The sequence below is a fragment of the Streptomyces sp. NRRL F-4489 genome, from assembly GCF_001509485.1.
Taxonomy (GTDB): domain Bacteria; phylum Actinomycetota; class Actinomycetes; order Streptomycetales; family Streptomycetaceae; genus Streptomyces.
Map to the genome: position 1 here is coordinate 55,704 of NZ_LLZI01000046.1, position 42,956 is coordinate 98,659.

A 42,956-nucleotide genomic window follows, 5' to 3' on the forward strand; every position below is an offset into this window, starting at 1 on the left:
AGACGATGTTCCTGGACAAGGGGCTGGCGAAAGGGGACGCGATGGACGCCGCCGCGGCGGCCGGCGGATACACCCTGTGGGGGCTGACGCCGCTGCGGAACTACCTCCGGGACAAGCGGCTCGACCTGGAGCCCCTGGTCCTGGGCGACCCGACCCTCCAGCGCGTCATGGTCACCATCGTGGTGAACCCCGCGAAGGTGCGCGGTGTGAACGAGGCGGGTGCCACAGCACTGCAGGACTACCTGCTGTCGCCGCAGACCCAGGCCAAGATCCGTGCCTTCCGCATCCCGGGGATCGACGAGCCGGTGTTCTGGCCGGCCGGCCGCGACAACCAGAGCGAGTTCCTGCCGGGGTCGCGGCAGGAACCTTCGCCGGCGCAGGGTGAGCGGGCCGGGAACGGCGGAGGCGGCGGGCACGGGAACGGCGGCGGCCACGGGAACGGCGGCGGGGACGGCAGCGGCGGAGGTGCGGGGAAGGGGGGCGGGAGCTGAGCGGGCGGCTCGGGCTCGCGGTGCCTCTCCGGGCGGCGGGCCGGTCTCCGTCCGCCGGCCCTCACGCCACCGCGCCCTCCGTCCACGCGCGGTCCAGGATCGTGTCCACCGTTTCGGAGACGGTCTGGCGGGAGGTGTCCAGCCACAGTCCGAGGTCGCGGGGGGTCTCCTCGCGCAGCAGGCGGTCCAGGTCCGCCACGCTCCAGTCCGGGCCGTACGCGGTCTTGGGCCGGCCGGCCTCGCGGGCGGCGACGGTCTCCGGGGCGGGCAGCAGGGCGACCACGGCGAGCGGGCGGGTGGTCAGGTCGGTGGTCATCCGGGTCAGGTGCTCGCCGAGGAGGATGTCCTGCACGATGACGGTGAAGCCGGCCCGGGCGTACTCGTCCGCGCACAGCGCGGTCAGCCGGTGCCGCAACCGCAGTTGGGCGAGGGCCTCTTCGTGCGCGTCCGGGGTCATGGCGGCCCGGCCGCCGACGATATTGCGCCGGAAGCCGTCGCCGCGCAGATGCACGGACCGGGGCAGCCGCTCGGCGAGTGCCTGCGCCACGGTGGACTTGCCGGCGGCCTGGATGCCGGTGATCACCACGACTCCGGGGGACAGCCAGGGGCCTTGCGGGGTGATGCCCCGGGGAGCGGGGGCGGGGGATGCGGCGGGGTGCGCGGTCATGGCGCCGATTATGGTGCGGGGGCCGGGCCGTGTCCGGTGATTTCCGCCAACGGCCGCCACGCCCGGCCGCCTTCGTTCCCCTGGCGGCCCCGCTCCTCCCCGCCGTCCGCGCTCTCCGTATGCTCGACGCAACCGGATCGAACCGGCCGGGCGGACCCGGCGGAGAGAGGACGGCGGCCATGGCGACCACGACGCCCCCCTACGAGGACCACTGGATCACCTGCACCGAGGACGCGGTGCGGGTGCGCGGCTATTACTTCCCCTGGGGCACCAAGACCATCCCGTACACCAAGATCCGCGGCGTGCGGCGGCGGGAGATGGGCATGCTGACCGGCCAGGGGCGGATCTGGGGCACCGGGCACCCGCGCTACTGGGCGAGCCTGGACCCGGAGCGGATGAGCAAGTCCACCGCGCTCATCCTCGATCTGGGCCGTTACGTCCGGCCGTTCCTCACGCCGGACGATCCGGACGCGGTGGAGGCCGTGATCCGGGAGCGGGCCGGGCTGCCCGCGGCGGAGGACGGCGACGGCCGGTAGCGCGGCCCCCGGCCGGCCGGGAGCGAGACCACGACCAGGCCGCCGAGCAGCAGCGCGGCCCCGCAGGCCGCCACCGCGGTCGGCCGCTCGCCGAGCAGCGCGATGCCGAGCAGGGTCGCCACCAGCGGTTCGGCCAGGCTCAGGGTGCCGGTGGTGGCGGCGCTGATCCGGGTCACGCCGCGGGTGAAGAGGAGGTAGCCCAGGGCGGTGGTGCCCAGCGCCAGCCAGCCGATCAGCAGCAGGGCGCGCGGGGCGGCCAGCCCGCCGGGTGCCACCAGCAGCCAGGGCGAGACCAGCAGCCCGGCGCCCAGGACGCTCACCGGCGCGGCGGCGCGGGGGTCGGCGCCGTGGCGGGCGAGCCGCCGGGTGGCCGTGATGTAGAGGCCGAAGGCGGCACCGGCCACCGTGCCGAGCAGGACGCCGGGCACGTCGGCGTGCGCCGCCCCCGCGGGCACCAGCAGCAGCGCGATCCCCGCGACCGAACAGACCGTGCCGCCCCACCACTTGGCGGTCATCGGTTCGCCGCCGAACCACCGGGCGCACAGCCCGGACACCACCGGTACCGACCCGAAGGTGACCGCGGTCGCCAGCGCCGCGCCGGTCCGCTGCACCGCCTCCAGGAAGCAGACCTGGAAGGCGGCCGTGACCAGGACACCGACCACCAGCCAGCCGCGGGCCCGCGGGCGCAGCAGGGACCGCAAGCCGGCGGGCCGCGCGGTGCACAGTCCGAGGACCAGTCCGCCGAGCAGCATCCGGCAGGCGCCGAGGCTCACCGGTGACACCCCCGTGTCGGCCAGGAGTTGGGCGGGGCCCACGGTGCCCCACAGCACCGCCGCCGCCAGTACGGGCGCGATGCCACCGAGCCGGTTCCCGCCGTCCGCCGTCATGGTCCTCGCTCCGACGTGCCGGGCAGGATCCGCAGTCCGTACCACTGCGGCGGAGCACCCGGCGAGCCACCTTGCGCCTGACGGTAGCGGCCGGGGGACGGCCGGGCGCATCGGGTGAAGATCCCAACTTCCAGGCGAAACAGGGGTGTTGGGTGGTGGATTCGTACGGTGAGTGGGCGGGCCGGACAGACCCGCGGGCCTGCCGCCGGGCCCGCGCTCAGCCGGCAGAGGCCGGCACCCCGGCCCGGGCCAGTTCCCGGCGGTGGCGCTGGAAGGGCCGGGGCCGGTTGACGGCGAGGACGGCGGTGGGGCGGCCGGCGCGTTCGTAGCGGGCGAGGAAGCTGCGGTCGTCGGGGGAGCCCTCGATGATGCGCGGGGTGTCACCGGGCGCGCGGTGGCCGGCGAACTGGATGCGGACGCCGTACTGGTCGGACCAGAAGTAGGGGAGCGCGCGGTGGGTGCGGACGGTGCGGCCGGCGAGGAGGTTGTGGACGGCGGTGGCGGCCTGTTCGGTGGCGCTGGTCCAGTGTTCGGCGCGGACGCCGGCCACCTCGGCGACGTCGCCGGCCGCCACGATTTCCGGGACGGGGGTGGCGCAACCGGCGTCGCAGCGGATGCCGTCGCCGAGCGGCAGGCCGGAGCCGTCCAGCCAGTCGGTGTGCGGGCGGACGCCGATGGCGGTGAGGACCACATCGGCGGGCAGCAGGCGGCCATCGGTGAGTTCGACGGCGGTGACGCGGTCGGCGGCGGTGGCCTCGTCGTCGGCGGTCGCCCGGTCGCCGGCGGTGCGCAGTGCCCGTACGCGGGTGCCGGTCAGCAGCGTGACGCCGTGGTCGGCGTGCAGGGTGGCGCACAACTGGGCTATTTCCGCGCCCAGTTGACGGGCGAGCGGTACGGGGGCGGCCTCCACGACGGTGACCCGGTGGCCGAGGGCGGCGCACGAGGAGGCGGCCTCGGCGCCCAGAAAACCACCGCCGATCACCACGACCCGCACCGGGCCGCGGGTCAGTTCGGCGCGCAGGGCGCGGGCGTCGTCCAGAGTGCGCAGGGTGTACGAGCCGGCCGGCGCGGGGCCGGGGAGCCGGAGCGGGGCGGCGCCGGTGGCCAGGACGAGACCATCGGTGGTCAGGGTGCGCCCGGTGTCCAGGCGCACGGCGCGGTGGCGGAGGTCGAGGCCGGTGGCGCGGGTGCCCAGCAGCCAGTCGGCGTCGAGCGCGGTCAGCTCCTCGGCGTCGGTGAGGGCGAGGCGGTCCTCCGCGTCCTCGGCGGCCGAACTCCCCTCCCCGGACGGCGCCGTGAGGAAGTCCTTCGACAGCGGCGGGCGGTCGTACGGCGGATGGGCCTCCTCACCGACGATCGTCAGGCGGCCGTCGTAGCCCTGCGCGCGCAGGGCGCGGGCGGCGTACAGACCGGCCAGGGAGGCTCCGATGACGGTGACCGACTTCATGCGGCGGTGCCTTCCTCGGCGGTGAGGTGGACGTAGACCGTGCCGTCCTCGACCGTCACGGGGTGGGTGCGGACCGGGCGGCGCGCGGGCAGGCAGGTCGGGGCGCCGGTGCGCAGATCGAATGAAGCGGCGTGCAGCGGGCATTCGACCAGACACCCCTCCAGCCAGCCGTCCGAGAGCGAGGCGTCCTGGTGGGTGCAGGTGTCGTCGATGGCGTACAGCTCTCCGTCGGCGTTGAAGACGGCGATCGGAGGGGTGGTGTCGAGGCGAACGGACTCGCCGGCGGGCAGATCAGCGAGTTGGCAGACGGGAATCACTGGGCCCCCACTGTTACTGTTCGGTACTCTTGAGTTTCGCAATCCGCACGACAGAGCGTTATGCGCAACAGAATCCAGCGGGGGACCCGACGCGTCAAGCGGGTCCCCGGGAAAGACCGGCCCGATCGGGCCGCTGGACGGTGGCAGCGAGCTGGGTGGTGACAACGGACCATGACGGATACGGCCAAGGCGGAGGGGCCCGCGGCGGAGCAGTCGGCGCGCAAAGCGGACCGGACGGCGGCGCACGGCACCGGCGGAAAACCGCCCAGAGGCGCCGCGAGCGCGGTGCAGTCGGTGGACCGGGCGGTCACCGTCCTGGAGATCCTGGCCAGACTCGGCGAGGCCGGGGTGACCGAGATCGCCGATGAGCTGGGCGTGCACAAGTCGACCGCGTTCCGGCTGCTGGGCGTGCTGGAGCACCGCGGGCTGGTCGCCCAGGAGCAGGAGCGCGGCAAGTACTACCTCGGCGCTGGGGTGTTGCGGCTGGCCGGCGCCGCGGCCGTACGGCTGGACATCTCCCAGGAGGGCGCCGCGGTCTGCCGGACGCTCGCCGACGAGCTGGGCGAGACCGTCAACATCGCGGTGCTGGAGAGCGATGCCGCGGTCAACATCATGCAGGCCCGCGGCCCGGCGTCGGTCACCGCGCAGAACTGGCTCGGCCGCCGTACCCCGCTGCACGCCACCTCCAGCGGCAAGGCGCTGCTGGCGTACCAGCCGCGGCCGGTCCAAGAGGCCGTGCTGTCACGGAAGTTGCCCCGGTTGACGGACCGGACCGTCACCTCGCCGGTCGAACTCCGCGATCAGCTGGAGGAGGTGGTCGAGCGGGGTTTCGCGGTGGCGGTGGAGGAATTGGAGCTGGGGCTGCGCGCGGTCGCCGCCCCGGTGCGGGCGCACGACGGCTCGGTGATCGGCGCGATCAGCGTGTCGGTGCCGGCGTACCGGCTGGACGAGGAGCGGCTGCCGGAGGTGGTCAAGCGCACGGTGGCGGCGGGCGAGGAGCTGTCCCGGCGGATGGGGTACGCCTGTTGAGGACGGCCAGGAAGGTACGGCCGGTCGGGCGCGCGCCCGTCCGGTGAGCGGGGCCGGGTCTTCGGATCCGGCCCCGCCGCCGTATGCGCGGTTCGTGCGCGGCCGTGCGCCCGCCGGTGTCGCGGATCGGTCGCGGCGGCCGGCGCGCACCTCTTGACGCTGCCGAGACGCCGTTCCCAGTATGTCTCCCATCGCGCAACCAGTCGTGCTCTGCGCAACACTGAGGGGTAGGCATGCCACACCGAGTCCATGCCGTCGTCGCGGCGGAAAAGGGCGCACCCGTCGGTCCCCGGACGATCGTGGTGCCCGATCCCGGTCCCGGAGAAGTCCTCGTCGCCGTCCAGGCGTGCGGCGTCTGCCACACCGATCTGCACTACCGCGAGGGCGCGGTCGGCGACGCGTTCCCCTTCCTGCTCGGCCACGAGGCGGCCGGGACCGTCGAGGAGGTCGGCGACGGCGTCACCGGCCTGGCCGCCGGCGACTACGTGGTCCTCGCCTGGCGCGCCCCCTGCGGCGACTGCCGGTCCTGCCGCCGCGGCCGCCCCTGGTACTGCTTCGACTCCCGCAACGCCGCCCAGCCGATGACCCTGCCGGACGGCACCCCGCTCACCCCGGCGCTCGGCATCGGCGCGTTCGCCGAGAAGACGCTGGTCGCCGCCGGCCAGGCCGTCAAGGTCGATCCGTCCGCCCGCCCCGAGGCGGCCGGGCTGATCGGCTGCGGGGTGATGGCCGGCTACGGCGCCGCCGTGCACACCGGCGCGGTCGGCAGCGGCGACACCGTCGCGGTCATCGGCTGCGGCGGGGTCGGCAACGCCGCCGTCGCGGGCGCCTCGTTCGCCGGCGCCCGCCGGATCATCGCCGTCGACATCGACGAGGGCAAACTCGACGGCGCCATCCGCTTCGGCGCCACCCATACCGTCAACTCCCGCCGCACCGACCCCGTCGAGGCCGTCCGGGAGCTGACCGGCGGCCACGGCGCGGACGTCGTCATCGACGCGGTCGGCCGCCCCGAGACCTACCGCCAGGGCTTCTACATGCGCGACCTGGCCGGCACCCTCGTCCAGGTCGGCGTCCCCGAGCCGGGCATGACCGTCGAACTCCCGCTGACCGACCTCTTCTCCCGCGGCGGCGCCCTGAAGGCGTCCTGGTACGGCGACTGCCTGCCCAGCCGCGACTTCCCCGTCCTGATCGACCGCTACCTCAGCCGGCGGCTGGACCTGAACGGCTTCGTCACCGAGACCATCGCCCTGGACGAGGTCGAGGCCGCCTTCGACCGGATGCGGGCCGGCCGGGTCCTGCGCTCGGTGGTGGTCCTGTGACCGCCCCGCTGACCGACCCCCGCGAGGCCCGCGTGGTCATCATCGGCGCCGGTATCGTCGGCTGCTCGCTCGCCGACGAACTCACCGCCCGCGGCTGGCACCACGTCACCGTCCTCGACCAGGGCCCGCTGCCCGCCCCCGGCGGCTCCACCTCGCACGCCCCCGGCCTGGTCTTCCGGACCAGCCCGTCGAAGACCCTGACCGAGTTCGCCGCGTACACCGTCCGGAAGTTCGGCGCGCTGCGCGTCGACGGCGCGCCCTGCTTCCTCCCGGTCGGCGGCCTGGAGGTCGCCACCACCGAGGCCCGCTGGGCCGATCTGCACCGCAAGGCCGGACTGGCCGCCTCCTGGGGCGTGCGCGGCCGGCTGCTCGACCCCCAGCAGTGCCGGAAACTCTGGCCGCTGCTCGACGAGACCCGCATCCTCGGCGGTTTCCACACCCCCGACGACGGCCTGGCCCGCGCGGTGCCCGCCTGCCGCGCCCAGATGGCCCGCGCCGAACGCCGCGGCGCCCGCTTCCTGGCCCGCCACACCGTCACCGGCATCGAACGCGCCGCCGGCCGCGTCACCGGCGTCGTCACCGACCGCGGCACCTTCCCCGCCGACCACATCGTCTCCGCCGCCGGCTTCTGGGGCCCGGTGATCGGCGCCCTCGCCGGTGTGGACGTCCCCCTGCTGCCGCTCGCCCACCAATACGCCACCACCGAACCGCTGCCCGAACTCGCCGCCCCCAACAGCCCGGACGGCGGCCTCCTGCCCGCCCTGGACGACACCGGTCCCGGCCAGGAGGCCGCCCGCCCGATCCTCCGCCACCAGGACCGCGACCTCTACTTCCGCGAACACCTCGACGCCACCGGCGGCCGGCTCGGCATCGGCTCGTACGCCCACCGTCCGCTCCCCGTCGACCCGTTCACCGTCCCCGCCTACGACGACGCGCCCGCCATGCCGTCCGCGCTGCCCTTCACGCCCGAGGACTTCGCCCCCAGCTGGCGGGACAGCGCCGCCCTGCTGCCCGCCCTCGGCCGCTCCCGGATCGCCCACGGCTTCAACGGCGTCTTCTCCTTCACCCCCGACGGTATGCCGGTCCTCGGCGAATCCCGCGCCCTGCGCGGCTTCTGGCTCGCCGAGGCGGTGTGGGTCACCCACTCCGCCGGCGTCGCCCGCGCCGTCGCGCAGTGGATGACGGACGGCCGCCCCGCCATCGACGTGCACACCTGCGACCTCACCCGCTTCGAGGACGCCCAGCGCTCACCCGCGTACACCGAGCAGCGCGGCGCACAGAACTTCATCGAGGTCTACGACGTCCTCCACCCCCTCCAGCCCATCGAGCAGCCCCGCCCGCTGCGCACCAGCCCCTTCCACCCCCGCCAGCGAGAACTGGGCGCGTACTTCCTGGAGTCCGGCGGCTGGGAACGCCCCCACTGGTACGAGGCCAACGCCCCGCTCGCCAACGGCATCCGGCTGCCCGAACGGGACGCCTGGTCCGCCCGCTACTGGTCCCCGATCGCCGCCGCCGAGGCCGCCGCCACCCGCGAACGCGTCGCCCTCTACGACATGACCCCGCTGCGCCGCCTGGAGGTCACCGGCCCCGGCGCGCTGGACTTCCTCCAGTGCATGACGACCAATCAGCTCCGCAAGAAGCCCGGCTCGGTCACCTACACCCTGCTCCTGGACGAGGCCGGCGGTATCCGTTCCGACCTCACCGTGGCCCGCCTCGGCCCCGACCATTTCCAGATCGGCGCCAACAGCCCGGCCGACCTCGACTGGCTGCTGCGGCACGCCCCGGACGGTGTGAGCGTTCGGGACGTCACCTCCGGCACCTGCTGCGTCGGTGTCTGGGGCCCGCTCGCCCGCGACCTGGTCCAGCCGCTGACCCGCGACGACTTCTCGCACGACGCCTTCGGCTACTTCCGGGCCAGGCACACCTACCTCGGCCACGTCCCGGTCACCGCGCTCCGCGTGAGCTACGTCGGCGAACTGGGCTGGGAGCTGTACACCACCGCCGACCTCGGACTGCGCCTGTGGGACACGCTGTGGGAAGCGGGGCAGGCGCACGGTGTGGTCGCGGCCGGGCGCAGCGCGTTCAACAGCCTCCGCCTGGAGAAGGGCTACCGTGCCTGGGGAGCCGACATGACCACCGAACACCACCCCTACGAGGCCGGCCTCGGCTTCGCCGTCCGCCCCGGCAAGGGCGACTTCACCGGCCGCGCCGCCCTGAGCGGCCTCGACACCGCCCCCCTCACCCGCAAGCTCACCTGCCTCACCCTCGACGACCCCGCCGCCGTCGTCCTCGGCAGCGAACCCGTCCTCCTCGACGGCGCCCCGGCCGGCTATGTCACCTCCGCCGGCTATGGCTACACCATCGGCCGCTGCATCGCTTATGCCTGGCTGCCGGCCGCCGCCGCGGTCCCCGGCACGGCCGTGCACATCGAGTACTTCGGCAAGCCACTGCCCGCCACCGTGGCCGAGGAGCCGCTGGTGGATCCGGGGAGGGAACGCATCCGCCGCTAACGCAACTGCCGTGCGGGGTATGGCCGTTGGTCGTCCCCGGCCTGCTCCCCGCCAACCCCTCCGCACCCGCCCCCGTACGACCGAAGGAGCCGCACAGCCTCATGGCCCCCACCTACGACGTCATCGTCCTCGGCCTCGGCGGGATGGGCAGCGCCGCCGCCCACCACCTCGCCGCCCGCGGCGCCCGGGTCCTCGGGCTGGAGAAGTTCGGGCCCGTCCACCACCGCGGCTCCAGCCACGGCGGTTCCCGGATCACCCGCCAGTCCTACTTCGAGGACCCCGCCTACGTCCCGCTGCTGCTGCGCGCCTACGAGCTGTACGGCAAGCTGGAGCGCGACACCGGTCGGCCGATCGCCACGCTCTGCGGCGGGGTGATGGTCGGCCGCCCCGACAGCCGCACCGTCCGCGGCAGCCTGGCCTCCGCCCGCCAGTGGGACCTCCCGCACGAGATGCTCGACGCCCCCGAGATCCGCCGCCGCTTCCCAACCCTCGCCCCCGCCGCCGACGAGGTCGCCCTCTACGAGGCGCGGGCCGGTTTCCTCCGCCCCGAGAACACCGTCGCCGCGCACCTCCAGCTCGCCGTCCGGGACGGCGCCGACCTGCACTTCGAGGAGCCCGCCACCCGCTGGGAGGAACTGCCCGGCGGCGCCGGCGTCCGCGTCCACACCCATGAGAACGCCTACACGGCAGGGCAGTTGGTGATCTGCCCCGGTGCCTGGGCGCCGGACCTCCTCACCGACCTCGGCGTCCCCGTCAGCATCGAACGCCACCTCATGTACTGGTTCGCCCCTGAGGGCGGCACCGCGCCCTACACCGCCGACCGCCACCCCATCTACATCTGGGAGGACCCCCGCGGCGTCCAGATCTACGGCTTCCCCGCCATCGACGGCCCCGGCGGCGGCGCCAAGGTCGCCTTCTTCCGCAACGGCACCGCCTGCACCCCCGACACCATCGACCGCACCGTCCACGACCACGAGGTGCGCGCCATGGCCGACCAGGTGGCCCCGCGCCTGCCCACCCTCCCCGGCCGCTTCCTGAAGGCCGCCACCTGCATGTACTCCAACACCCCGGACGAACACTTCGTGATCACCCGGCACCCGGCGCACCCGGACACCACCACCGTCGCGTGCGGATTCTCCGGCCACGGCTTCAAGTTCGTCCCCGTCGTCGGGGAGATCCTCGCCGACCTCGCGCTCACCGGGACCACCGCGCACCCCATCGATCTCTTCGACCCCCGCCGCCGCGCCGCCTCACCCGCCTGACGAGGAGAGCAGCCATGACCACGCCCAGCCTGATCCGCACCCTCCCCGGCCGCAGCTACACCGACCCCGGCCTCTTCCGGCGCGAACAGGAGCTGATCTTCGAACGGCTGTGGATCTGCGCGGTCCGCACCACCGACCTGCCCCGGCCCGGTGCCTTCCGCACCGTCCGCGTCGGCCGGGAGAGCGTCCTGATCACCCGCGACCGCGCCGGGCGGCTGCGCGCCTTCCTCAACGTCTGCCGGCACCGCGGCGCCCAGCTGTGCACCGAGGAGTCCGGCACCGTCCGCCGCAGCCTCCAGTGCCCGTACCACGCCTGGACCTACGATCTGGACGGCCGGCTGATCGCCGCGCCCAACCTCCAGCGCATGCCCGACCTCGACCGCACCGAACGCGGTCTGGTCACCGTCCCGCTGCGGGAGTGGCTCGGCTATGCCTGGGTGTGCCTGGCCGACGACCCGCCGTCCTTCGAGGACACCGTCGTCGGCGCGGCCGCCGAGCGGCTGGGCGACGCCGCCGCGCTGGACCGCTACCGCACCGAGACCCTGGCCCTCGGCCGCCGGATCGACTACGACGTCCGGGCCAACTGGAAGCTCATCGTCGAGAACTTCATGGAGTGCTACCACTGCGCCACCATCCACCCCGAACTCACCGATGTCCTGCCGGAGTTCGCGGACGGCTACGCGGCCCAGTCCTACGTCGGCCACGGCGCCGCGTTCGCCGACGAGGCGGAGGGCTTCACCGTGGACGGCAGCGCCGGTTTCGGCCGCCTGCCCGGGATCGAGGACAGCCAGGACCGCCGCTACTACGCGGTGACCATCCGCCCGCAGGTCTTCCTCAACCTCGTCCCCGACCACGTCATCGTGCACCGGATGTTCCCGCTCGCCCCCGACCGCACCCGGGTCGCCTGCGACTGGCTCTACCTCCCCGAGGTCGTCGCGTCCGGCGCCGACACCGCCAAGTCCGTCGAACTCTTCCACCGCGTCAACGCCCAGGACTTCGCCGCCTGCGAGCGCACCCAGCCCGCCATGGACTCCCGCGCCTACCGCGACGGCGGCGTCCTCGTCCCCAGCGAACACCACATCGGTTCCTTCCACGCCTGGGTCACCGACCGGTTGTCGGGCGACGGCGGCGTCTGACGGAACGGGCCGGGGGCGCGCCGGGCGGGCCATCACTGTGTCGCCCGCGTCCTCCGCTCGTTGCGGAAGACCAGGAGGTAGCGCCAGAAGAGCAGGCGGCGGACGCGGCAGTGCGGGAGTTCGGCGGCGGCGCGCTTGCGGATGGCGGCCAGGGGCATAACGGGGTCCGCGACGGGAGCGGACGGGGGTTGGGGGCCGGCGCCGGTGAGGCGTTCGCGGAGGAACGTCATCAGGCGGCAGACGGCGTTCAAGGGAGAGGCCGCGAGGGCGGTGAGGTAGTCGGCGGGGGTGGTCTCCTGGTAGCAGCCCAGGATCACCAGCACCCCGCCGTCCGTCAGCGCCTCGCGGAGCTTGCGTACCGTCTCGAATGGGACGTGGTGGATGCTGGCCAGGCACGCGATGTAGTCGTAGGTGCCGGGCGGCAGCGACACCCGCCCGATGTCCGCCTGCTGGAAGGTGAGTTCGCCGGGCAGGGCGAGCGGGGCGGCCTGGGCCCGCGCGGCGGTGATGACCTCCGCGTCCGTGTCGATGGCGTCCACCTCGATGCCCCGGGACGCCAGCTTCCGGGCGAACGCCCCGGTGCCGCAGCCCACATCGAGGGCGCGCCGGCACCCCGCCGGAAGCTCACGCAGCAGCAGGTCGTGGTAGTGGTCGTTGTGATTGAACGGCACGGGATCATGATGGCATTGGCGGCCTATTCATTCCCTGCCGGTGCCGCGGCCCGGCGCCAGGCGGCCTCGCGGAGCAGCCGCAGGCCGTTCAGGCCCACGATCACCGTGGAGCCCTCGTGGCCCAGGACGCCCAGCGGCAGGGGGAGTTCGCCGACCAGATCCCAGACCACCAGGCCGGAGATGAAGACCGAGGCGATGACGAGGTTCTGCACGACCAGCTTGCGGGCGGCGCGGGAGAGGCGCACCACGGCCGGTACGGTGGCGAGTTCGTCCCGGACGATCACCGCGTCGGCGGTCTCCAGCGCGAGATCCGAACCGGCCCGGCCCATGGCGACACCGGTGTGCGCGGCGGCCAGCGCCGGGGCGTCGTTCACCCCGTCGCCGACCACCAGTACCCGGTGGCCGGCCGCTTCCCGCTCCCGTACGGCGGCGACCTTGTCCTGGGGCAGCAGCCCGGCCCGGACGTCGGTGATACCGGCCTCGGCGGCGAGCCGGGCGGCGGCGCGGGGGTTGTCGCCGGTGAGCAGGGCCGGCGGCCGCCCGGTGAGGGCGCCCAGCGCGGCCACCGCCGGGGCGGCGTCCGGGCGCAGCCGGTCCGCGATCCCGAGGACGCCGACCGGGGCGCCGTCCCGCCGCACCAGCACGGCGGTGTGACCGGACTCCTCCAACTCGGCGACAACGTCGGCTAGTTCGGGGCTCGCCGGGTCGCCCTCCGTCAACAGGCGGGCCGGAGCCCCGACCTCGATCAGGGCGCCGCCGACCCGGGCCCGTACGCCCGTGCCGGGGGAGGAGGTGAAGTCCTCGGCGGCGGGCAGGGCGCCGTCGCGGGCGCGGGCGGCGCCGGTGATCGCGCGGGCCAGCGGGTGCTCACTGGGGTGTTCGGCGGCGGCCGCCAGGGTCAGCAGCGCGTCCTCGGACAGCCCGGTGCCGGGCAGCGGCCGGATCGCGGTCACCCGGGGCGTGCCCTCGGTCAGCGTGCCGGTCTTGTCGAGCGCGGCCGCGTCCACCTGGCCGAGCCGTTCCATCACCACCGCCGACTTGACCAGTACGCCGTGGCGTCCGGCGTTGGCGATGGCCGACAGCAGCGGCGGCATGGTCGCCAGCACCACCGCGCACGGCGAGGCGACGATCATGAAGGTCATGGCCCGCAGCAGCGCGCCGGTCAGATCCGCGCCCAGCAGCAGCGGCACCGCGAAGACGGCCAGGGTGACGGCGACCACGCCGACCGAGTACCGCTGCTCGACCTTCTCGATGAACAGCTGGGTCGGCGCCTTGGTCTCGGACGCCTCGGCGACCATCGCCACGATCCGGGCCAGGACCGAATCCGCCGGGTCCCGTTCGACGGCCACCCGGAGCGCGCCCAGGCCGTTGAGGGTGCCGGCGAACACCTCGTCGCCGGGCTCCTTGGCCACCGGCAGCGGTTCGCCGGTGATGGTGGCCTGGTCGACCTCGCCGGTCCCCGCCACCACCCGGCCGTCGGCGCCGATCCGCTCACCGGGGCGGACCAGGATCGTGTCGCCGACCGCCAGCGCGGCGGTGGCCACCGTCTCCTCGCCGCCGTCCGCGGTCAGCCGGGTGGCCGTGGCGGGCGCGAGGTCGAGCAGCCCGCGCACCGAGTCCTGGGTGCGGGCGGTGGCCAGCGCCTCCAGCGCGCCGGAGGTGGCGAAGATGACGATCAGCAGCGCACCGTCCATGACCTGGCCGATCGCCGCCGCCCCGAGCGCCGCGACGATCATCAGCAGGTCGACGTCGAGGGTGCGCTCCTTGAGCGCCTGGAGCCCGGCCCAGGCCGGCTCCCAGCCGCCCGCCGCGTACGCGACCGCGTACAGCGGGCCCCAGGCCCAGGCCGGCGCGCCGGTGAGCTGGAGGGCCAGTCCCAGCAGGAAGGCGAGGGTGGCGCAGGCGGCCCAGCGCGCCTCGGCCAGCGCGAACACCCGGGTGCGGCGGACGGCGGTCCGGGGGGTGGCGGCGGCCGGCGGCGCGGGCCGCGAGGTGGTGGCAGCGGGCATGGCGGAACGACCCTCCACGGGCAGGGGACGGCGGCAACACCCCTCACCGTACAGGAACGAATGAACAACTCTTCATCTAATCCGTGATGTGGATGCCCGGACTCCTAGGATGGCTCCCATGGGCCATGGACGAATCGATGACACCGGCAGCGCCACCACCCGCGAACGCCTGGACGCCGTAGGGGCAGCGGACGTCGCCGCCACCCTCCAGGCCCTCTCCACCCCGTCCCGCCTGCGGATCCTCGCCCGCCTCCAGGAGGGCCCGTGCGCGGTCGGCGACCTCGCCGCCGCCGTGGGCATGGAGCAGTCCGCCTGCTCCCACCAGCTGCGCCTGCTGCGCAACCTCGGCCTGGTCAGCGGCGAACGCAACGGCCGGTCGATCGTCTACGCGCTCTACGACCACCACGTCGCGGAACTGCTCGACCAGGCGCTGTACCACGTGGAGCATCTGCGGCTGGGGCTGCGGGACGCGCCGACCCGGGCGACCGGGGCCGAGGCGCCCGCCGGTTGAGGGGCGGGGCCGGTGCCTGGCCGGGCCCGGTGCCTGGCCGGGCTCGGGGCGCCCGGGTGCCTGGGCGTGCCGCCCCCCCGCTACAGCCGCCGGTTGTCCAGCACCGCCACCGCCCGCCGGACCCGCTCGGCCTCCTCCGGGTCCACCTCGCCGACCAGCAGCCCCGGCGCGCCGCCGAGCCGGGCCCGTACCGTTCCGTCTGGGCCGACCAGCGCACTGTGCCCGACGCCGTTCGGCGCCTTGGTCGGCACCTCCGGATCGGCGTCCTGGTCGGGTGCTGCCTGGCCGACCGCGGCCACCCACACGCCCGCGTCCAGCGCCCGGGCCCGCACCAGCAGGTCCCACTGGGCCCGCTTGCCGGGGCCGGCGCCCCACGACGCGGGCAGCACCGACAGCGCCGCCCCGGCCTCCGCATGGGCCCGGAACAGCTCAGGGAACCGCAGGTCGTAGCAGGTCGCCAGGCCCACCCGGACGCCCTCGACCTCGATCGTCACCACCCGGTCGCCCGGGGCCACGGTGTCCGATTCGCGGAAGCCGAAGGCGTCGTAGAGGTGGATCTTGTCGTAGGACTCCTCCACGCCGGGGCCGGTGGCCAGCAGGGTGTTGGCGACCCGGCCGTCCGGCGCCGGCGTGAACATCCCCGCCACCACCGTCACCCCGGTCTCCCGGGCCACCGCCCGCACACCCTCCGCCCACGGCCCGTCCAGCGGCTCGGCCACCGGCCCCAGCGGCACCCCGAAGCGCACCATCGACGCCTCCGGCAGCACCGCCAGCCGCGCGCCCTCCGCCGCCGCCCGGCGCACCTGCTCCGCCACCCGCGCGAGATTCTCCCGCGGGTCGGCCGACGAGGTCATCTGGCACAGCGCGATACGCATCGGGGCTCTCCTGTCGTCTCCGTCGTACGGCCCGCGCGTCCGCCGGCCGCCTTGGTCTGGACGGTACGCCGTAACACCGCGGCGGCCCAGCGCGGCCCCGGACCCGGCGCGCCCCAGACGGCTCCCAGACAAGAAGCCCCATGCATGAGGCCCCAGGCAAGCAGCCCCAGCCCCAGCCCCAGGCAAGAATTGCCAGGCAACAACCCCTGGCGGGAACCCGTTGAACCCTGTCGCCAATCCCCCTGGGACGCGCGCCCGGGCCTCTCTACCGTCAGGACCGGCCCCGCACGCACCGGGCACACCGCCCGCGGACCGCGTGCCGGGCCCGTCCCACTCCACGAAAGGCCCCGCGCGTGCCGTACCTCATCTCCTACGTCCTGCCGATCGGTATCGGCGTCCTCTACGCCCTGCTGATGTCCCTGATCCACGAACCGCACCGGCGGCGCGTCAACGCCCTCATGGTCGCCGGCGCCGGCGCCGCCTACCTCAGCGGCGGCGGCATGGGCGGCTGGGAGTTCCCCTTCACCGCGCTCGTCACGTATGTCGCCTACCGCGGCCTGGACTCGTGGACGTTCATCGGCATCGGCTGGCTGCTGCACACCGCCTGGGACGTCGTCCACCACCTGAAGGGCAACCCCCTGATCCCCTTCGCCCACGACTCCTCACTGGGCTGCGCGATCTGCGACCCCGTGATCGCGCTCTGGTGCCTGGCCGGCGGCCGCACCCCCCGCGAACTCTTCCGCCTCCGCCGCCGGCCCACCTCCCCGGATCCCGCGCCCGCCTCCTAGGGGGTGTCCTCCGCCGTGCGCAAATCCAGCATGTAGAACACCTTGTCCCAACGGCGTTCGCCCACGGCGACGAAGGCGGGGAGCCGGCCGTACTCGCGGAAGCCCAGCGAGCGGTAGAGCCGCAGGGCGTGGGTGTTGTCGCCGCGGGCGTCGAGGGTCAGGACCTCGATGCCCGCCGCCCGGGCGTCGGCGATCAGGGCGCCGGTCAGCGACCGGCCGATCCCCCGGCCGTGCGCGGCAGCGGCCACCGCGACCTTCTCCAGATCGGCGTGCGGGCGGTGGGTGGGGCGGTCGTAGCGCAGCCAGTAGCCCAACCCGACCAGGGCGCGCCCGTCGTACGCGGCACGCAGCGCGCCATCGCCCGCCCGTACCGCGTCGAGCACCCGCCCGACCAGCACGCCCACCTCGTCCCGCCCGGGCGGCTCGACCCACCCAAGGGCCGCGCCCCCACCGACCAGTTCGGCCAGGATCCGGTGGACAGAGCCGGCGAACTCATCGGCGAGCCCCGGGTCGGCGGCCAACTCCTCGGCGCCCAGGATGACGTGCTGCGGCCGGTCGCCGCCGGGTTCCTTGATCGTTACGGGATGCATGCGCGGCAGCTTAGAGCCTGTCCGGCGGATCTCCGAAGAGCCTGTACGTACCCACCATCACCGGACGAGTCCAATGGCCTCGATCTCGATCATCCACTCGGGATTGGCCAGTGCGGAGACCTCCACGAACGACTCCGCGAGGTGAGGCTTGACCGGAAAGTATTCCGCGCGCAACTTGGCGAAGACGTCCTGCTGCGCGATGTCCGTGACGAACACGGTCGCCTTGACCACGTCGGCGAGGCTGGAGCCCGCGTTGGTGAGGACCGTCGACAGGTTGGCGAGCGCCTGGCGGGCTTGCGCCTCGAAGTCCCCCGCGCCGATCGTGGCTCCCTGGGCGTCAATCGGCGCCTGCCCTGAGGTGAAGACCAAGTTCCCGACCCGGATGCCGAGCGATATGCCGGCCGACTCGTACCAGTCGGGTTCCGCGGAGACGCGCACGCGCTCGGCGGCAGGCTGTGTAACGGACATGCTGCTGACTCTCCCTCAAGGCTGCACAGACGGAGCCGGGCACTTGTGATCACCCGGCATGATCGACAGCCACGAGATCCGGAGATTCATTCCCGCGGCTCGCGTGTATGCCTCGGCGGGGACCGGCCGCATCGCTCACGGCCTGCTCGTCAGTCCCCCAGGTTGTCCGGCGGCACGGCCGCGGTCACCGCTGCGGGCAGCCGGCCGGTCAGGATTTCCCGGCGGGGCAGGGACAGTCCGAAGTGCTGCTGCACCGCGGCCAGGGTCGCACGCAACGAGTCGAACTCCTCGCTCACGTCATCGTCGAGGAGTCCGGCTTCCCCGAACGCCGGGAGCAGGAACCCCATCGCCTCGTCCGGGGTGTCGCCGATGCCGAAGCGACCGACCGTTTGGCCGTCGCGGTAGTACCAGCACTCCCTGGGCGGGTCGTCCGGCTTCGGGGTCAGGTGCAAGACTTCGACTCCGCCGGCGGACACGTCGGGGTGTGCCCACCAAGCCTTGGAGGGCCAGCCCTGCTCCACCGCGTATGACCAGCCCGCGCATTCACCGAAGCGGGCGACTCGGGCTGATTCGCGGTCGTTGAACGTCAGCCGCTCGGCCTCGGCTGAGGTGATCGGGCCGAGCACGTCTCCGGGCCGGGCGCCGAGCCGGACAACGAGGTCGCCCGGGCTGATACCGCGTGCGAAGGTGACGAACAGGCCGGGGGCGTCTCCCCGCCAGGCGTCGGCCAGCCACGTGATGCCGTCGCTCAATGTCTTCTCCTGGTTGTAGGGGTGCCGACTGGGGGCGGGAGGATCGGCCGCCGCTCCCTACCCCACGCCGCCCCGCCCCGCCCCAGTCTGCGTCCGCGCCCGGCCCCAATCGCTCACCCCCGCGCCGCCGCTGCTGGTTCCTGTGACGATACGGACGGCGCGTCGGCGCCCCGGTGTTCGTCCAGGAAGGCCGCGATCAGGGCCGTGAAGTCGGCCGGGGCCTCGGCCGGTGCGCCGTGGCCTGCGTCGATCTCCGCGTACCGGGCGTGCGGGATTCCGGCCAGCAGCGCGCGTTGCTGGTCCGTGCTCATGATCCGGTCGTGGGCGCTGGCCAGCACCAGCGTCGGCGCGGCGATCCGGCCGAGCGCCGCCCGCAGGTCCACCGTCAGGTCCACCTCGGTCTGCCGCGCGATGCCGGGCGCCAGGCCGGCGGCCAGCGCCCGGACCAGCTCCTCGTTCTCCTCGGCGCTGGTGCGCTCCCAGTACCGGGGGCCGAACGCCGCCAGCGGCAGCATCCGGGCGAAGTGCGTGGTGCCGTGCCGCGCGTCGGCGTCGAGCAGCGCCAGCCAGTATTCGAACTCGGCCCGGAGCCGGGTGTCGGTGTGCGCCCAACCGGCGTGCACGGCCAGTGAGTTGACGCGTTCCGGGTGGTGTGCGGCGAGATGGGTGGCGACCGCGGCGCCGAGCGAGTGGCCGACGAGATCGAAGCTCTCCAGACCGGCGTCGTCGGCGGCGGACAGCACCTCCTCGGCGAGGTCGGCGAGGGTGAGCGGCCCGCCGTGGTCGGTGGTGCCGCCGGAGCCCGACAGGTCCGGGGCGACCACGGTGAACCGGTCGGCGACCGCCGCCGTCAGCGGCTGCCACTGCTCGCGGGTGGCGCCGGTGCCGTGTACGAGGACCAGGCCGGGCCCGGTGCCGGTGCGGTCGTACGCGACCTCGGCCGGACCGCCGCTGAGCTGGGTGCGGGTGGTGGGCATGGGGGTGTCTCCTTCATGGGGAAGCGGTCAATCGCGGGAAAGCGGTCAACAGGAGGGGTGGGGGTGGGGTGGCGGTGGTCAGGCAGTGGTTCGGGCGGTGTCCCGGGTGATCGGCGTCATCCGCGCGAGCGCGGCCCGCAGCGCGGAGTTGAACGCCTCGGGGCGCTCCTGGTGCGGCATGTGGCCGGCGCCGGGGACGACGGTGAGCCGGCCGCCGGGTGTGAGGGCGGCGCACTCGCGGGCCACCGCCACGGGGATCGCGGCGTCCAGTTCGCCGTGGATGTAATGGATCGGCACCCGCAGTGCGGGCAGGGCCGGGCGCGGGTCGTAGCCGGCGGCGGTGATCTGGTGGTCGTCAATGTGGACCCCGGAGTCCAGAATCTGCCGGACCGTCCAGTCGATCAGCGCGGGCGAGGTGCCCGGCGCGTACCACCCGGGCACCCAGTCCGCGACCGTCCCGGCCCGGTCCCGGCGCAGCCGCGCCACCAGCTCCGCCTGGCCCTCGGCCGTCGGCCAGTACCCAGGCGCGCCCACCGGCACCACGCCGGCTACCAACTCCGGCCTGCGTACCGCGAGTTCAGTACCGAAGGCGCCGCCGACCGACGAGCCGACGACCACCGGCCGGTCCAGCCCCAGCGCGCCGATCAGCGCCACCAGATCGTTCACCACCCCGGCCAGGGTGTTGCCCCGCACGGGCCGGGCCGACCGTCCACAGCCCCGCCAGTCGACGGTGACCACCCGGTGGTCCCGGGTGAACTCGGGCAGCTGCGCGCCCCACACCCGCCCGCTGGTGCCCCACCCGTGCAGGAACAGCAGCGCGGGCCCGGTCCCCTCGTCCTCGTAGTAAAGCGTGGTTTCGTTGACGTCCAGACTGGGCACGGGGCTCTCCTCTCTGCGCCGGCCGCACGGCCGCGGTCGGTGCCGATGACCCCACCCAACCGCGCCCCCGCCCACCGGCCAACAAGCGATCCGCGCCTACACTGATCGCGAACACTGATCAATACGCGGCCGGGCAGGTCGCGGGGGACCGGGGGCCATGGAGATCCGGCAGCTGCGCTACTTCCTCACCGTCGCCGAGGAGCTGCACTTCGGCCGGGCCGCCGAGCGGTTGCACATCGTGCAGTCCGCGGTCAGCCAGCAGCTCCGCCGGCTCGAACGGGAGCTGGGCACCGAGCTCTTCGCCCGCTCCACCCGCTCGGTCCGGCTCACCGAGGCCGGCCACCGGCTGCTGCCCTACGCCCGGGAGATGCTCGCCCTCCAGGCCCGCGCCCGGGAGGCGCTGGACGAACTGCGCGCCGAGCGGGCCGCGACGGTGCGGCTGGGCACCAGCTCCGGGCTGGGCGCGCGGCTGGACGCCATCCTCGCCGCCTTCACCCGCACCGCCGGGCGGGCCCAGCTGGAACTCGTCACCGGCAGCACCGACGAACGGCTGGCGAAGGTCCGCGCCGGCGACCTCGACGCCACCCTCCTACGAGGTGAACGCACCGATCCCGGCCTGGAGTTCCTGCCCCTGTGGCAGGACGCGCTGATGGCGGCGCTGCCCGCCGGCCACCCCCTCGCCGCCCGGGAGACCGTCGAGATGTCCGCGCTCGCCGGCCTGCCGCTGCGGATCTCCCCACCCGCCCGCAACCCCGCCCTCCACGACCTGATCCTCCGCTCCTGCCGAGCGGCCGGCCACGAGCCCGTCCTCGGCCCCGAATTCACCAACGCCCAGGACACCCTCGCCGCCATCGGCTACGCCGCCACCCCGTCCTGGACCGTCTTCTACGCCCCGCACGCCGACCAACTCCCCGTCCCCGGCGTCGTCTTCCGCCCCCTGCGCAACCCCCAACCCCTCATACGCACCTACCTGGCCGTCCGCCCCGACCCCCCGTCCCCCGGCCTCCGCACCCTGATCGACGCCTGCAACGCGGCGGCGGGGGAGGGGTCTTGAGACCCTGTCGTCGAAGGAACGCCCCCTCCAATCGGACGAGACACCCGCATGACCTCAGGCGGACCAGTACGGATCTCGCCTGTCTGGCGTGTAGTCCGGTCCGCCATCGCGCGCCTTGGGGAAGGCGTCGCCGCCCTCCCCGGGGATGTCACCGCTGCGTTGGTCGGACCGGGCGCCAATACCTGCGGAGATCTCGACGTCACCGAATGCGCTGACCGTGATGTTGACACCACGGCCATCCGGCGCCTTGCCCGAGAGGGTCGGGGTTCGAGGGTCTACGACATGCACCTCAAAACCCTCTTTGATCCAGTGGTGCCGGACGGTCTCGATCAGCTTGACAAGCTTCGCCGTTGAGACTTTGGTCCGCACGTAGCGTTGCCTGGAAACGCCAACCTCTCCGGTCGACTTATTGGTGAGAGAGTTTTTGCGTTCCGTTAGGTGTGCTGGCCCTTGGCGCCACTGGAGTCGGGGGTGCACCGCTTCAAATGTGTCGTCCAGAGTGGAATCGACACGCCTGACTGCTTGTTCAACACCGAGTATCGGTTCAGGTTCGTCGCCGCGGATGATCGAACAGCCGGTGGTGGTTCCGGTGATGAGAGCAGCGCAGATGACTGCGAGGCAGATTGGAAGCTGGCGAATCCTCACTATCGCGCACCTTGCCGGGTAACTTTTTCCGGATGGCCGGATACGATTCTTCCCATATTTCTCAACGACTCGCCGCCGCTGCCGTCTTCTTCGTCGAAGTAGTCGGAATGCGAATTGGGGGGAATGCCGAAGTCCACTGAGAATCGGTTGCCGCCGAACTCCGCACTCGCTGGGTCCTGGCCGAACCACAGTTCGTGTGGGTCAGCCAGATGGGCGATGCCCGCGCCGAATTGGCCGCCGACGACACCGAAGCCGACCTCGCTCTTTGAGGGGAGGTGGGTAATGGGATCGGACTCGGCTGCTCCCGCCCACACATGATCTGGGCTCAGGCCGAGATCTGCGGCTTTATCTGCTCCCGTCCCAGGACTGCCTACGAGGATGATGTCGTCCACCGGAATGCCGCCCTCGCGCTGGGCCGCCTGGCCCAGCGTGAATGACCCGTAACTATGGCCGATGGCAGTCACATGCGGCCGGTCACCCTGGTGAGTCGTTTGGATGCCGTCGAGAAACTTTCCGAAGTCTGTGTATTCAAACCCCGCTGCGCCTCCTGGGAGTCCTTGATGAGCCGCGTCCAGTCTGCTGAGTGATGTCACCAGGCCCGAATGCATTTCTTCGCCATGAGTGGCAGCTGCGCGCAGCGTGGCCGGATCGACGCGGTTCGTCGACATGGTCCCCCCAAATTCCCCGTGTTCCACCGTTTCACGGCACTCGAGGACCATGCATGAGCTTCCCCCGAGGCTCGCGGCTTGTCACTGTACGCGACAACGTGGGAACGCGGCCAATATATCGCGGTCTGGGACGCGCCAAGAGGGGAAGCTGTTCGCGATCCGGTGGGAGATAGGTCCCTGGTGGTCGTGACTTTGCTGAGCCGGGGGAGGGGTGCCTTCCGCACCGCGACGTCTCGTTCAACGCTTCCACTCAGCCTCTTGTGATGCAGTCGCCAGCCACAGCCTTGCCTACTGGAGCCGGAAGGTTGGCCGAAACCACAGCCAATAGCTGCCGATTCCTTATGGAGCGTTCCCCGGTCGGCGAGCCAATGGGAGAGTTCTCACGTGCGCAAGGCGAGGGATCGCCGCAAGTACTGAGCACTGGGTCCCGCTCTCTGCCCACTCGTTGTGCACGGAGCGTTGGCTCGCCTAGGAGCTGCCGTCAAATGGCATGGGCGGGTCCGGGGCCGTGGGCGTCCCGGGCCGCTCCTGGGCACCCGAATCGCGTCCATCTCGGCGGTGAACGGGGTGCAGTCGTGGGTTTCCCGCTCGTTGGAAGGCATCGCCTGGGGTGCGGGTGACGCTGAGGTCATAGCCGCCGAGCCGGCGCCTGTGGGGTGGCCGGGGTAGGTACGCCTCAGGCCGCGGTGTCCGGGGTGGCCGGGGGTGTTGTGGCCTCGTCGGCCGTCAGGAAGTCGGTGATTCGGCGGTTGGTCTCGGCGGGTGCGGCGGTGGGGAGGGCGTAGTGGGTGAGATCGGGGAGGGTCTCGATCCGGGCGTGCGGTACGGCTTTGCGGGCGCGGGCCGCGACCTTGGGCGCGTGGTGGGCGGCGCTGCGGCCGGCGAGGAGGATCAGGACGGGGACGTGCAGCGCCGCGCACGCGGTGGGAGTCGGGCGGCGGCCGATGACGAGCTTGCGGTCCGGGAAGGCGGAGGCTCCCAGGGCGTAGAGGCGCTTCCAGGCGGGGTCGGTGTCCGTGCCCGCCGTCTCGCGGTCCAGGTAGGCGAGAGCGCGGGTGACCGTCGGGCGGACCAGTAGCGGCAGCGACCGCAGGAGGAAGGCGGGGCGGTAGCCGGCGAAGCACTGGGTCGGGTCGAGCAGTACCAGCCGGTCCACCCGCCGCGCGGCGTGCAGGGCGTACGTCAGGGCGATCCAGGCGCCGTAGGAATGGCCCAGCAGGTGCACGCGGGAGGTACCGAGGCCGTCGAGCAGCGCGTCCAGCCAGTCCATCAGGTCGGCGGTGGTGCGCAGCGGACGGCCCTCGCGGACGCTGCGGCCGGCGTCGCCGAGGATGTCGACGGCGAGTACCCGGTGCCGGGTGCCGAGCGCGTGGGCGTTGGCGAACCAGACCGGCCCGGTGGAGCCGCCGCCGTGGAGGAGGACCAGCGGGGTGGCGTCGGCGGGCCCGTAGGCGTGGACGCGCGTGGTGCCGTACGGGGTGGGAACGTCGATCTCGGTGGTGCCGGCGGGCCAGCGGGCGAGCAATGCGTCGTAGGCGGTGAAGAACTCCTGGGATGCGGACACGGTGAACCCCTCGCACATCGTCCCGTTGGCCAATTCTCTCGTTCGGCGAGATACTAGATGAGTGAGTGAGGAGATATCGACAGCGATGCGGCTGGTGCACCTCCTGCGCGCGGTGACCGTCGAATTCGGGCTGCGCGGAGCTGAGTTCGCCGGGCGGAACGGCCTGCACCCGACCGATCTGCGGGCCCTGATCTGCCTGCTCGACGCCGAGCGGGCGGGCGCCACCCTCACCCCGGGGCGGCTCGGCGAGGCGCTGCGGCTCAACTCGGCGGGCACCACCGCCCTGCTCGACCGGCTGGAGCGCCTGGGGCTGGTCCGCCGCCGGCGCGATGAACGCGACCGGCGACGGGTGCTGTTGGCGGTGGAGCAGAAAGCGGTTGAGGTGGGCTGGGCGTTCTTCGGTCCGCTCATCGCCAACCTGGTCGAGACCGCCGAGGACTTCACCCCTGGGGAATTGGACGCCATTCAGCGCTATCTGACCGCGGCTCTCCACGCGGCCGCTCCCCCCGGCGGCAACACCAAGGGCCCCCGGTCGCAGCCCCGCCCGTAGGAGGGGCGCCATCCCGGGCGGGGCGTCATCAGCCGCGTCGCACCTCCGTCCGCGGCACAGCGCATCTCCTCGCACCGCCCGCGCGCCAGGCTTACGCGCCGCTACGGCGTCAGATGTGCCCGATTCGGCCGGCGAAGGCGCTGAGGTCGGTGCCGGTCAAGTCGCAGCTGGTGTCCCATAGTTGCGCCGCGAGGGTGGGGTCGGTGAGGTGGTTCCACAGGGGTTCGCGCCGGGGTTCGCCGCGCAGGCCGAAGTGGCGCGGGCCCCATAGCTGGCCCCCGCGCACGGCCGGGTCGAGGACGGCTCGGACCGCGGGCCATGCGCCGGCGTGCTTGCCCTGGACGAGGAGGGCCGCGGGCGCCGCGCCCAGCCGTGCGGCGGTGGTTCGGACGTGGACCGGTGGGCGGGAAGGGGTGAGGGAGTCCAGTGCGCCGCCGGGGTGGACCACCACGCTGGCCACCGTGCTGCCGGCGGAGCGCAGGCGGCGGTCGAGTTCGACGCCGAAGTACATCTGGGCCAGCTTGGAGCGTCCGTAGGTGCGCTTGGGCCGGTAGTCCTTCCGGGACTGAAGGTCGTCCAGGTCGAGCCGTTCGGACTTCGCCGCGAAGCTGCCCATGGTCACCACGCGGGCCGCCGGCGCGGCCGAGAGCAGCGGCATCAGCCACCGGGTCAACGCGAAGTGCCCGAGGTGGTTCGTGCCGAACATGAGCTCATGGCCGTCGCTGGTCTCCTCGCGCGGCGGGTTGTCAAGCGCGACGCCGGCGTTGTGGACGACCGCGTCAAGGTGCTCGATATTCAGCGATTCCACTGCCGCTTCGAGCGACGAGAGGTCGGCGAGGTCCAGCCGTACGGCCCGCACCCGCGCACCGGGGACACGCGCACGGATCGACGCCATGGCGGTCTCGGCCTTCACGGGATTCCGGCTGCCGAGGACGACGGTGGCGCCGGTCGCCGACAGCTGCTCCGCGACGAAGTAGCCGATGCCGGCGTTGCCGCCGGTGATCAGGAAGACGCGGCCATCGGCACGGGGTAGCTGGTCGACGTTCCAGGGGGGAGTGGGGGATGTTGAGGCCATGGTGGCGGGGCTCCCGTTTGCTGTTGCAGGCGGCTGCGGCCGTTCCCTCGGGGGAGGGGAGGCCCACGGTTTCAGCGGTCGCCGACATTTCGTCTATGGATCACCGACAGTCCCGCCGGGCGGCCGATATCCGGCCGACGTGGTCCTGGCCGGCGCCGCACCAGGGGCAACCGCCCCGCACCCTTTCGACTCCCCGGCTCCGCCGCGCGGGGGAGTCGGACCCTTCGTGCGAACGATGGCTGGGGGTGAGGGCGTTGGCGACGATCAGTGGGAGATACCAGCACCCTCCGATCGGAGCCAACGCATGTTGAACAGGACCCTGCGCGTGACCGCTCTCCTTGCCGTCGTGGTGGCCGTTGCCGCGCCGGTGGCCGCCGCGGCGCCCGCCCCGCCCGCCCCGGCCTCGCGGGAGGCCGCCGCCGTGTCCTCGCTCAAGGGGGACGGGCGCATGGACTACCCCATCGCGGATCAGGAGGTGCGGGTGTCCGTCGACGCTCACTCCGCGTACACCGGGGGCAGTACGCCGCAGCGCTCCTGGGGCACCTTCCGGATCTCGCACGCGCAGGACGGCAAGGTCTACTGGGGTGAGTTCGCGGTCGACTGCCTCACCACTGGCGGCCCCACCGCCACCGTCACCGGCCGTCTGGTCCGTACGAGCCCCGGCCACCCGTGGCTCACGATGCTGGACCCGCACACCCGCATGGGGGTGAGCTTCTTCGTTCCCGAGAAGGGGCAGGCCCGGCTGGGGCTTTCCGGTGCCACGAAGAAGGGCGAGCCGCTGCTCACGAAGTGCATGGCGCCCGCCGCCGACGCGAAGGTGGTCGATGGCGGGTACGCCCTGCGTGATCGGAAGTAGGGACGGAGGGGAGAGAACGGGAAGGCGTGCGCGGGCCGCCCGGGCGCCTGGCCCCCGGCTCGCCCGCCTCGCCTCGCGTCCCCGCCTCGCCCCTAACTCGCTCGCCCCCACGCATACCGGTGCTCCGGGCGCCCCGTATCGCCGTATTTGAGGGTGAGGCGGATGTGGCCGGTGCGTTCGAGGTGTTTGAGGTAGCGCTGGGCGGTGGAGCGGCTGACGCCGGCGCGGGTGGCGACCTCGTGGGCGGAGAGGGGGAGGCCGGCCTCGTCCAGGATGCGGCGGATCAGGTCGACGGTCGCGGCCGAGTGGCCCTTGGGGAGTTCGGCGTGCGGGGAGTCGGGGGTGCGGAGCGCCGCGAAGATCCGGTCCACCTGCTCCTGGCCGGCCTCGCCCTGGCCGGCGGCGCCCTCGACGGTACGGCGGAGGGCGGCGTAGCTGTCCAGTTTGGCGCGCAGACCGGAGAAGCCGAACGGCTTGACCAGGTACTGCAGGGCGCCGTAGCGCATCGCCGCCTGCACCGTGGCCACGTCCCGGGCCGCGGTCACCATGATCACGTCGGTGTGGTGACCCAGTTGGCGCAGCCGCCGCACCAGGGTCAGGCCGGTCTCGTCCGGGAGGTAGTGGTCGAGCAGGAGCAGGTCGACGGGGTGGCGTTCCAGGGTGGCCAGGGCCTGGGCCGCGGTATGGGCGCGGCCGGCGACCCGGAAGCCGGGCACCTGGGACACATACGCGGCGTTGATCTCCGCGACGCGGAAGTCGTCGTCCACGACAAGGACATCGATCACGGGGACTCTCCTGTGGCGGTGAGCTGGCGGGGGGCGGCAGGCGGGAGTTCGACGACAGGCCCTAGCGCCTCGGGCAGGACGACCGTGAACACCGCGCCGCCGCCCGCCCGCGCGGTGACCCGGGCCATCCCGCCGTAGCGCTCGGCGAGCCGGCGTACCAGCGCGAGACCGATGCCGCGGCCCCGGGAGGAGGCGGTGGCGCTCTTGGTGGACCAGCCCTCGGCGAAGATCCGGTCCCGCATCGCGGGCGGTACGCCGGGGCCGGTGTCGCTGACCCGGAGGACCGCGGTGCAGCCCTCGGCGCGCAGTTCGACCTCCACGAACGGTTCCGGGCAGCGGTGTTCGGCGGCGGCGTCCAGGGCGTTGTCGATGAGGTTGCCGAGGACGGTCACCAGGTCGCGGGGGTCGACGACGGCGTCCGGCAGGAGGGTGGTGGGGGAGATGCGCAGCGAGACGCCGCGTTCGGCGGCGATGGCGGCCTTGCCGACCAGCAGCGCGGACAGCAGCGGGTCGTGGACCCGCTCGGCGATCTGCTCGGCGGACGCCCGGTGCGCGCCGGCCACCTCGGCGACGAACTCCACCGCGGTGTCGTAGCGGCCCAGTTCGAGCAGTCCGCGGACGGTGTGCAGCTGGTTGGCGTGCTCGTGGTCCTGGGCGCGCAGCGCGTCCAGCAGCCCCTGGGTGCTGTCCAACTCCCGCCCCAGCAGCTCCAGTTCGGTGCGGTCCCGCAGGGTCACCACCGCACCGCCGTCCCGGGTCGGTACGCGGTTGGCGACCAGCACCCGGCCGCCGCAGACCGCCAGCAGGTCCCGGCCGGCCACCCGGCCCGCCAGTACGTCGGTGGTCCGGCCCGGCGGCAGCACCTCGTCCAGGGCGCGGCCGGCGGCGCTCGCGGTCAGGCCCAGCAGCCGCGCCGCCCCGTCGTTGACCAGCCGGATCCGGCCCCGCGGGTCGAAGGCCACCACGCCCTCCCGGATGCCGTGCAGCATCGCCTCCCGCTCGTCCAGCAGCGCCGAGATGTCGGCGGTGGCCACACCGTGCGTACGGCGGCGCAGGCTCCGGGCGACGGCCACCGCGGCCAGCACCCCGGCCGCCAGCGCCGCGCCCGCGTACCGCAGCAGCCCGGGGATGGCGCTCAGCAGCAGCCCGTGCACGCTGTCGTAGGCGATGCCGACCGAGACCGCGCCGACGATCGCGCCGCGGGCGTCGCGCAGCGGCACCTTGGCGCGGGCCGAGCGGCCCAGGGTGCCGGTGTCGATCTGGCGGACCTGCTGGCCGGCCAGGGTGCGGCTGGGATCGGTGGAGACGTGGCGGCCGATCTCGGTGGCGTTGGTGTGCGACCAGCGGACGCCGCGGGTGTCCATGACGACGACGTAGAGGGCGCCGGTGGCGCGGCGGATCCGCTCCGCCGAGGACTGGACGGGGCCGCGGGCGGCGGGGGCGGTGTGCTCCAGGTCGCGGACCAGCTCCGGGTCGGCGGCCGCGGTCTGCGCGATGGCCAGCGCCCGGCGCATCGCCTGGTCGTCCAGGGCGTGCCCGAGCGGGGCCAGGAACAGGCCGGTGGCCAGCACCATCACGCCGGTGGTGATGGCCACCTGCGCGGTCAGGACCTGCGCGAAGACGCGGCGGGGCCAGTGGATCCGCATACCGTCCCTTTCCCCTCGTGTCTCGTTCGGCGTGCCTGTCCCGGCCGGCCCGGCTGTGTGCGGTGCGATGCGGAATGGACTCTTCCTGTTCATCCCGTGCCCACGCAACGTAAGCCGCCGGGGCCCGGCTGCCCAGCCCCCGGCGGACCTTTGTTGTTCTAGCGTGAGCAAAATGGGCACAACAGGGTTTGCGCGCAGAAAGACGGGTTGCGCCCACAAGGCTGCCGCGGGGGCCCGGCCCGCTCCTAGCCTCCCGGTCCATGAACAGCGATACGAGCCCCGCCATCGAGCTGCGGGGCGCGAGCAAGACCTTCCGCACCCCCTCGGGCGGACTGCACACCGCCGTGCGGGATCTCGATCTGACCGTCGGCCGCGGTGAGTTCGTCGCCGTCGTCGGGCCCACCGGATGCGGGAAGTCGACCACCCTCACCCTGGTCAGCGGGCTGACCGAGCCCACCGAGGGCGAGGTGCTGGTGGCCGGCGAACCGGTCCGCGGCATCGGCGACAAGGTCGGCTTCGTCTTCCAGCAGGACGCCGTCTTCCCCTGGCGCACCGTGCTCTCCAACGTCATGGCCGGCCCGCGCTTCCGCGGTGTCCCCAAGGCCGAGGCCAGGGAGCGGGCCCGGGAATGGCTCGCGCGGGTCGGCCTCGCCGCCTTCGAGGACCGCTATCCGCACCAGCTCTCCGGCGGCCAGCGCAAGCGCGTCGCGCTCGCCGCCACCTTCGTCAACGACCCCGAAATCCTGCTGATGGACGAGCCGTTCTCGGCCCTCGACGTGCAGACCCGGGCCCTGATGTCGGACGAACTGCTCGACCTGTGGGCCGGCACCGGCGCCTCCGTCGTCTTCGTCACCCACGACCTGGAGGAGTCCATCGCGCTCGCCGACAAGGTGGTGGTGATGACCGCGGGCCCGGCCACCGTCAAGGAGGTCTTCGCGATCGACCTGCCGCGCCCCCGCCGGGTGGAGTCGGTGCGGCTGGAGCCGCGGTTCCTGGAGATCTACCGGGAGACCTGGGCCTCGCTCGGCGAAGAGGTCCGGATCACCCGCGAAAGGGGTGCCGCCGATGCCGCCTGAGACCGCCACCGCTCCGGCCACCGCCCCCGCCCCCGCCGCCCCCGGGGAGCGCGGCCGGGCCCGCGCCCGCGCCGCCCGCAACCACGCGTTCCTCGTCCACGGCACCCGCGCGCTGCTCCTCGTCGGACTGCTCGTGCTGTGGGAGGGGCTGGCCCGCGCCGCCGTCATCGACCCGTTCAACTTCTCCATGCCGTCGAAGATCTGGGACCAGATCACCCAGTGGGCGCTCCACGGCACCCCGCAGGGCCCCCTGTGGGAGCAGGTCTGGTACACGCTCTACGAGGCGCTGCTCGGCTGGGTCATCGGTGTCCTGGGCGGGGTGGTGCTGGGCATCGCGCTCGGCCGGATCCGCTTCCTGGCCGATGTGCTCGGCCCGTACATCAAGGTCCTCAACGCGCTGCCGCGGATCGTGCTGGCGCCGATCTTCCTGATCTGGTTCGGCCTCGGCCCGGCCTCCAAGGTCGCCTCCGCCGTCGTCCTGGTCTTCTTCCCGGTGTTCTTCAACGCCTTCCAGGGCGCCCGCGAGGTGGACCGCAACCTCGTCGCCAACTCCCGCATCCTGGGCGCCAGCAACCGCCAGGTCACCCTCCAGGTCGTGATCCCCGCCGCCACCTCCTGGATCTTCACCAGCCTGCACGTCAGCTTCGGCTTCGCGCTGATCGGCGCGATCGTCGGCGAGTACATCGGCGCCACCAAGGGCCTGGGCCTGCTGGTGTCGGCCTCCCAGGGCACCTTCAACGCCGCCGGGGTGTACGCCGCGATGGTGATCCTCGCCGTCGTCGCGCTGCTCGCCGAAGGGCTGCTGGCCTTCCTGGAGCGGCGGCTCTTCCGCTGGAAGCCGGCCGACTCCGGCGACGCCCGCTGAGCCTCAACTGCCGTGCTAGCGGCGCCACTTCACCCCGCACCGCCCCCCTTCCCAAGGACGTGACCATGCGCACCCAGCTCAAGATCCCGGCCGCCCTCGCCGCGGCCGCGCTCGCCCTGACCGGCCTCACCGCCTGCGGCGGCTCCTCGTCCGGCTCCGCCGCGGACGCCAAGGACGGCAAGATCAAGATCATGGTGGGCGGCCTGGACAAGGTCATCTACCTGCCGGCCCGCCTCACCCAGCAGCTCGGCTACTTCAAGGCCGAGGGCGTGGACGTCACCCTGCTCACCGAACCGGCCGGCGTCCAGGCCACCACCTCCCTGATCTCCGGCGACGTCCAGGGCGTCGTCGGCTTCTACGACCACACCCTCGACCTCCAGGCCAAGGGCAAGCAGGTCGAATCGGTGGTGCAGCTGGCCCACGCGCCCGGCGAGGTGGAGGTGGTCGGCACCAAGGCCGCGTCCGGGATCACCTCGCCCAAGGACTTCAAGGGCAAGAAGCTGGGCGTCACCGGCCTCGGCTCGTCCACCGACTTCCTCACCAAGTACCTGGCGGTCAAGAACGGCGTACGGACCGAGGACATCCACCCGGTCGCGGTCGGCGCCGGCCAGACCTTCCTCTCCGCCCTGGAACAGGGCTCCATCGACGCCGGGATGACCACCGATCCGACCGTCGCGCAGGTCGTCGACAAGAAGATCGGCAAGGTGCTGCTCGACATGCGCACCCCCGAGGGCTCCCGGCAGGCGCTCGGCGGCCTCTACCCGTCGTCCAGCCTCTACATGAACACCGACTGGGTGAACAGCCACAAGGACACCGTCCGCAAGCTCGCCAAGGCGTTCGTGCGGACCCTCCAGTGGATGTCCACCCACACCCCGGAGGAGATCGCCGCCAAGATGCCGTCGGACTACGCCCAGGGCGGCAAGGAGCTGTACGCGCAGGCCATCAAGGACACCCTGCCGATGTTCACCAAGGACGGGGTGATGCCGGCCGACGGCCCGGCCACCGTCGAACGCGTCCTCAAGGCGTTCAACCCCAACCTCCAGCACGCCACCATCGACCTGGACAAGACCTACACCACCGAGTTCGTCAAGAAATGACGGGCTGTCAGGTGCGGTGAGCCGGCCGGGCGCGGTGCGCGGGCCGGCCGCCGCCGGGATCAGCTGCGGAAGCCCAGGTGCACATGGTCGTGGTGGGTGGCGTCCGAGAAGAACTGCCCGGCGGCGCCGCCCGCAAGCTGGTACGGCCCGCCGACGTTGTAGGACCCGGCGGCCGCGCCCTGGCGCATGAACGACTCCACCAGCCGCCGCGGCGTCGCCGGATCGACCACCGCGTGCCCGTCGATCCGCCAGACATCGACCGCCCGCCCGCGCGGGTGGTCGCTGGGCCGGTCCGTCCCGAACACGTTCAGCGGATGGCCGGACCGCACCACGCTCACCGCGATCCGGTGGGTGCGGGCCAGCTCCAGCAGCGCCTCCAGCACGCTGGTGTGCACCGCGCCGCCGCGGATGTCCGCGGCCGCCGCCGGCGGCAGTTCGATGGCGGGCCCGGCCGCCAGGACGCGCCGCGCGGCCTCGCCGGGCGCCTCGGCGGGGGCGCCGGGCGCAGCCGGGTGCAGCGCGGTCACCGTCCAGCGCGGCCGCGCCCGGCGCAGCCGGACGTCCACCGTCGTCCCGCCCGCCACCACGCGGCCGTCGGCCCGCCGCACCCACTGCCGGCACACCACCAGCACACTCGCCGCGTCCGCCAGGATCCCGCCGTACTGCGCGTCCACCACCTCCAGCACCGCCTCGGTGCCCCCGGGCCGCAGCGCCCCCGCCTGGTCCACCAGCGACGGTGCCAGCCCCAGCGCCGCCACCCGCGCCCTCGCCGCGTCCCGCTCCCCGGCCGGCCACGCCCCGATGGCCCGCACCACCTCCACCGCGCGGGACTTGACCTCCGGGTGCACCTCGCCGGGGCCGGGCCGCCACGCGGGGGGCGCGGGCAGCGCGGAGGCCGTCCCGCCGCCGCCCGGCCGGGCCGTCGCGGTCGCCGCCGGGCCGGTGCGCCGCCCGGTGCACCCGGCGGCCCCCAGCACCACGGCCGGCCCGGCCGCCAGCACGGTCCGCCGCCGAAGCCGCGCCCCGTCCGGCGCCCCGTCCCGCGCGTCGTTCCGTTCCCGTACGCCGCTCATACGAAGTTGACCTCCCCCCGCACCAGCAGCGGGTCCTCGACCAGCTGCCACAGCGGTACGGCGTAGTTGCCCAGCCCGTAGCGGCCGCCGAAGTGCAGGCCGAGGACCCGGTGGTCGGTGAGGTCGACGACGGGGGAGCCGCTGTTGCCGCCGAGCGTGGAGCAGTCGTGGCGCATCACATTCCCCTCCGGCTCCAGGCCGGTGGTGGTCCCCGGCTGGAGCCGCTTGACGTTGTAGACGTCCATGAAGATCCGGCGCATCGACTCCGGTTCGTTGCGGCGGCCGTCCCAGGCCGGGTACCCGACGCAGTACACCGGGTGCCCCGGCAGGTCCGGCGGCGCGTCCGCGGCGATCGCCAGGGGGGTGGGCAGCGCGCTGCCGCCGAGGTACGGGGCGACCCGCAGCAGCGCCAGATCGACGTCCTCGTGGACCCCGAGCACCCCGGTGACCTCGTACGACGGGCCGCCGTCCGCGGTCTCCGGACCGGACCGGCACTCCTCGCCGATGTCCAGGGCCGCCCCCAGCCCCTGCTGGAAGACCCAGTCGTCCCCGGTGCCGCGGGCGAACTCCACCGCCACGTGCCGGTTGGTCATCACCGTCTCCGGGCCGACCAGGAATCCGGTGCCGAGCCAGTCCAGGCTGAGGTGCCCGGAGACCTCCACCCGGCCGACCCGGGCCAGCGTCTCCCGGATCGCGGCCCGGTGCGCGTCGAGCACCGCCCAGTCGCCCTGCTGCGGCGGGAAGTCCTGCCCCTCGACGAGGAGCGCCGGGCGCCCTTCGAGCAGGACCACCGCCTCCATGCCGAACGACTCGTCGTCGCTGATCTCGTCGCCCCGGCCCTCCGCCAGCTTGTCCAGCGCGCTGGCGCCGGCCGACAGCACCCGGGCGCGCTCCTGCCGGGCGTACTGCGAGATCTGCCCGGCGGGCAGCTCCTCGGCGGGCAGCTCCACCGCGGACTCGGGTTCCTCCCAGGACAGCTGGTCCCGCACCCGCGCGGCCACCGACCGCAGATCGCCGAAGACCCGCTCGGGTCCGGTCGCCACCGGTGATCGGCTCCGGTTCGCCATCTCGTCCTCCTCGGTCCGGTCGTATGGGTCGTACGGGTCGGTCGGGGGCGGGTGTTCAGCCCGCGCCGCCGTCCTGCGCGGCGGTGATCTCGGCGTGCACGTCGGGGGCGCGGTCCGCCAGATCGCGCAGCACCCCGGACATCTGGGTGCCGACGTTGACGAACGCGGTCGTCCGGCCCTGGAAGCGCACGTTCTCCACCCGCCGGCTGCCCCGGTGCAGGGCCACCACCCGCCAGTCGTCGGTGAGGACCGGGGAGCCGGAGGAGCCGCCGCGGGTGTCGGTGAAGTAGCGGACGTCCCGCTCGTCCGCCTCGTAGACGAGGTTGTTGCGCAGCGCCACCCGCTTCGGCAGACCGCCGGGGTGCTGGATGATGTTGACCGCCACGCAGTCGCCGCCGGCCACCGCCAGCGGCCGCCGGGCGAGCTTCAGCACCGGCCGGGCGGACGGCTCGGACAGCCGCAGCACCGCGTAGTCCAGCTCCGGGTCGGCCGCCGCGAGACCGCTGACCCCGACCTCCTCGGCGGCGTCCTCGCCGGTGCCGTCGGCGTCGGCGTCGTAGCCGAAGCGGACCCGGGTGTGGCACGCCTGGAGCCGCAGGTCCTCGGGGGCGGCCAGCGGGCGCTCCGGGCCGGTGCCGGTACGGGCGTTCACGACGTGGTGGTTGGTCACCAGCAGGGTCGGGGTGACCAGCCAGCCGGTGCCGGCGTGCGGGAAGCCGTTGGGCTGGAGGGGGGCGCCGTCCTCGTACGGCGGGACCTTCAGGCGGGCCACCGCGGCGCCGGCCAGCGCGCCGCCGCGCAGGAAGTCGATCGGTACGGTGTCGTCGCGGTGGACGATCTGCTCCTTGATCTCCGGCGCCGCTCCGCCGGGCAGGACGTCCGGTTCGCCGCCGGCCCGCCGGGCCACCTCGTCCAGCGCCTCCTGGAAGACCCGCAGCGGCTCGGCCTCGGTGGTCTGCGCGATCGCGTTGCGCAGCCAGATCTCCAGCGGGACCGAGCCGTCCACCAGCCGCTCGACCTGGTTCATCTGCGCCAGATCGGAGTGCAGCTGGCGCATCGGGGCGGCCAGGATCGGCAGCGTGCCGCGGTACCTGGGCAGGACGCCGTCGAACAGCAGCGGCCGGACGGACGGGTCGGTCAGCCCGCTGTCCAGCGCGGCGTCCCGCACCCGCAGGATGGCCTCCGGCGGCAGATAGGCGGTCATGGCGGATCGGGCCCGGTCGGGCCGCTCCCTCCGTCCGGCCGGCCCGGCCCCGGCCCCCGCGCCGCGGCCGCCTCCGGCGCCGTACGGGCCCCGGTCCCCACGCCCATCGCCGCGGCCACCCCGGCCAGCAGCTCACCGCCGGTGTCGGGGACGGACAGCAGCCGGTGGGCCACGGAGTCCAGGGTGCCGCGGTCGCGGGCCAGGCGCAGGATGCCGGTGATACCGGTGGGCCGGGCGCCGCCCGGCGGGCCCTCGGTGCCGCCTGCCGCCGCCCGGCCGCCGGCCCGGCCCGGCCCGGACGGACCCGCCGCCTCGTCCAGGATCCGCATCACCGCGCCCAGCAGCGACGGCTGGCGCCGGGTCGCCCGGCACATCGCGCTGCCCAGGGTGTCCAGCGTCCGGTCGTCGGTCGGCAGGCCCACCACCTCCACCGCGTGCGCCAGCGCCCCGGGATCCTCGCCGGCGACCTGCGCGGCGGCCGCGCGCACCAGCGCCGGCTGGCCGGCCAGCACCTCGTCCGGCAACTCCCGCAGCTGCGTGGCGAGTTGATGGCCCGCCTGGACGCCGGAGCGGGCGGTGTCCGGGGCGGCGGCGGGCAGCCGGGCCCGCGCCAGCCGGGCGCCCATCGCCTCCAGGTCCTCGCCCAGGGCCAGCGCGGCGTCCTCCGCCACCCGCAACTCCCGGTCGGCGGCGGCCGGATCGCCGTCCTCCTCGGCCAGCCGGGCGGCGAGCAGCAGGAGTTCCAGCCGCCGCTCGGCGCAGCCGGCCCGCTCGGCCCGCCCGACGGCGTCCGCCACCGCCGCCCGCGCCTCATCGCGCCGCCCCAGCCGGCCCAGCGCCTCGGCCAGCAGCGAGTGCAGCGGACTGCACGGGGTCCACGGCCGCCGCCGCGCCAGCCGGTCCAGCGCCTCCTGCGCGTAACCCTGCGCCAGCAGGTCCTCCGCCTCGCGGGCCGCGATCCGCTCCCAGTCCTCCTGGTCGGCGCCGGCCGCCACCCGGTCCGGCGCGCCGCCGCCCAGCCGCGCGGTCAGCAGCCCCGCCGCCCGCGGCGGCAGATCCTGCCGGGCCCCGGCCAGGAACCGCTCGACACCGGGCAGCCAGCGCTCCTCCACCGCCCGCGGGTCCTCGTCCAGCCGCAGCCGGTGGTAGAGCTCCTCGGCCCGCGCCTCCACCCCGTCCCGCGCCGCGTAGTACGCCACCGCCCGCCGCTCGACCTCGCGCATCACCGCCGTCCGGTCCCCGCCGGGCAGCCGCAGCATGATCGCGCGGACGTCGCCGCGGAACCGCACCGCCCCGGGCCCGGCCGGCTCGACCAGGTCCAGCCGGCTCAGCTCGCCGAACAGCCGGTGCGCCGCGGCCGCGTCCGGCACCGCCACCCCGCACGGCCCGGCCAGCACCTCGCCGATGACGCCCGGGGTGAGCACCCGCAGCGCCAGCGCCGGATGGGCCAGCCGGCGCACGTCCTCGTCGGCGATATGGCTCAGGATCCGGTCGAACAGGACGCCCTGCACCAGCATGTGGTCGACCTGCCGGAAGACCTCGTCGCGGCGCTCGGGCAGACTCCGCACCAGGTCGCCGGACGGCCCGGCCGCGCCGCCGGACAGCACCGCGGCCCGGGCGGCCAGCCGCAGGCTGAGCGGATGCCCGCCGACCCGCTCGGCCAGCGCCGCCGCGACGTCCGGATCGGCGACGCCCAGGGCGCGCAGCAGCGCGACCGCGGCCGGCGGCTCCAGCTCGGCCAGCTCGATCTCCAACGGGTCCCTGGTCCGGGCCGGATGGTCCACCGGCGCCCGCCCGGAGACCACCACCCGCATCCGCGGATAGCCGCGCCGGAACGCCGCGCAGATCGCCCACATCCGGCCCAGCACCGGCGAGCCCCGGTACTGCGCCTCCTCGAAGGTGTCGATGGCCAGCACGAACGGCGGGTCCTGCTGCCCGGCCGCGGCCACCGCCCGCGCCAGGACCCCGGCCACCCGCTCGATCAGTCCGGTCTCCCGCTCGGTGGCCAGCAGCTGGAACGCCTCGGACGAACTGCGGCCCAGCACCCGGGTGGTGGCCAGCCGGCACAGCTGCGCCACCCGCTCCTGCTCCTCCCGCTGGCTGGCCGCCGTCCGCTGGCACTCGTCCGCCAGCGCGTCCAGCTCGGCGCGGAACGCCGGGTACTGGACGGCCAGTTGGCGCGCCGCCTCGGCGATCAGGGTGACCGGTTCCCGCAGCGAGAGGGTGGGCCGCTCGAAGTCGATGTACGCGAACGGGAAGCCGTCCGGCCCGCCGAACGCCGCCCCGCCGGCCGCCGCCCCGGCCACGCTGTCCAGCAGGAACTTGGCCAGCAGCGTGCTCTTGCCCATCCCGCCGGGGCCGTGGATCACCAGGGGCGGCACCGGCGCGTCGGGGTCCGCGCCCGGTTCCGGGCCGGCCGGGCCCGCGCCCGCTTCCACCGCGGGCCCGCCGCCCGGCACGCCGGTATGGGCGCGCAGCCGCCGCAGCTCCGCGTCCCGGCCCTGGAACGGTCCCGCCACCAGGCGCCGCAGCGGCTCCAGCAGCCGGGCCCGCTCCAGCGCGGCCTGCACCGCGGCGGGTTCGGGCAGCCCGCCCACCCCGGGGACCCGGGAGAGCCACAGCACCGCCTGGAGCGCGTCGGCCAGTTCGTCGGCGGACCAGCGGGCCAGCAGGGTGGCCGCCGGGGGCAGGGTGCCCTGGAGGAAGCCCAGGCAGAGCGCTTCGGGGCCGCCGGGTCCGGCGGGGAACTGCTCGCGGTTGGCCGCCAGCGCCCGCCGCGCCGCCTCCGGCCCGGCCAGACCGCGCAGCGCGGTGTCCCGGACCCCGGGCGTGAGCGTCCAGGCGGCGCGGTCCGCGGGATCGCCGAACGCGGTGCAGTCGTCCAGCAGCGCCAGGGCCGCGCCGCCGCTCGGCCGGTCCTCGCCGGGCAGCCGCAGCCGCCGCGGATCGAAGCGGGTGAGCAGGCAGGCCGCCTCCCGGTAGGCCCGGCGGGTGTCCGGCACCGCGCGTTCATCCGGCTCGACGGTCCGCAGCTCCCGCCGCAGCCGGGCGGCGAACTCCTCCCGGAGCCGGGCCGGGGCGAGCCGGCCGGTGTCAGAGGGACCGGTAGACACGGATCGCCCCCTCCGCCGCCGCGCACAGCCGCCGCATATAGCTCTCGCCGTTCCCGTCCCGGGACCGCACGGCGTGCAGCACCTCGTCCACCGCCACCTCGGCCAGTTCGTCGGTCTCCTGGGCGCCGGCGGCGGCCGGCGGCGCCTCGCGGAAGACCTGGCGGAAGAAGCGCCGCAGGTCGTCCGGTTCGGCGACCCGGGCGATGTCCCAGCACTGGCTGGTCCGCACGTCGTAGGGGAGCGGGCGCATCGCGCGGCCGTAGCCGAGCAGGACCAGCCGCGGCGCCCGGTCGCCGCGCAGCGCGGCGTGCTCGTAGACCGCCAGCGCGAGCAGGCCGATCAGGTCCCAGACGTCGGAGTGCGGATCGAGCCGGTCGCATTCGTCGAGGACCAGCCAGTACCGCTCGTCCGCGGTGGTGGCCCGGGCGACCATCCGGTGCACCGCGAGCTCCAGCGACGGCAGCGGATCGTTGAGCCCGGTGGGGTCGAACGGCTCCTGACCGGCGCCCGGTGCGTCGAGGAACGCCGCCAGCCGCTCCAGCACCTGCCGGGCGGTCGAGGTCCGCGACAGCGTCACCCGGGCCGGGCGGAAGCCGCGGTGCTGCCCGAGGTGGCGCAGGAAGACGTAGGTGTACGAGCGGCCGCTGTCCGGCTCGCCGTCGACCAGCAGGACCGACTTCTCCGGGTCGGCGACGAAGCGGCGCAGCGTCTCGCGCAGGTCCTCGCGGTCGATGAACGCCGCGCAGCCGCCCTGGAGGACGCAGCTGCGGAAGACGTCCCCGCCGTGCGCCGCGGCGTCCGCCCGCAGCCGCGCAAGGAACTCCCGCGCGGTGCCGATCTCGGGGCGGACCGCCAGCCGGTCGAGCGCGGTGACCACTTCCAGCAGCCGCACCTGGCCCCCGATGTCGCGGCGCGAGGCGTGCACCAGCGCGCGGGCGTTGTCCCGGCTGACCTGCCCGAGCCGGAGCCCGCCGAGGAAGTCCTGCGGGAACCCGTACGCGAGGAGGGCGCTGTGCGGTTCGACGGTGTCGAGGAGATAGCTCGCCAGCCACTCCGTGACGACGTCCCATTCCGTCTCTCGCAACGGCATGCCGCACCTGCCCGGCCGCTCCGGAGGGGAGCCTGCCCGTTCGGCCCCGTCGTTCCTGCTGTTTGTCATGCTTCCACCCGGTTTTCCGGGGTGCAAGCGCCCTGACGCGGCGCTCAGGCCGGCTGCCCGGTGACCCATCGCACCGGCTCCCGGACGGCCGCCTGGGCCAGATACGCGGAGACGTCGTGGTGGTTGGGGCTGTCGTTGGTGACCAGCGCGTCGGTGATCAGCTCGGTGGGGGTGAAGTCCGGGCGCAGGGTGTGCCCGAGCGCCACCAGGTCCCGCAGGTCCGACACATTCCGCCAGGCGCTCACGCCGGCCGGCACCGCGGGCGGCCGCGCCAGGTGGTCCCGCACCTCGCCGATCGCCAGCGGCGACCCCAGCGTGATCAGCAGCTCCACCTCCCGCTCCTGTTCGCGCAGCACCTCGTACGCGGCCACCGACCCCAGGCTGTGCCCGATGACGATCAGCGGACCCTCCGCCGGTCCGTCCAGCGCCTGGGCCACCACCTCCCGGATCGCCGGTCCGGCCCCGCCGAAGAAGTACGCGTGGACGTCGGTGAAGGTGCGCCGGACCAGCTCCCGGAAGACCGCGGTCCGCAGCGGGCGGGGCAGTGGCAGCACCTCCAGCGGCAGCGCCTCGCCGCGACCGGCCGCCCCGCCACCGGCCTCCCCGGCGCCGCCGGCCGCCTCCGCCTCGCCCAGCGTCTCCGCGAAGTACGTCATCTCGCGCAGCCAGTCCACCAGCGGGCCCTCGTCCGCGCCGCCCTCCGGGCCGCCCGCCGCCCGGCCCTCCAGCGCGCTCGCGGCGGACTCCCGCCGGGCGTCCGCGACGGTCCGCGCCACGAACTCCTCCGGCGGCTCGAACACCCCGGGCGCGTCCCGCGCGGGCGCCTCCGCGCCGGACGCGGGGCCGCGCACCGGCTCGTCCGCCGCCGAATCCGGCAGCGGACTGGCGTACCGCAGCGGGGCCCAGTACGCCATGCGGGACAGCCCGGCCAGGTCGTGGCCGAACAGCGCCTGGTCCCACTGCGATCTGAGCAGGTCCGCGCGGACCTTGTTCCCGTTGCCGTGCACATAGACCAAGCCGGGCCGTCCGGGGCGCATACCGCCTCCTTCCGCCGGTCCCGCCGGGTGCCGCGCCGCGCGGGCGCTCACTCCGACGGGTAGATGTCCCCGCTCCGCATGGCGCTCTCCTGCTCGCTCCGGCTGCGCAGCCGGCGGGCCTTCTCCTGGAGCCGCTCCCGCTCCTTGGGGTCGCCGGCCTGCTCCGCGGCGTCGGCCAGCTGCTTGGCCTTCTCCCGCATCTGCTGCAGCCGCGCGCGCGTCTCTTCTCCCGCTCCCATGGCGTTCCTCCTCGTCGTACCGGTGGTTCCCGGGCCGCCGCCCGGCGGGTCCCGCGCGGCCCCGGCGGTCCGGCCGGGCACCGCCGGTACGCGGCCGGGCCGCCGGGCGGGCCACTGCTCCCAGCCAAACAGGGCCCGGCCCCATCGGCACCTCGGGGCGCCACCCGGCGCGACCCCGCGGCCACCGGCCGCGCCGGGCGCCGGTCCGGCCGCGGGTGGGCCGGACCCCGGCGGCGCATAATGGGGCCAGGTAGGGAACCAGCCCGTCCGGAGGTGGATCCCGATGGCCCTTCTCCTCCTCGTCCTGCTGCTCGTCCTGCTCCTCGCGGGCGCCGGTTTCGTCCTCAAAGTCCTCTGGCTGGTCGCCATGGCCGTGCTGGCGGTGCTGGTGATCGGGTTCCTCTTCCGCACGGCCGGCCGGCGCGGCGCCCGGGCCCGCCGCCGCCCCTGGTAGGCGGATCCGATGCCCGCCACCCAAGCCCGCACCACCTCCACCGCCTCCCTCGGCGGCGCCCCCTGCTGGGTCAGCCTGATGACCCACGACCTGCGCGCCGCCCAGGACTTCTACGGCGAGGTCCTCGGCTGGCAGTTCCGCCCCGGCATCCTCGGCCCGGAATTCTCCATCGCGACATCCGGCGGCCAGCCCGTCGCCGGCCTCGGCACACTGGGGCCCAGCCGGCGGGTCGCCGTCGCCTGGACCCCGTACTTCGCCGTCGCCGACGCCAACGACACCGCCGCCCGGATCCGCGAGCGCGGCGCCACCGTCGCCGTCGGCCCGCTGGAGTTCGGCAAGGGCCGCGCCGCGCTCGCCGCCGACCGGGACGGCGCGGTCTTCGGCCTCTGGGAGGGCCAGACGACCCTCTCCTGGGCGGTCGGCCAGGGCGAGGCCCCGATGTGCCTGGAACTCCGCACCCGCGACGCCTTCGAGGCGGCGATCTTCTACGGCGAGGTGTTCGGTTGGTCCCCGGACCGCCCCGGCGGCTGCGACATCACCTACGAGCACGACGAGGTCGTGGTCCGCGACACCGCCGGGCGCACCGTCGCCGCGCTGCGCGGCGGCGCCGTCGAGGCCGCCCCGGACCCGCATGTCCGCCCCCGCTGGCACGTCTACTTCCCCGTGCACGACATCGAGAAGGTCACCGCGGCCGCCGTGGCCGCCGGCGGCTTCGCGCTGCCGGTGACGCCGATGGTGGACAGCACCGGCTGCGAGGCCGTCATCCGCGATCCGCAGGGCGGCCTGTTCACCGTCGCCACCACACAGGTCTGAGCCCGCCCGGCCGACACGCCCGGCCGCCGGCCGGGCCCGCGGCGTGTCTCCACCGGATGGCCCGCCAGCATTGGCGCCGCCCGCCCACCGGGACGTTGGCTGAACCACAACAGAACCGACAAGCAGCACAACGCCCGATGAGCGCCGGCGCCTGGCGGTGCGGACGCTCTCACCTCGTTCAGTGGAGTCCCTACATGTCACCTGAACCAGCTCCTCGTGGGGGCGAAGCCGGCCTGTCCCCGACAGACCACGGCGAAGACCATCCGACCACCAGCCAGGAGAACGTCTCGTTCCGCACCCTCGTGTGGACGGCGGCCACCACCAGACCGGTGGAGGAGGTCGCCGCCCTCGTGGAACTGCTCAAGCGCAGCGGCGAAGACCCCAACCCCGGCGACGAAGCCCTGCGGGTGGCGGCGATGACCCGCCCGGTGAGCGAGGTCGGGCCGCTGCTCGCCATGCTCGGCCAAGCCCCGCACACCGCCGAGGCGAGCTACGAGGCGCTGCGGGCCGCGGCGGTGGGCCGGTCCGTCGACGAGGTCGCCCAGCTGATCAAGCTGTTCGACCGGGGCCACGAAGGCGGCCCCGCCGAGGCGGTCCCGCCGGCCGGCGACAACTTCCCCGACGGCCACCACGACACCGCGGGCATGGCCACCACCGCCCTGCCCACCATCGGCGACCCCGCCCTCGACCCGTACCCGGACCCCTACGGCCACCCCGCGCCCGACCACGCCTACCCCGCCCCGCACCCCGGCCAGGCCGGCGCCCCGGGCGAAGGGGCCATGCGGGACGCCGCCC

42 protein-coding genes and 1 pseudogene (1 of these 43 only partly in view) are annotated in these 42,956 nt (G+C 74.1%); 18 read left to right on the top strand and 25 right to left on the bottom strand.

Annotated features, from left to right (window positions below):
* Positions 1-491, top strand: the 3' portion of a protein-coding gene (locus tag ADL22_RS06355) for a hypothetical protein (protein WP_066974542.1). The gene continues 631 nt to the left of window position 1, outside the view; 491 of the gene's 1,122 nt are visible here — the last part of the coding sequence; the start codon falls outside the window, past its left edge; its stop codon occupies positions 489-491.
* Positions 492-552: 61 nt separating this feature from the next.
* On the opposite strand, the gene ADL22_RS06360 is transcribed toward ADL22_RS06355, so the two are convergent.
* Positions 553-1,158 carry an AAA family ATPase gene (locus ADL22_RS06360; protein WP_079063882.1) on the bottom strand — a complete coding sequence of 202 codons (606 nt, stop codon included), beginning with the start codon at positions 1,156-1,158 and terminating at the stop codon, positions 553-555.
* Positions 1,159-1,337: 179 nt separating this feature from the next.
* Here ADL22_RS06360 and ADL22_RS06365 point away from each other — a divergent pair, with 179 nt between their 5' ends.
* Positions 1,338-1,694, top strand: coding sequence for a hypothetical protein (locus ADL22_RS06365; protein ID WP_066974544.1), 357 nt, complete (start codon positions 1,338-1,340; stop codon positions 1,692-1,694).
* On the opposite strand, the gene ADL22_RS06370 is transcribed toward ADL22_RS06365, so the two are convergent.
* The 3 genes from ADL22_RS06370 to ADL22_RS06380 form a co-directional block, all read right to left on the bottom strand.
* Positions 1,592-2,581 carry a DMT family transporter gene (locus ADL22_RS06370; RefSeq protein WP_079063883.1) on the bottom strand — a complete coding sequence of 330 codons (990 nt, stop codon included), beginning with the start codon at positions 2,579-2,581 and terminating at the stop codon, positions 1,592-1,594. The genes ADL22_RS06365 and ADL22_RS06370 overlap by 103 nt on opposite strands.
* 217 nt (positions 2,582-2,798) lie before the next feature.
* Positions 2,799-4,028 (bottom strand): NAD(P)/FAD-dependent oxidoreductase, encoded by a 1,230-nt coding sequence (locus ADL22_RS06375; protein WP_066974546.1) that lies wholly within the window; start codon positions 4,026-4,028, stop codon positions 2,799-2,801.
* Complete coding sequence (locus ADL22_RS06380; RefSeq protein WP_066974549.1) at positions 4,025-4,345, bottom strand: bifunctional 3-phenylpropionate/cinnamic acid dioxygenase ferredoxin subunit; 321 nt, start codon at positions 4,343-4,345, stop codon at positions 4,025-4,027. Before ADL22_RS06380 ends, ADL22_RS06375 begins: the two co-directional genes overlap by 4 nt.
* Before the next feature lie 171 nt (positions 4,346-4,516).
* On the opposite strand from ADL22_RS06380, the gene ADL22_RS06385 reads away from it, so the two are divergent.
* The 5 genes from ADL22_RS06385 (at position 4,517) to ADL22_RS06405 (ending at position 11,601) form a co-directional block, all read left to right on the top strand.
* Complete coding sequence (locus ADL22_RS06385; protein ID WP_234430562.1) at positions 4,517-5,374, top strand: IclR family transcriptional regulator; 858 nt, start codon at positions 4,517-4,519, stop codon at positions 5,372-5,374.
* Positions 5,375-5,607: 233 nt separating this feature from the next.
* Positions 5,608-6,693, top strand: a complete 1,086-nt coding sequence (locus ADL22_RS06390) for an S-(hydroxymethyl)mycothiol dehydrogenase (protein WP_066974551.1) — start codon at positions 5,608-5,610, stop codon at positions 6,691-6,693.
* Positions 6,690-9,203: a GcvT family protein gene (locus tag ADL22_RS06395; protein ID WP_066974553.1), complete on the top strand. Its 2,514-nt coding sequence runs from the start codon at positions 6,690-6,692 to the stop codon at positions 9,201-9,203. Before ADL22_RS06390 ends, ADL22_RS06395 begins: the two co-directional genes overlap by 4 nt.
* 101 nt (positions 9,204-9,304) lie before the next feature.
* Entirely contained in the window at positions 9,305-10,465 is a 1,161-nt protein-coding gene (solA, locus tag ADL22_RS06400) for an N-methyl-L-tryptophan oxidase (RefSeq protein WP_066974555.1), read from the top strand.
* A 14-nt stretch (positions 10,466-10,479) separates the two neighbouring features.
* Complete coding sequence (locus ADL22_RS06405) at positions 10,480-11,601, top strand: aromatic ring-hydroxylating oxygenase subunit alpha (protein WP_066974556.1); 1,122 nt, start codon at positions 10,480-10,482, stop codon at positions 11,599-11,601.
* Between the two features lie 32 nt (positions 11,602-11,633).
* On the opposite strand, the gene ADL22_RS06410 is transcribed toward ADL22_RS06405, so the two are convergent.
* Both ADL22_RS06410 and ADL22_RS06415 read right to left on the bottom strand, forming a co-directional pair.
* The gene (locus ADL22_RS06410) at positions 11,634-12,272 is read right to left on the bottom strand and encodes a class I SAM-dependent methyltransferase (protein WP_066974557.1); all 639 of its coding nucleotides are present in this window, start codon (positions 12,270-12,272) and stop codon (positions 11,634-11,636) included.
* A gap of 23 nt (positions 12,273-12,295) precedes the next feature.
* On the bottom strand, positions 12,296-14,281 hold the full coding sequence (locus ADL22_RS06415; protein WP_066974559.1) for a heavy metal translocating P-type ATPase: 1,986 nt from the start codon (positions 14,279-14,281) through the stop codon (positions 12,296-12,298).
* A 118-nt stretch (positions 14,282-14,399) separates the two neighbouring features.
* Between ADL22_RS06415 and ADL22_RS06420 the strand changes: the two genes are divergently transcribed.
* Positions 14,400-14,792: an ArsR/SmtB family transcription factor gene (locus ADL22_RS06420; protein WP_066974561.1), complete on the top strand. Its 393-nt coding sequence runs from the start codon at positions 14,400-14,402 to the stop codon at positions 14,790-14,792.
* Positions 14,793-14,872: 80 nt separating this feature from the next.
* On the opposite strand, the gene ADL22_RS06425 is transcribed toward ADL22_RS06420, so the two are convergent.
* Complete coding sequence (locus tag ADL22_RS06425; RefSeq protein ID WP_066974563.1) at positions 14,873-15,667, bottom strand: carbon-nitrogen hydrolase family protein; 795 nt, start codon at positions 15,665-15,667, stop codon at positions 14,873-14,875.
* A 365-nt stretch (positions 15,668-16,032) separates the two neighbouring features.
* Here ADL22_RS06425 and ADL22_RS06430 point away from each other — a divergent pair, with 365 nt between their 5' ends.
* Positions 16,033-16,455 (top strand): DUF6010 family protein, encoded by a 423-nt coding sequence (locus ADL22_RS06430; protein ID WP_066974642.1) that lies wholly within the window; start codon positions 16,033-16,035, stop codon positions 16,453-16,455.
* Here the strand turns inward: ADL22_RS06430 and ADL22_RS06435 are convergent.
* The 5 genes from ADL22_RS06435 to ADL22_RS06455 form a co-directional block, all read right to left on the bottom strand.
* The gene (locus tag ADL22_RS06435) at positions 16,452-17,045 is read right to left on the bottom strand and encodes a GNAT family N-acetyltransferase (RefSeq protein WP_066974565.1); all 594 of its coding nucleotides are present in this window, start codon (positions 17,043-17,045) and stop codon (positions 16,452-16,454) included. The two genes, ADL22_RS06430 and ADL22_RS06435, sit on opposite strands and share 4 nt — an antisense overlap.
* A gap of 57 nt (positions 17,046-17,102) precedes the next feature.
* Positions 17,103-17,513 (bottom strand): RidA family protein, encoded by a 411-nt coding sequence (locus ADL22_RS06440; RefSeq protein WP_066974567.1) that lies wholly within the window; start codon positions 17,511-17,513, stop codon positions 17,103-17,105.
* A gap of 149 nt (positions 17,514-17,662) precedes the next feature.
* The gene (locus tag ADL22_RS06445) at positions 17,663-18,265 is read right to left on the bottom strand and encodes a hypothetical protein (RefSeq protein WP_066974569.1); all 603 of its coding nucleotides are present in this window, start codon (positions 18,263-18,265) and stop codon (positions 17,663-17,665) included.
* Positions 18,266-18,378: 113 nt separating this feature from the next.
* Positions 18,379-19,242 carry an alpha/beta fold hydrolase gene (locus ADL22_RS06450; RefSeq protein WP_066974571.1) on the bottom strand — a complete coding sequence of 288 codons (864 nt, stop codon included), beginning with the start codon at positions 19,240-19,242 and terminating at the stop codon, positions 18,379-18,381.
* Positions 19,243-19,320: 78 nt separating this feature from the next.
* The gene (locus ADL22_RS06455; RefSeq protein ID WP_066974573.1) at positions 19,321-20,121 is read right to left on the bottom strand and encodes an alpha/beta fold hydrolase; all 801 of its coding nucleotides are present in this window, start codon (positions 20,119-20,121) and stop codon (positions 19,321-19,323) included.
* Between the two features lie 157 nt (positions 20,122-20,278).
* Between ADL22_RS06455 and ADL22_RS06460 the strand changes: the two genes are divergently transcribed.
* On the top strand, positions 20,279-21,175 hold the full coding sequence (locus ADL22_RS06460; protein WP_066974574.1) for a LysR family transcriptional regulator: 897 nt from the start codon (positions 20,279-20,281) through the stop codon (positions 21,173-21,175).
* Positions 21,176-21,229: 54 nt separating this feature from the next.
* Here the strand turns inward: ADL22_RS06460 and ADL22_RS35175 are convergent, their stop codons facing one another.
* The 3 genes from ADL22_RS35175 to ADL22_RS06465 all read right to left on the bottom strand — a co-directional run bounded on the left by ADL22_RS35175 (position 21,230) and on the right by ADL22_RS06465 (position 24,070).
* Positions 21,230-21,820, bottom strand: a complete 591-nt coding sequence (locus tag ADL22_RS35175) for a hypothetical protein (RefSeq protein WP_159048588.1) — start codon at positions 21,818-21,820, stop codon at positions 21,230-21,232.
* A complete protein-coding gene (locus ADL22_RS33585) occupies positions 21,820-22,488 on the bottom strand; it encodes an alpha/beta hydrolase (protein WP_159048589.1) in 669 nt (222 codons plus the stop codon). The genes ADL22_RS35175 and ADL22_RS33585 overlap by 1 nt, the downstream gene beginning before the upstream one ends.
* A gap of 676 nt (positions 22,489-23,164) precedes the next feature.
* On the bottom strand, positions 23,165-24,070 hold the full coding sequence (locus tag ADL22_RS06465; RefSeq protein WP_066974576.1) for an alpha/beta fold hydrolase: 906 nt from the start codon (positions 24,068-24,070) through the stop codon (positions 23,165-23,167).
* A 67-nt stretch (positions 24,071-24,137) separates the two neighbouring features.
* On the opposite strand from ADL22_RS06465, the gene ADL22_RS06470 reads away from it, so the two are divergent.
* Positions 24,138-24,602, top strand: coding sequence for a MarR family winged helix-turn-helix transcriptional regulator (locus tag ADL22_RS06470; protein ID WP_066974578.1), 465 nt, complete (start codon positions 24,138-24,140; stop codon positions 24,600-24,602).
* 109 nt (positions 24,603-24,711) lie between these two features.
* Here ADL22_RS06470 and ADL22_RS06475 read toward each other — a convergent pair whose 3' ends face one another.
* The gene (locus ADL22_RS06475) at positions 24,712-25,677 is read right to left on the bottom strand and encodes an SDR family NAD(P)-dependent oxidoreductase (RefSeq protein ID WP_066974581.1); all 966 of its coding nucleotides are present in this window, start codon (positions 25,675-25,677) and stop codon (positions 24,712-24,714) included.
* A gap of 325 nt (positions 25,678-26,002) precedes the next feature.
* Between ADL22_RS06475 and ADL22_RS06480 the strand changes: the two genes are divergently transcribed.
* Positions 26,003-26,533: a hypothetical protein gene (locus tag ADL22_RS06480; RefSeq protein WP_066974583.1), complete on the top strand. Its 531-nt coding sequence runs from the start codon at positions 26,003-26,005 to the stop codon at positions 26,531-26,533.
* A gap of 92 nt (positions 26,534-26,625) precedes the next feature.
* Here ADL22_RS06480 and ADL22_RS06485 read toward each other — a convergent pair whose 3' ends face one another.
* Together ADL22_RS06485 and ADL22_RS06490 are read right to left on the bottom strand one after the other, a co-directional pair.
* The gene (locus ADL22_RS06485; RefSeq protein WP_066974585.1) at positions 26,626-27,318 is read right to left on the bottom strand and encodes a response regulator; all 693 of its coding nucleotides are present in this window, start codon (positions 27,316-27,318) and stop codon (positions 26,626-26,628) included.
* Complete coding sequence (locus tag ADL22_RS06490; RefSeq protein WP_066974587.1) at positions 27,315-28,964, bottom strand: sensor histidine kinase; 1,650 nt, start codon at positions 28,962-28,964, stop codon at positions 27,315-27,317. Before ADL22_RS06490 ends, ADL22_RS06485 begins: the two co-directional genes overlap by 4 nt.
* 260 nt (positions 28,965-29,224) lie before the next feature.
* On the opposite strand from ADL22_RS06490, the gene ADL22_RS06495 reads away from it, so the two are divergent.
* From ADL22_RS06495 to ADL22_RS06505, 3 genes are all read left to right on the top strand, one after another.
* Positions 29,225-30,040: an ABC transporter ATP-binding protein gene (locus ADL22_RS06495; RefSeq protein WP_066974589.1), complete on the top strand. Its 816-nt coding sequence runs from the start codon at positions 29,225-29,227 to the stop codon at positions 30,038-30,040.
* Complete coding sequence (locus tag ADL22_RS06500; protein WP_066974644.1) at positions 30,030-30,905, top strand: ABC transporter permease; 876 nt, start codon at positions 30,030-30,032, stop codon at positions 30,903-30,905. The genes ADL22_RS06495 and ADL22_RS06500 overlap by 11 nt, the downstream gene beginning before the upstream one ends.
* 65 nt (positions 30,906-30,970) lie before the next feature.
* Complete coding sequence (locus ADL22_RS06505; protein WP_066974593.1) at positions 30,971-32,002, top strand: ABC transporter substrate-binding protein; 1,032 nt, start codon at positions 30,971-30,973, stop codon at positions 32,000-32,002.
* Between the two features lie 59 nt (positions 32,003-32,061).
* On the opposite strand, the gene ADL22_RS06510 is transcribed toward ADL22_RS06505, so the two are convergent.
* The 7 genes from ADL22_RS06510 to ADL22_RS06540 all read right to left on the bottom strand — a co-directional run bounded on the left by ADL22_RS06510 (position 32,062) and on the right by ADL22_RS06540 (position 40,894).
* Entirely contained in the window at positions 32,062-33,075 is a 1,014-nt protein-coding gene (locus tag ADL22_RS06510) for a hypothetical protein (RefSeq protein WP_066974595.1), read from the bottom strand.
* Positions 33,072-34,142 carry a trypsin-like serine peptidase gene (locus tag ADL22_RS06515; RefSeq protein WP_066974603.1) on the bottom strand — a complete coding sequence of 357 codons (1,071 nt, stop codon included), beginning with the start codon at positions 34,140-34,142 and terminating at the stop codon, positions 33,072-33,074. Before ADL22_RS06515 ends, ADL22_RS06510 begins: the two co-directional genes overlap by 4 nt.
* 55 nt (positions 34,143-34,197) lie before the next feature.
* Positions 34,198-35,346, bottom strand: a complete 1,149-nt coding sequence (locus ADL22_RS06520) for a trypsin-like peptidase domain-containing protein (protein ID WP_066974608.1) — start codon at positions 35,344-35,346, stop codon at positions 34,198-34,200.
* The gene (locus tag ADL22_RS06525; protein WP_066974610.1) at positions 35,343-38,459 is read right to left on the bottom strand and encodes an AAA family ATPase; all 3,117 of its coding nucleotides are present in this window, start codon (positions 38,457-38,459) and stop codon (positions 35,343-35,345) included. Before ADL22_RS06525 ends, ADL22_RS06520 begins: the two co-directional genes overlap by 4 nt.
* The gene (locus ADL22_RS06530) at positions 38,440-39,549 is read right to left on the bottom strand and encodes an ATP-binding protein (RefSeq protein ID WP_066974612.1); all 1,110 of its coding nucleotides are present in this window, start codon (positions 39,547-39,549) and stop codon (positions 38,440-38,442) included. Before ADL22_RS06530 ends, ADL22_RS06525 begins: the two co-directional genes overlap by 20 nt.
* Before the next feature lie 113 nt (positions 39,550-39,662).
* Entirely contained in the window at positions 39,663-40,655 is a 993-nt protein-coding gene (locus ADL22_RS06535) for a hypothetical protein (RefSeq protein WP_066974614.1), read from the bottom strand.
* A 47-nt stretch (positions 40,656-40,702) separates the two neighbouring features.
* On the bottom strand, positions 40,703-40,894 hold the full coding sequence (locus ADL22_RS06540) for a DUF6381 family protein (protein WP_066974616.1): 192 nt from the start codon (positions 40,892-40,894) through the stop codon (positions 40,703-40,705).
* Positions 40,895-41,177: 283 nt separating this feature from the next.
* Here ADL22_RS06540 and ADL22_RS06545 point away from each other — a divergent pair, with 283 nt between their 5' ends.
* From ADL22_RS06545 to ADL22_RS06555, 3 genes and pseudogenes are all read left to right on the top strand, one after another.
* On the top strand, positions 41,178-41,348 hold the full coding sequence (locus ADL22_RS06545) for a hydrophobic protein (RefSeq protein WP_066974618.1): 171 nt from the start codon (positions 41,178-41,180) through the stop codon (positions 41,346-41,348).
* Between the two features lie 9 nt (positions 41,349-41,357).
* Positions 41,358-42,161: a VOC family protein gene (locus ADL22_RS06550; protein WP_066974620.1), complete on the top strand. Its 804-nt coding sequence runs from the start codon at positions 41,358-41,360 to the stop codon at positions 42,159-42,161.
* A 194-nt stretch (positions 42,162-42,355) separates the two neighbouring features.
* A pseudogene (locus ADL22_RS06555) lies at positions 42,356-42,956 on the top strand (hypothetical protein); the annotation flags it as partial.

What these genes read in the sequence shown, in the direction of transcription:
- ADL22_RS06360 (WP_079063882.1), bottom strand. Translation starts at nt 1,158, where the DNA reads ATGACCGCGCACCCCGCCGCATCCCCCGCCCCCGCTCCCCGGGGCATC.
- ADL22_RS06365 (WP_066974544.1), top strand. Translation starts at nt 1,338, where the DNA reads ATGGCGACCACGACGCCCCCCTACGAGGACCACTGGATCACCTGCACC.
- ADL22_RS06370 (WP_079063883.1), bottom strand. Translation starts at nt 2,581, where the DNA reads ATGACGGCGGACGGCGGGAACCGGCTCGGTGGCATCGCGCCCGTACTG.
- ADL22_RS06375 (WP_066974546.1), bottom strand. Translation starts at nt 4,028, where the DNA reads ATGAAGTCGGTCACCGTCATCGGAGCCTCCCTGGCCGGTCTGTACGCC.
- ADL22_RS06385 (WP_234430562.1), top strand. Translation starts at nt 4,517, where the DNA reads ATGACGGATACGGCCAAGGCGGAGGGGCCCGCGGCGGAGCAGTCGGCG.
- ADL22_RS06390 (WP_066974551.1), top strand. Translation starts at nt 5,608, where the DNA reads ATGCCACACCGAGTCCATGCCGTCGTCGCGGCGGAAAAGGGCGCACCC.
- solA (WP_066974555.1), top strand. Translation starts at nt 9,305, where the DNA reads ATGGCCCCCACCTACGACGTCATCGTCCTCGGCCTCGGCGGGATGGGC.
- ADL22_RS06405 (WP_066974556.1), top strand. Translation starts at nt 10,480, where the DNA reads ATGACCACGCCCAGCCTGATCCGCACCCTCCCCGGCCGCAGCTACACC.
- ADL22_RS06415 (WP_066974559.1), bottom strand. Translation starts at nt 14,281, where the DNA reads ATGCCCGCTGCCACCACCTCGCGGCCCGCGCCGCCGGCCGCCGCCACC.
- ADL22_RS06420 (WP_066974561.1), top strand. Translation starts at nt 14,400, where the DNA reads ATGGGCCATGGACGAATCGATGACACCGGCAGCGCCACCACCCGCGAA.
- ADL22_RS06425 (WP_066974563.1), bottom strand. Translation starts at nt 15,667, where the DNA reads ATGCGTATCGCGCTGTGCCAGATGACCTCGTCGGCCGACCCGCGGGAG.
- ADL22_RS06435 (WP_066974565.1), bottom strand. Translation starts at nt 17,045, where the DNA reads ATGCATCCCGTAACGATCAAGGAACCCGGCGGCGACCGGCCGCAGCAC.
- ADL22_RS06440 (WP_066974567.1), bottom strand. Translation starts at nt 17,513, where the DNA reads ATGTCCGTTACACAGCCTGCCGCCGAGCGCGTGCGCGTCTCCGCGGAA.
- ADL22_RS06450 (WP_066974571.1), bottom strand. Translation starts at nt 19,242, where the DNA reads ATGCCCACCACCCGCACCCAGCTCAGCGGCGGTCCGGCCGAGGTCGCG.
- ADL22_RS06460 (WP_066974574.1), top strand. Translation starts at nt 20,279, where the DNA reads ATGGAGATCCGGCAGCTGCGCTACTTCCTCACCGTCGCCGAGGAGCTG.
- ADL22_RS33585 (WP_159048589.1), bottom strand. Translation starts at nt 22,488, where the DNA reads ATGTCGACGAACCGCGTCGATCCGGCCACGCTGCGCGCAGCTGCCACT.
- ADL22_RS06465 (WP_066974576.1), bottom strand. Translation starts at nt 24,070, where the DNA reads ATGTGCGAGGGGTTCACCGTGTCCGCATCCCAGGAGTTCTTCACCGCC.
- ADL22_RS06470 (WP_066974578.1), top strand. Translation starts at nt 24,138, where the DNA reads ATGCGGCTGGTGCACCTCCTGCGCGCGGTGACCGTCGAATTCGGGCTG.
- ADL22_RS06475 (WP_066974581.1), bottom strand. Translation starts at nt 25,677, where the DNA reads ATGGCCTCAACATCCCCCACTCCCCCCTGGAACGTCGACCAGCTACCC.
- ADL22_RS06490 (WP_066974587.1), bottom strand. Translation starts at nt 28,964, where the DNA reads ATGCGGATCCACTGGCCCCGCCGCGTCTTCGCGCAGGTCCTGACCGCG.
- ADL22_RS06495 (WP_066974589.1), top strand. Translation starts at nt 29,225, where the DNA reads ATGAACAGCGATACGAGCCCCGCCATCGAGCTGCGGGGCGCGAGCAAG.
- ADL22_RS06500 (WP_066974644.1), top strand. Translation starts at nt 30,030, where the DNA reads ATGCCGCCTGAGACCGCCACCGCTCCGGCCACCGCCCCCGCCCCCGCC.
- ADL22_RS06505 (WP_066974593.1), top strand. Translation starts at nt 30,971, where the DNA reads ATGCGCACCCAGCTCAAGATCCCGGCCGCCCTCGCCGCGGCCGCGCTC.
- ADL22_RS06510 (WP_066974595.1), bottom strand. Translation starts at nt 33,075, where the DNA reads ATGAGCGGCGTACGGGAACGGAACGACGCGCGGGACGGGGCGCCGGAC.
- ADL22_RS06515 (WP_066974603.1), bottom strand. Translation starts at nt 34,142, where the DNA reads ATGGCGAACCGGAGCCGATCACCGGTGGCGACCGGACCCGAGCGGGTC.
- ADL22_RS06520 (WP_066974608.1), bottom strand. Translation starts at nt 35,346, where the DNA reads ATGACCGCCTATCTGCCGCCGGAGGCCATCCTGCGGGTGCGGGACGCC.
- ADL22_RS06530 (WP_066974612.1), bottom strand. Translation starts at nt 39,549, where the DNA reads ATGCCGTTGCGAGAGACGGAATGGGACGTCGTCACGGAGTGGCTGGCG.
- ADL22_RS06535 (WP_066974614.1), bottom strand. Translation starts at nt 40,655, where the DNA reads ATGCGCCCCGGACGGCCCGGCTTGGTCTATGTGCACGGCAACGGGAAC.
- ADL22_RS06540 (WP_066974616.1), bottom strand. Translation starts at nt 40,894, where the DNA reads ATGGGAGCGGGAGAAGAGACGCGCGCGCGGCTGCAGCAGATGCGGGAG.
- ADL22_RS06545 (WP_066974618.1), top strand. Translation starts at nt 41,178, where the DNA reads ATGGCCCTTCTCCTCCTCGTCCTGCTGCTCGTCCTGCTCCTCGCGGGC.
- ADL22_RS06550 (WP_066974620.1), top strand. Translation starts at nt 41,358, where the DNA reads ATGCCCGCCACCCAAGCCCGCACCACCTCCACCGCCTCCCTCGGCGGC.